At 70.0% G+C, this 56138-nt stretch carries 51 protein-coding genes and 1 riboswitch (1 of these 52 running past the window's edge); of the genes, 28 read left to right on the forward strand and 23 right to left on the reverse strand.

The window, feature by feature from the left end:
* Positions 1-173: 173 nt before the first annotated feature.
* From urtD to urtA, 4 genes are all read right to left on the reverse strand, one after another.
* Positions 174-1052: an urea ABC transporter ATP-binding protein UrtD gene (urtD, locus tag BM070_RS21490; protein WP_092941753.1), complete on the reverse strand. Its 879-nt coding sequence runs from the start codon at positions 1050-1052 to the stop codon at positions 174-176.
* Entirely contained in the window at positions 1049-2266 is a 1218-nt protein-coding gene (gene urtC, locus BM070_RS21495) for an urea ABC transporter permease subunit UrtC (protein ID WP_092941755.1), read from the reverse strand. The genes urtD and urtC overlap by 4 nt, the downstream gene beginning before the upstream one ends.
* Positions 2267-2281: 15 nt before the next feature.
* Entirely contained in the window at positions 2282-3862 is a 1581-nt protein-coding gene (urtB, locus tag BM070_RS21500; protein WP_092941757.1) for an urea ABC transporter permease subunit UrtB, read from the reverse strand.
* A gap of 162 nt (positions 3863-4024) precedes the next feature.
* On the reverse strand, positions 4025-5284 hold the full coding sequence (gene urtA / locus BM070_RS21505; RefSeq protein WP_092941759.1) for an urea ABC transporter substrate-binding protein: 1260 nt from the start codon (positions 5282-5284) through the stop codon (positions 4025-4027).
* Positions 5285-5665: 381 nt separating this feature from the next.
* Between urtA and BM070_RS21510 the strand changes: the two genes are divergently transcribed.
* The 14 genes from BM070_RS21510 (at position 5666) to BM070_RS21575 (ending at position 21629) form a co-directional block, all read left to right on the forward strand.
* Positions 5666-6484: a class II aldolase/adducin family protein gene (locus tag BM070_RS21510; protein WP_092941761.1), complete on the forward strand. Its 819-nt coding sequence runs from the start codon at positions 5666-5668 to the stop codon at positions 6482-6484.
* A gap of 50 nt (positions 6485-6534) precedes the next feature.
* On the forward strand, positions 6535-8097 hold the full coding sequence (locus BM070_RS21515) for an ABC transporter substrate-binding protein (protein WP_092941763.1): 1563 nt from the start codon (positions 6535-6537) through the stop codon (positions 8095-8097).
* Between the two features lie 87 nt (positions 8098-8184).
* Positions 8185-9159 (forward strand): ABC transporter permease, encoded by a 975-nt coding sequence (locus BM070_RS21520; protein WP_092941764.1) that lies wholly within the window; start codon positions 8185-8187, stop codon positions 9157-9159.
* Between the two features lie 13 nt (positions 9160-9172).
* Positions 9173-10015 carry an ABC transporter permease gene (locus BM070_RS21525; protein ID WP_092941766.1) on the forward strand — a complete coding sequence of 281 codons (843 nt, stop codon included), beginning with the start codon at positions 9173-9175 and terminating at the stop codon, positions 10013-10015.
* Between the two features lie 2 nt (positions 10016-10017).
* Positions 10018-11655, forward strand: coding sequence for an ABC transporter ATP-binding protein (locus BM070_RS21530; RefSeq protein ID WP_092941768.1), 1638 nt, complete (start codon positions 10018-10020; stop codon positions 11653-11655).
* On the forward strand, positions 11646-12560 hold the full coding sequence (locus tag BM070_RS21535) for a 2-hydroxyacid dehydrogenase (RefSeq protein WP_092941770.1): 915 nt from the start codon (positions 11646-11648) through the stop codon (positions 12558-12560). The genes BM070_RS21530 and BM070_RS21535 overlap by 10 nt, the downstream gene beginning before the upstream one ends.
* A gap of 30 nt (positions 12561-12590) precedes the next feature.
* Positions 12591-13976 (forward strand): aspartate aminotransferase family protein, encoded by a 1386-nt coding sequence (locus BM070_RS21540; RefSeq protein WP_092941772.1) that lies wholly within the window; start codon positions 12591-12593, stop codon positions 13974-13976.
* A 4-nt stretch (positions 13977-13980) separates the two neighbouring features.
* On the forward strand, positions 13981-15018 hold the full coding sequence (locus tag BM070_RS21545; RefSeq protein WP_092941774.1) for a histone deacetylase family protein: 1038 nt from the start codon (positions 13981-13983) through the stop codon (positions 15016-15018).
* Between the two features lie 13 nt (positions 15019-15031).
* A complete protein-coding gene (locus tag BM070_RS21550; protein WP_092941776.1) occupies positions 15032-15931 on the forward strand; it encodes a DMT family transporter in 900 nt (299 codons plus the stop codon).
* A gap of 31 nt (positions 15932-15962) precedes the next feature.
* Positions 15963-16655 carry a GntR family transcriptional regulator gene (locus BM070_RS21555; RefSeq protein WP_092941778.1) on the forward strand — a complete coding sequence of 231 codons (693 nt, stop codon included), beginning with the start codon at positions 15963-15965 and terminating at the stop codon, positions 16653-16655.
* Positions 16656-16689: 34 nt separating this feature from the next.
* Positions 16690-17718 carry a histone deacetylase family protein gene (locus BM070_RS21560; RefSeq protein ID WP_092941780.1) on the forward strand — a complete coding sequence of 343 codons (1029 nt, stop codon included), beginning with the start codon at positions 16690-16692 and terminating at the stop codon, positions 17716-17718.
* Positions 17715-18833 (forward strand): phosphotransferase, encoded by a 1119-nt coding sequence (locus BM070_RS21565; RefSeq protein WP_245785328.1) that lies wholly within the window; start codon positions 17715-17717, stop codon positions 18831-18833. Before BM070_RS21560 ends, BM070_RS21565 begins: the two co-directional genes overlap by 4 nt.
* The gene (locus BM070_RS21570; RefSeq protein WP_092941784.1) at positions 18826-20094 is read left to right on the forward strand and encodes an aspartate aminotransferase family protein; all 1269 of its coding nucleotides are present in this window, start codon (positions 18826-18828) and stop codon (positions 20092-20094) included. The genes BM070_RS21565 and BM070_RS21570 overlap by 8 nt, the downstream gene beginning before the upstream one ends.
* 31 nt (positions 20095-20125) lie before the next feature.
* Positions 20126-20198, forward strand: a riboswitch (Fluoride riboswitch).
* A 123-nt stretch (positions 20199-20321) separates the two neighbouring features.
* Entirely contained in the window at positions 20322-21629 is a 1308-nt protein-coding gene (locus tag BM070_RS21575; protein ID WP_092941786.1) for a voltage-gated chloride channel family protein, read from the forward strand.
* A 20-nt stretch (positions 21630-21649) separates the two neighbouring features.
* Here the strand turns inward: BM070_RS21575 and BM070_RS21580 are convergent, their stop codons facing one another.
* Positions 21650-22090: an Lrp/AsnC family transcriptional regulator gene (locus BM070_RS21580; RefSeq protein WP_092941788.1), complete on the reverse strand. Its 441-nt coding sequence runs from the start codon at positions 22088-22090 to the stop codon at positions 21650-21652.
* Between the two features lie 128 nt (positions 22091-22218).
* Here BM070_RS21580 and BM070_RS21585 point away from each other — a divergent pair, with 128 nt between their 5' ends.
* The gene (locus BM070_RS21585; RefSeq protein ID WP_092941790.1) at positions 22219-22827 is read left to right on the forward strand and encodes a glutathione S-transferase; all 609 of its coding nucleotides are present in this window, start codon (positions 22219-22221) and stop codon (positions 22825-22827) included.
* Positions 22828-22927: 100 nt separating this feature from the next.
* Here BM070_RS21585 and BM070_RS21590 read toward each other — a convergent pair whose 3' ends face one another.
* The 3 genes from BM070_RS21590 to BM070_RS21600 form a co-directional block, all read right to left on the reverse strand.
* Complete coding sequence (locus BM070_RS21590) at positions 22928-23506, reverse strand: YceI family protein (RefSeq protein WP_092941792.1); 579 nt, start codon at positions 23504-23506, stop codon at positions 22928-22930.
* 74 nt (positions 23507-23580) lie between these two features.
* Positions 23581-24159 (reverse strand): YceI family protein, encoded by a 579-nt coding sequence (locus BM070_RS21595; protein WP_092941794.1) that lies wholly within the window; start codon positions 24157-24159, stop codon positions 23581-23583.
* A 64-nt stretch (positions 24160-24223) separates the two neighbouring features.
* Positions 24224-24781, reverse strand: coding sequence for a cytochrome b (locus BM070_RS21600; RefSeq protein ID WP_092941796.1), 558 nt, complete (start codon positions 24779-24781; stop codon positions 24224-24226).
* A 125-nt stretch (positions 24782-24906) separates the two neighbouring features.
* On the opposite strand from BM070_RS21600, the gene BM070_RS24475 reads away from it, so the two are divergent.
* Positions 24907-25113 (forward strand): hypothetical protein, encoded by a 207-nt coding sequence (locus tag BM070_RS24475; RefSeq protein ID WP_139222905.1) that lies wholly within the window; start codon positions 24907-24909, stop codon positions 25111-25113.
* 53 nt (positions 25114-25166) lie between these two features.
* Entirely contained in the window at positions 25167-25634 is a 468-nt protein-coding gene (locus tag BM070_RS21605) for a hypothetical protein (RefSeq protein WP_175518578.1), read from the forward strand.
* Positions 25635-25685: 51 nt separating this feature from the next.
* Here BM070_RS21605 and BM070_RS21610 read toward each other — a convergent pair whose 3' ends face one another.
* From BM070_RS21610 to BM070_RS21630, 5 genes are all read right to left on the reverse strand, one after another.
* Complete coding sequence (locus BM070_RS21610; protein WP_092941800.1) at positions 25686-27422, reverse strand: acetyl/propionyl/methylcrotonyl-CoA carboxylase subunit alpha; 1737 nt, start codon at positions 27420-27422, stop codon at positions 25686-25688.
* A gap of 195 nt (positions 27423-27617) precedes the next feature.
* Positions 27618-29210, reverse strand: coding sequence for a 5-oxoprolinase subunit B/C family protein (locus BM070_RS21615; RefSeq protein WP_092941802.1), 1593 nt, complete (start codon positions 29208-29210; stop codon positions 27618-27620).
* Positions 29211-29223: 13 nt separating this feature from the next.
* A complete protein-coding gene (locus tag BM070_RS21620; protein ID WP_092941804.1) occupies positions 29224-30033 on the reverse strand; it encodes a putative hydro-lyase in 810 nt (269 codons plus the stop codon).
* Positions 30034-30058: 25 nt separating this feature from the next.
* Positions 30059-30814, reverse strand: a complete 756-nt coding sequence (locus BM070_RS21625; RefSeq protein WP_092941806.1) for a LamB/YcsF family protein — start codon at positions 30812-30814, stop codon at positions 30059-30061.
* A gap of 39 nt (positions 30815-30853) precedes the next feature.
* Positions 30854-32095, reverse strand: a complete 1242-nt coding sequence (locus BM070_RS21630) for an MFS transporter (RefSeq protein WP_092941808.1) — start codon at positions 32093-32095, stop codon at positions 30854-30856.
* 321 nt (positions 32096-32416) lie between these two features.
* Here BM070_RS21630 and BM070_RS21635 point away from each other — a divergent pair, with 321 nt between their 5' ends.
* From BM070_RS21635 to BM070_RS21660, 6 genes are all read left to right on the forward strand, one after another.
* Entirely contained in the window at positions 32417-33076 is a 660-nt protein-coding gene (locus BM070_RS21635) for a GntR family transcriptional regulator (RefSeq protein WP_092941810.1), read from the forward strand.
* 105 nt (positions 33077-33181) lie between these two features.
* Entirely contained in the window at positions 33182-33886 is a 705-nt protein-coding gene (locus BM070_RS21640; RefSeq protein WP_092941812.1) for a DUF3334 family protein, read from the forward strand.
* A 261-nt stretch (positions 33887-34147) separates the two neighbouring features.
* On the forward strand, positions 34148-35395 hold the full coding sequence (locus tag BM070_RS21645) for a thiolase family protein (RefSeq protein ID WP_092941813.1): 1248 nt from the start codon (positions 34148-34150) through the stop codon (positions 35393-35395).
* 177 nt (positions 35396-35572) lie between these two features.
* Entirely contained in the window at positions 35573-37132 is a 1560-nt protein-coding gene (locus tag BM070_RS21650; protein WP_092941815.1) for an acyl CoA:acetate/3-ketoacid CoA transferase, read from the forward strand.
* 63 nt (positions 37133-37195) lie between these two features.
* Positions 37196-38017: a crotonase/enoyl-CoA hydratase family protein gene (locus tag BM070_RS21655; RefSeq protein ID WP_092941816.1), complete on the forward strand. Its 822-nt coding sequence runs from the start codon at positions 37196-37198 to the stop codon at positions 38015-38017.
* 36 nt (positions 38018-38053) lie between these two features.
* Positions 38054-38839, forward strand: a complete 786-nt coding sequence (locus tag BM070_RS21660; RefSeq protein ID WP_092941818.1) for an SDR family NAD(P)-dependent oxidoreductase — start codon at positions 38054-38056, stop codon at positions 38837-38839.
* A 96-nt stretch (positions 38840-38935) separates the two neighbouring features.
* Here BM070_RS21660 and BM070_RS21665 read toward each other — a convergent pair whose 3' ends face one another.
* From BM070_RS21665 to BM070_RS21695, 7 genes are all read right to left on the reverse strand, one after another.
* Positions 38936-39436, reverse strand: coding sequence for a MarR family winged helix-turn-helix transcriptional regulator (locus BM070_RS21665; protein ID WP_092941820.1), 501 nt, complete (start codon positions 39434-39436; stop codon positions 38936-38938).
* Between the two features lie 184 nt (positions 39437-39620).
* A complete protein-coding gene (locus BM070_RS21670; RefSeq protein WP_092941822.1) occupies positions 39621-40097 on the reverse strand; it encodes a nuclear transport factor 2 family protein in 477 nt (158 codons plus the stop codon).
* Positions 40087-40830 (reverse strand): alpha/beta fold hydrolase, encoded by a 744-nt coding sequence (locus tag BM070_RS21675; protein WP_092941824.1) that lies wholly within the window; start codon positions 40828-40830, stop codon positions 40087-40089. Before BM070_RS21675 ends, BM070_RS21670 begins: the two co-directional genes overlap by 11 nt.
* A gap of 63 nt (positions 40831-40893) precedes the next feature.
* On the reverse strand, positions 40894-41829 hold the full coding sequence (locus tag BM070_RS21680) for an amidohydrolase family protein (RefSeq protein WP_092941826.1): 936 nt from the start codon (positions 41827-41829) through the stop codon (positions 40894-40896).
* Complete coding sequence (locus BM070_RS21685; RefSeq protein ID WP_217648963.1) at positions 41826-43961, reverse strand: acetate--CoA ligase family protein; 2136 nt, start codon at positions 43959-43961, stop codon at positions 41826-41828. The genes BM070_RS21680 and BM070_RS21685 overlap by 4 nt, the downstream gene beginning before the upstream one ends.
* Positions 43961-44767 carry a crotonase/enoyl-CoA hydratase family protein gene (locus BM070_RS21690; protein WP_092941878.1) on the reverse strand — a complete coding sequence of 269 codons (807 nt, stop codon included), beginning with the start codon at positions 44765-44767 and terminating at the stop codon, positions 43961-43963. The genes BM070_RS21685 and BM070_RS21690 overlap by 1 nt, the downstream gene beginning before the upstream one ends.
* A gap of 173 nt (positions 44768-44940) precedes the next feature.
* Complete coding sequence (locus BM070_RS21695) at positions 44941-46773, reverse strand: sigma-54-dependent Fis family transcriptional regulator (RefSeq protein WP_092941830.1); 1833 nt, start codon at positions 46771-46773, stop codon at positions 44941-44943.
* A 295-nt stretch (positions 46774-47068) separates the two neighbouring features.
* Here BM070_RS21695 and BM070_RS21700 point away from each other — a divergent pair, with 295 nt between their 5' ends.
* From BM070_RS21700 to BM070_RS21710, 3 genes are all read left to right on the forward strand, one after another.
* Complete coding sequence (locus BM070_RS21700) at positions 47069-48535, forward strand: benzaldehyde dehydrogenase (RefSeq protein WP_092941832.1); 1467 nt, start codon at positions 47069-47071, stop codon at positions 48533-48535.
* 43 nt (positions 48536-48578) lie between these two features.
* A complete protein-coding gene (locus BM070_RS21705) occupies positions 48579-49346 on the forward strand; it encodes a coniferyl-alcohol dehydrogenase (protein WP_092941834.1) in 768 nt (255 codons plus the stop codon).
* 116 nt (positions 49347-49462) lie between these two features.
* A complete protein-coding gene (locus BM070_RS21710; RefSeq protein WP_092941836.1) occupies positions 49463-49789 on the forward strand; it encodes a plasmid stabilization protein in 327 nt (108 codons plus the stop codon).
* A gap of 77 nt (positions 49790-49866) precedes the next feature.
* Here BM070_RS21710 and BM070_RS21715 read toward each other — a convergent pair whose 3' ends face one another.
* Positions 49867-52503, reverse strand: a complete 2637-nt coding sequence (locus BM070_RS21715; RefSeq protein WP_092941838.1) for a bifunctional diguanylate cyclase/phosphodiesterase — start codon at positions 52501-52503, stop codon at positions 49867-49869.
* A 315-nt stretch (positions 52504-52818) separates the two neighbouring features.
* Here BM070_RS21715 and BM070_RS21720 point away from each other — a divergent pair, with 315 nt between their 5' ends.
* Together BM070_RS21720 and BM070_RS21725 are read left to right on the forward strand one after the other, a co-directional pair.
* Positions 52819-53445, forward strand: coding sequence for a hypothetical protein (locus BM070_RS21720; RefSeq protein WP_139222906.1), 627 nt, complete (start codon positions 52819-52821; stop codon positions 53443-53445).
* The gene (locus tag BM070_RS21725) at positions 53442-54077 is read left to right on the forward strand and encodes a hypothetical protein (RefSeq protein WP_092941842.1); all 636 of its coding nucleotides are present in this window, start codon (positions 53442-53444) and stop codon (positions 54075-54077) included. Before BM070_RS21720 ends, BM070_RS21725 begins: the two co-directional genes overlap by 4 nt.
* A gap of 114 nt (positions 54078-54191) precedes the next feature.
* On the opposite strand, the gene BM070_RS21730 is transcribed toward BM070_RS21725, so the two are convergent.
* The gene (locus BM070_RS21730) at positions 54192-55250 is read right to left on the reverse strand and encodes a response regulator transcription factor (protein ID WP_092941844.1); all 1059 of its coding nucleotides are present in this window, start codon (positions 55248-55250) and stop codon (positions 54192-54194) included.
* A protein-coding gene (locus BM070_RS21735) for a hybrid sensor histidine kinase/response regulator (RefSeq protein ID WP_092941846.1) crosses the window boundary here: on the reverse strand, positions 55247-56138 show its 3' end. The gene runs 2729 nt beyond the window's last position; 892 of the gene's 3621 nt are visible here — the last part of the coding sequence; the start codon falls outside the window, past its right edge; the stop codon is at positions 55247-55249. The genes BM070_RS21730 and BM070_RS21735 overlap by 4 nt, the downstream gene beginning before the upstream one ends.

Here is a 56138-nt window from a genome sequence, read left to right on the forward strand (position 1 = left end):
CGCAGGTCTGCCCCGTAGCGAATGCGTAGGGGTCGCAGACTGGGGGTCGCCTTTTCTTTGCTTACTTTCTTTTGGCGAAGCAAAAGAAAGTGAGTGCGCCGCCGGGCGCACATCCCGGCCCCGGGAAGCAATCACCCAGCAGCAGCTGAAAAAGCAGCCAGAAACGCCCCCCATCACCGCCCCAAATAAACCTCAATCACCCGCTCATCCCCCTGCACCTCATCCAACGTCCCCTCCGCCAACACCGCCCCATCGCACAGCACCGTCACCTTCTCGCTGATCGTCCGGATGAACGACATATCGTGCTCCACCACCATCAGCGAGTGCTTGCCCTTCAAGGAAAGGAACAGCTCGGCAGTCCGCGCCGTCTCGTCGTCGGTCATGCCCGCCACCGGCTCGTCGAGCAGCAGCAGCTTCGGGTCCTGCATCAGCAGCATGCCGATCTCCAGCCACTGCTTCTGCCCGTGGCTCAGCTCGCCCGCCGGGCGGGCCGGCTGGTGGGCCAGGTGGATGGTCCGCAGCACGTCGGCCAAGCGGTCTTTCTGGGCCGAGTCGAGCTTGAAGAACATGGACGAGGCCACGCCCTTGTGCGTCTTCAGGGCGAGTTCGAGGTTCTCGAACACCGTGAGCTGCTCGAACACCGTGGGCTTCTGGAACTTGCGGCCGATGCCCAGGGCGGCGATCTGCGGCTCGTTGTGGCGCAGCAGGTCGATGGTGCTGCCGAAGAACACCGTGCCCCGGTCGGGCCGGGTCTTGCCGGTGATGATGTCCATCATCGTGGTCTTGCCCGCGCCGTTGGGGCCGATGATGCAGCGCAGCTCGCCGGGGGCGATGTCCAGGTTCAGGCCGTTGATGGCCTTGAAGCCGTCGAAGCTCACGTGGACGTCTTCGAGGTAGAGGATGCGGCCGTGCGTCACGTCCACCTCGCCGGGCACGGCCACCCGCGAAAAGCCTGCGGCGCGGCCGCCGGATTCGGTCTGGCCGGCGGCATCGGCCGGGGCCTGCGCGGCGCCTACGCGGCGCACGCCTTCTTCCATCAGATCGGGGGTCATGATGCCGCGCCCTCCTCTTTGCGCAGGCTTTCGGTGTTGGCGTCAACGGCAGCCGTCGTGGGAGCATCAGCAGGGGCAGCAGCAGCAACAGCCTTGGTTTCCTTCTTGGACCGGCGCAGCAGGCCGACCACGCCGTTGGGCAGGAACAGGGTCACGGCGATGAAGAGCGCGCCCAGGAAGTACAGCCAGAATTCCGGCGCCGTCACCGTGAGCCAGCTCTTGGCGCCGTTGACCAGGAAAGCTCCCACGATGGGCCCGATCAGCGTGGCGCGCCCGCCCACCGCGGCCCAGACCGCGATCTCGATGGAGTTGGCCGCGCTCATCTCGCCCGGGTTGATGATGCCCACCTGCGGCACGTAGAGCGCGCCGGCCACGCCGCACATCATGGCGCTGATGGTCCAGATGGTGAGTTTGTAGGGCAGCGGCGAATAGCCCGAGAACATGACGCGCGTCTCCGCGTCGCGCACGGCCTGCAGCACGCGGCCGAATTTGCTGCGCACCAGCCAGCGGCCGAGCAGGAAGAAGCCCAGCAGCGTCAGCCCGGTGAGCACGAAGAGCAGCATGCGCATGGTCGGAGTGGCGATGGGCTGCCCCAGGATGCGCTTGAAGTCGGTGAAGCCGTTATTGCCGCCGAAGCCCGTCTCGTTGCGGAAGAAGAGCAGCATGGCCGCATACGTCATGGCCTGCGTGATGATGGAAAAGTACACGCCCTTGATGCGCGAGCGGAAGGCGAAGTAGCCGAACACGAAGGCCACCAGCCCCGGCACGGCCACGATGAGCACCAGCGTGGCGATGAAGCTGTCCGACAGCGCCCAGTGCCAGGGCAGCTCCTTCCAGTCGAGGAACACCATGAAGTCGGGCAGGTCGCTCTGGTAGTTGCCGTCGCGGCCGATCTGGCGCATGAGGTACATGCCCATCACGTAGCCGCCCAGCGCGAAGAAGAGGCCGTGGCCCAGGCTCAGGATGCCGGTGTAGCCCCAGATCAGGTCCATGGCCAGCGCGCAGATGGCGTAGCACATGATCTTGCCCAGCAGCGCCACGGCGTAGTCGCTCAGGTGCAGCGGGCTGCCCGAAGGCACCCACAGGTTGAGCGCTGGCGCCACGGCGCAGACCACGATCAGCGCGACGATGAAGGCCGTCCAGCCGGTGCGGGTGAGAAGGGGTGCTGGCGCGGGCAATTGCACGGCAGAGGTAGAAGAAAGCTTGGTGGTCATGATGTGGATCGCCCCTCAGTCCGCTGTGCGGCCTTTCACGGCGAAGATGCCCTGCGGCCGCTTCTGGATGAAGATGATGATGAACACCAGCACGGCGATCTTGGCCAGCACGGCCCCGGTCCAGCCTTCGAGGAACTTGTTGAGCACGCCCAGGCCGAGCGCGGCATACACCGTGCCGGCCAGCTGGCCCACGCCGCCCAGCACCACCACCATGAACGAATCCACGATGTAGCCCTGGCCCAGGTCGGGCCCCACGTTGCCGACCTGGCTCAGGGCGCAGCCGGCCAGGCCCGCGATGCCCGAGCCCAGCGCGAAGGCATAGGTGTCGATGCGCGCCGTGTTCACGCCCATGCACGAGGCGATCGGCCGGTTCTGCGTGACGCCGCGCACGAACAGGCCCAGGCGCGTGCGGCTGATGAGATAGGCCACGCCCGCCAGCACGGCGAAGGCGAAGGCGACGATGACGATGCGGTTCCAGGGCAGCTGCAGGTTGTCCATCAGCTGCACGCCGCCGCTCATCCAGGCGGGGTTTTCCACGCCCACGTTCTGCGCGCCGAACACCGTGCGCACCAGCTGCTGCAGCATCAGGCTGATACCCCAGGTGGCCAGCAGCGTCTCCAGCGGGCGGCCGTAGAGAAAACGGATCACGCCGCGCTCCAGCACCGCGCCCATCAGCGCCGAGGCGCAGAACGCCACCGGCACCGCCGCGACCAGATACCAGTCGAACGCGCCGGGCAGGTACTTCTGGAAGAGGCCCTGCATGACGAAGGTGGCGTAGGCGCCGATCATCATCAGCTCGCCGTGCGCCATGTTGATCACGCCCATCAGGCCGTAGGTGATGGCCAGGCCCAGCGCCACCAGCAGCAGGATGGAGCCCAGGCTGATGCCCGAGAACAGCGCGGCCAGGCGCTCGCCCCAGTGCAGGCGGTCTTCCACGCGCTTGAGCGCGGCGCCCATGGCGGCCTTGGCCTTCGGGTCCTGCTCGTTGCGCAGCTGCTCCAGCAGCGCGGTGCGCGTGGCGGGGTCGCCGCTTTCGGCGAGGTAGTGGGCGGCCTCGGTGCGGCGGGCGGCATCGCTGCTGGCCAGCAGCATGCGCGCGCGGATGCTTTCGAGCCGCGCCTTCAGGCCGGCGTCGTGCTCGGCCGCCAGGGCCTTCTCGATGAGCGGCAGGCGCGCCTCGTCGGTCTCTTCCTTGAGCGCATCGATGGCGGCGCGCCGCTGGGCCACGTCGGGCGACAGCAGCTGCAGCGAAGCCAGCGCGGCATCGAATTCGCCACGCATGCGGTTGTTGTTGACGATGTCCTCGGCATCGGCCGGCACGGGCACTTGCGAGCCCGTCACCGGGTCCAGCCCCTTGTCGTCCTTGATGACGATGGCCTTGCCGCCCGCGACCTTGACCGCATCGTCCGCCATGGCGCGGATGAAGGCGACGGTGGCCTCGTCCGGCGTGGCGATGGCCTGCTGCAGCGCCGCGATGCGCTCGTCGGTATCGCCCACAGCCATGGCCCGCGCGGCCTCCGCCGTAAGCGCATGCGCCTGCACCGCTGCGCAAAGCAGCAGGCAGGCGATCAAGCGATGGAAGATGGAAAGAAGCATGGAAATGAAACCCGGAGCGAAACGTCAGAAAGAAGCAGAGCGGTGACCTAACCCCAGGCCAGCAGACGCCGCGGAGCGGGCTCCGCCCGGCCGCTGGCGTCGTCCACCCTCCCACGCGCAGCGTGAGAGAGAGGGGAAGCGGCGCAGCCGCTCAGGGGGGTGTCACTTCTTTTCAGGCTCGTCCTTCTTCTTGTCGTTGCCCTCGATGTACGGGCTCCACGGCTTGGCCTTGACCGGGCCGGGCGTCTTCCACACCACGTTGAACTGGCCGTCGGCCTTGATCTCGCCGATGAACACGCTCTTGTGCAGGTGGTGGTTCTTCTCGTCCATCTTGGAGACGATGCCGCTGGGCGCCTGGAAGGTCTGGCCGGCCATGGCGGCGATCACCTTGTCGGTGTCGGTGCTCTTGGCCTTCTCCACGGCCTGGGCCCACATGTGCACGCCGATCCAGGTGGCTTCCATGGGGTCGTTGGTCAGCGGCTTGTCCTTGTGGCCGGGGATGTTGTTCTTCTTCGCGTAGTCGCTCCACTGCTTGATGAAGGCCGTGTTGGTCGGGTTCTTGATCGACATGAAGTAGTTCCATGCCGCCAGGTGGCCCACCAGCGGCTTGGTGTCCACGCCGCGCAGTTCTTCCTCGCCCACGCTGAAGGCGACGACCGGCACGTCCTTGGCCTTCAGGCCGGCGTTGCCGAGTTCCTTGTAGAAGGGCACGTTGGAGTCGCCGTTGATGGTGGAGACCACCGCCGTCTTGCCGCCCTGGCTGAACTTCTTGATGTCGGCCACGATGGTCTGGTAGTCGCTGTGGCCGAAGGGGGTGTACTTCTCGTCGATGTCGGAATCCTTCACGCCCTTGGACTTCAGGTAGGCGCGCAGGATCTTGTTGGTGGTGCGGGGATAGACGTAGTCGGTGCCCAGCAGCACCCAGCGCTTGGCGCCGCCGCCGTCCTTGCTCATCAGGTAATCGACCGCGGGAATGGCCTGCTGGTTGGGCGCGGCGCCCGTGTAGAACACGTTCTTGGAGAGTTCCTCACCCTCGTACTGCACGGGGTAGAACAGCAGACCGTTCATTTCCTCGACCACCGGCAGCACGGACTTGCGGCTCACGCTGGTCCAGCAGCCGAAGATCACCGCGACCTTGTCCTGGCCCAGCAGCTGCTTGGTCTTCTCGGCGAACAGGGGCCAGTTGGAGGCCGGGTCCACCACCACGGGCTCGAGCTTCTTGCCCAGCACGCCGCCCTTGGCGTTGATGTCATCGATGGCCATCAGCACCGTGTCCTTCAGCACGGTTTCCGAGATCGCCATGGTGCCCGAGAGGCTATGCAGCACACCGACCTTGATGGTGTCGGCGGCATGCGCGGTGATACCGGCGCTGGCCAGCGCCACGGCGGCAGAGAGGGCCTTGAGGGTGAATCGACGTTGCATGTGCAGGTGCTCCAGTGGTGGTTGATGGCATCTGCCGAACCGCCCTGAAGGCCCGGTCCGGCACATGGAGGTCATCCTAGGGATGTCCCGGATATGCCGGAATACGCCAGAGGGCGTACGTCACCGGCCTACCAAGCCCCGCACCCGCCTGCTCCCCCGCACCTGGTCGAGCGGAGCGGCCGGGCCCGCCGCGCCCCAGACCGGAGCAGCGATCCTGCAGGCTATGCATGGAGCGCACCAAGTCGGTCCGCCAACCGGGATCCCGTGGGGTTCTCGCCGGGTTTTCACCCATGCATAGCCTGGCACACGAGTTGCATCATGTCGCCTGTCGACAGACGACAGCAATCATCCCATTGCAAGTTGATGACTTCTGGAGGCCCCTTGGAAACAGCAGAACGCAGCGCACCGCGCACCGCTTACGGACATGGACACGGCGCCGCCACCTCGGCGGAGGAACGCCAGATTCGCCGGGACCTCGCAGCGGCGTACCGCCTAGTCGCCCTCTATGGCATGGACGACAGCATCTACACCCACATCTCGGCACGCGTGCCGGGCACCGAGGACCAGTTCCTGATCAACCCCTTCGGCATGCTGTTCCGCGACATCACAGCCTCTTCGCTCGTGAAGATCGACCTGGACGGCAACCTCGTGGAGCCCGGCGAATACGACGTGAACCCGGCCGGCTTCACGATCCACAGCGCCGTGCATGCCGCGCGCCACGATGCCGTCTGCGTGCTGCACACCCACACCGTGGCGGGCGTGGCCGTGTCGTCGCTGGCCGGCGGCTTGCAGCCCTGCAACCAGTGGGCGCTGCAATTCCACAACCGGGTCACCTACCACACATTCGAAGGCATCGCGCTGAACCTGGAGGAGCGCGAGCGCCTGGTCGCCGACCTCGGTCCCACCTCGCGGGCGCTCATCCTGCGCAACCACGGCCTCGTGACGCTGGGCCGCAGCGTGGCGGAGGCCTTTATCCTGATGCACAACCTGGAACGCGCCTGCCGCGTGCAGGTCGCCATCCAGGGCACCGGGCAGGCCGTGAACCCCGTGCCGGAAGCGGTGTGCGAACTCACGGCACGCCAGTACGAAAGCGGCGACACGAACCGCCTAGCCGCCCTCCCAACCGACCCCTATGCCCGCGAATGGCGCGCGCTGCTGCAGCGCCTGGAGCCACCCAGCGCCCTCCCCATCCGCGAATGAATCTCGCCCCCGAGCCTTACCACTTCCCTGATCACGAAAGGTCCGCCACGATGAAACGCCGCCACCTGATCCAAGCCGTTCCCGCAGCCCTCGGGATGACCATCGCCGGGGTGCCCCTGCACAGCCTGGCCCAGGCCAGGAAGGGCATCGTCAACGTGCTGGTGCAGCCCGAACCACCCGGCCTCATGATGGGCATCGTGCAGAACGGCCCCACGCAGCTGATCGCGGGCAACATCTACGAAGGCCTGCTGCGCTACGACGAGAAGCTGCAGCCGCAGCCCCAGCTGGCCACCTCCTGGACGGTGAGCCCGGACAGCAAGACCTATGTCTTCAAGCTCAAGCCGAACGTGAAATGGCACGACGGCAAGCCCTTCACGGCCGACGACGTGGTGTTCTCCTGCGACGTGTTCCTGCGCAAGACGCACGCGCGCTTCCGCGCCAGCCTGGCCCACGTGGAAACGATCAAGGCGCTGGACCCACTGACCGTGGAGTTCAAGCTCAAGCAACCGTTCGGCCCTTTCCTGGGCATCTTCGAGAACGGCACCATGCCCATGGTGCCCAGGCACATCTACGAAGGCACGGACTTCCTGAACAACCCGGCCAACGCCACCCCCATAGGCACCGGGCCGCTCAAGTTCAAGGAATGGGCCAAAGGCTCCTACATCCATCTGGTGGCCAACGAGAACTACCACCAGGCCGGCGTCGTGACCATCGAGAGCGTGTACTTCCACGTGATACCGGACGCCGCATCGCGCGCAGCCGCCTTCGAGTCCGGCAAGGTCGACATCGCGCCAGGCGGCACGGTGGAGTACTTCGACGTGAACCGACTGTCCAAGCTGCCCGGCGCGGCCGTCACCACCAAGGGCTGGGAATTCTTCGCGCCTCAGAGCTGGCTGTGGATCAACAACCGCACCAAGCCAATGGACCAGGTGAAATTCCGCCAAGCCATCTGGACCGCCATCGACCGCGAGGCCATGGCCAAGATCGCCTGGTACGGCTTCGCCAAGCCGGCCACGGGCCCGTTCAACAGCCACATCGCCTACGCCAGCGACGACGTCGCCAAGTACCCGCGCGACATCGCAAAAGCCAAGAAGCTGCTGGCCGAGGCCGGCTACAAAGGCGAAACCCTTCGCCTGCTTCCCCTGCCCTACGGCGAATCCTGGCAGCGCCAGGCCGAGATCGTGCGCCAGAACCTCACGCAGGCCGGCGTAAAGATCGAGATGGTCGCCACCGACGTGGCCGGCTGGAACCAGCGTTGCAACGAGTGGGACTTCGACCTGGCCTTCACCTACGTCTACCAATACGGGGATCCGGCACTGGGTGTGGGCCGCAACTACACCAGCAGCAACATCGCTAAGGGCTCGCCGTTCAACAACGTGGCCGGCTATTCGAACCCCAAGGTCGACGCGCTGTTCGCCGCCGGCGCAACGGAGAGCGATCCCACCAAGCGCCGCGCCATCTACCTGGAAGTGCAGAAGATCCTCGTGGACGAAGTGCCCGTGGCCTGGCTGCACGAGATCAACTTCCCGACGCTCTACCGCACGAAGGTCCAGAACATCGTGAGCTCCGGCATCGGCCTGAACGACAGCCTCGGCCGTGTCAAGCTGGCGTGATCCGTCCGGCCTGACGACTCCCACCCACTCCCCGCGTGCGGCGGGCCGGCCAGGCCGGGCCGCCCCACGCCCGAACCCGAGCTTGCGATGAAACGACTCCAGTTCATGTCCGTGCGCGTGCTGCAGGGCCTCCTGGCCCTGCTGGTGATCGCCACCGCCAATTTCCTGCTGGTGCGGGCCGCACCCGGCGACCCGGTGTCCATCATGGCCGGCGAGGCCGGCGCGTCCGACCCGCAGTTCGTGGCCCAGCTGCGCGCGCAGTTCGGCCTGGACCAGCCGATGCTCGTGCAACTGGTCAGCTACCTGCGCCATGTGGTCAAGCTCGACCTGGGCTACTCCTACCGCCAGCAACAACCCGTGGCCGACCTCATCCTGGAGCGTCTGCCCGCCACGCTGCTGCTCACGGGCACGGCCTTCGGACTGTCGCTGCTGTTCGGCATCGTGCTGGGCGCGCTGGCCAGCCGCCACGCCGGCAAATGGCAGGACAGCCTGGTCACCGTGGTGGCCCTGGTCTTCTACGCCACGCCGCTGTACTGGCTCGCGATGATGGCCGTGCTGCTATTCACCGTGCATTTCGACCTGCTGCCGGCCTTCGGCTTCTTCACCGTGGGCGCCGATCTCACCGGCATCGACAAGGCGCTGGACATCGGAAAGCACCTGGTGCTGCCCGCGCTCACGCTGGCGCTGTTCTACATGGCGGTCTACGCCCGCATGACGCGCGCCTCGATGCTGGAGGTGGCGCAGATGGATTTCGTCAAGACCGCACGCGCCAAGGGCGTCACTCCCGGCCGCATTCAGCGCCGACACATCCTGCGCAACGCGCTGCTGCCCGTGGTCACGCTAGCGGGCATCCAGGCCGGCGGAATGATCGGCGGCGCCGTGCTGACCGAGACCGTGTTCGCGTGGCCGGGCATCGGCCGGCTCATGTTCGACGCCCTGCTGCAGCGCGACTACAACCTGCTGCTGGGCTGCTTCCTGTTCACTGCGGCCATGGCCGTGCTGTTCAACCTGATCACCGACTTCGTCTACACGCTGACCGATCCCCGGATCGAACTCGGCTGAGGAGCAACGCACTATGAAAAGCAGCTTCTGGCGGCGCTTCTGCCGCAACAAGGGCGCCGTCTTCGGACTCATCGTGCTGATGCTGGTCGGCCTGTTCACCGCGCTGGGCCCCCTGATCGTGCACAACACCGCGTGGGACATGGTCGGCATGCCGTTCGCCCATCCAGGCGCCGAGCCCGGACTGCCCCTGGGCACCGACACCATGGGCCGCGACATCTTCGCGGGCATCGTCGCCGGCGCCCGCGTGTCGCTGCTGATCGGCGTGGTATCCACTGTGGTCTCGCTGCTGATCGGCGTGTCGATCGGCGCCATCGCGGGCTACTTCGGCGGCTGGGTCGACGCCACGCTGATGCGCTTCACCGAGCTGTTCCAAGCCGTGCCGAGCTTCGCGCTGGCCATCGTGCTGGTAGCCATCTTCGAGCCCTCGGTGGGCTCCATCGTGTCGGCGATCGCGGTCGTCTCCTGGCCCCCGGTGGCTCGGCTGGTACGCAGCGAGTTCCTCACGCTGCGCCAGCGTGACTTCGTCGCCGCGGCCCAGCTCGCGGGACAGTCCACGCCGCGCATCATCCTCACGCAGATCCTGCCGAACGCGGCTTCGCCCATCGTGGTCATGGCCTCGCTCATGGTGGCCACGGCCATCCTGCTCGAATCGTCCCTGAGCTTCCTCGGCCTGGGCGACCCGAACCAGATGAGCTGGGGCTACATGGTGGGCTCCGCTCGCACGGTACTGCGCCAGGCCTGGTGGATGGCCGTGTTCCCGGGCATGGCCATCCTGCTCACGGTGCTGGCCCTGAACCTGGTGGGCGAGGGATTGAACGACGGACTGAATGCGCGCGCCGACGGGAGAGGCAAATAAAAATGGAAGCGATCCAAACGCCGGTGCTGGACATCCAGGACCTGGACATCCGCCTGCCCCAGGGCGCTGACCGTCGGCTCGCCGTGCAGGGCGCCTCGCTGCAGTTGCTGCCGAGCCAGACGCTCTGCGTCGTCGGCGAGTCCGGCTCGGGCAAATCCATGATCGCCAACGCCATCATGGGCCTGTTGCCCAGGCCGCATGTGGAACCCGTGGCGGGCCGCATCCTGTTCGATGGACACGACCTGCTGCAACTGAACGAAGCCCAGCTGCGTACGCTGCGCGGCCGGCGCATGGGCATGGTATTCCAGGAACCCATGACGGCACTGAACCCGGTCATGCGAATCGGCGACCAGATCGCCGAGGTGTTCGACGCGCACGTGAGCCTGCCGAAGGCCGAGAAGCGCCAGCGCATCCTCGCCGCCCTGAAAGACGTGGGCCTGCCCGAGCCCGAGGTGCTGATCGACAGCTACCCCTTCCGCCTCTCGGGCGGCCAGCGCCAGCGCGTGATGATCGCCTGTGCGCTGGTGCTGGAGCCGGCCCTCCTGATCTGCGACGAACCCACCACCGCGCTGGACGTGACCACGCAGGCGCAGATCCTGAAGCTCATCCGCGAACTCCAGCAACGCAAGGGCACGGCCGTGCTGTTCATCACGCACGACTTCGGCGTGGTCTCCGAGATCGCCGACCAGGTGGTCGTCATGCAGACCGGGCAAGTCGTCGAGGCCGGCGTTGCCGCCACCGTGCTGGCTCATCCCCAGCACGCCTACACGCGCAAGCTGATTGCTGCCATCCCCGACGGCCGGGTGCGCCAGCCGTCTGGGGAGCGTGACATCACCCACGTGCTGCAGGTGCAGGATCTGCGCAAGACCTACGTCACGGGCGGCGGCCTGTTCAAGAAGGGCCGGCGCGTGGAGGCCGCCAAGGGCCTGTCGTTCGACCTGCGCCGCGGCGAGACACTGGGCCTGGTGGGCGAATCCGGCTCGGGCAAGTCCACCGTGGGCCGTTGCATCGTGGGACTGGCGCCGTTCGACAGCGGGCGCATCCTGTTCCGGGGCCGCACTCTGCAGCCGGGCGCACAGTTCCGCCAGCAGACGCAAGGCAAGATCCAGATGGTGTTCCAAGACCCCTACGCCTCGCTGAACCCGCGCCACCGCATCGGCTCAGCCATCGCCCAGGGGCCCATCGCACAAGGCCTCGCTCCGGACAAGGCCATGGCCCGTGCCATGGAACTTCTGGAGCTGGTGGGCCTCAAGGCCGACGCGGCCGAACGCTTCCCGCACGAATTCTCGGGAGGCCAGCGCCAGCGCATCGGCATCGCCCGCGCACTGGCCATGGAGCCCGAGCTGCTGGTAGCCGACGAGCCCGTATCGGCGCTCGACGTATCGGTGCAGGCCCAGGTGCTCAAGCTGTTCGCCGAAGTGCGCGAGCGCTTCCAGCTGGCCATGGTCTTCATCACGCACGATCTGCGCGTGGCCGGTGGGATGTGCGACCACATCGCCGTGATGCAGCGCGGCGAGATCGTGGAATACGGCGAAACGGCTAGGGTGCTGGCAGACCCGCAGCACCCCTACACGCGCACGCTGATCGACGCCCAGCCCCGGTTGTCGGCCGCGGCGCAGGGAGCCCGGGCATGCGCCTGAACATCGCCCTGGTCTCCGACCAGATACCCATGGACTACCTGCGCCCGGCCTTCGCGGCGCGCTTCCCGGAGGCGGCGCTGCACCGCTTCGACACCGAGGTGCAGGCGCACGGCGCGCTCTCCGATATCGACGTCGCGGTCTGCTGGTCGCCGCCCCCCGGCCTGCTGGCCCGCATGCCGAAGCTGCGGCTGATCCAGTCCGTGGGCGCGGGCACCGACCACATCACGCGCGACGCCACGCTGCCCGGCGTGCCCATCCGCCGCATCGTCGATACCGAGATGGCCGCGGGCATGAATGCCTACGTGGCCTGGGCCGTGGTGCACGGCCAGCGCCACATGGCCGGCTACATCGCGAACCAGCGCAGCGCCGCCTGGCAGGAGGCGCCGGTGATACCACCGGGCCGCCACCGCGTGGGCATCGCCGGGCTGGGCGTGCTGGGCCAGTCGGCGGCGCGCGCGCTCGCAGCCATCGGCTACCCGGTGCGCGGCTGGAGCCGCAGCCCCAAGAGCGCCCTGCCCGACGGCGTGCAGGCCTTCCATGGTGACGGAGGGCGCGCCGAGTTCCTGGCGGGCTGCGACACCCTGGTCTGCCTGCTGCCGCTGAACGAAGACACGCAGGGCATCCTGAACGCCGAGCTGTTCGCGCAACTGCCCTACGGCGCGCACCTCGTCAACGCGGGCCGCGGCGCGCAGCTGGTCCAGGACGACCTGCTCGCGGCGCTGGAGAGCGGCCGGATCGCCTCGGCCGTGCTTGATGCCTTCGTGCAGGAGCCCCTGCCCGCCTCGCACCCGTTCTGGCACCACCCGCGCATCACCGTCACCCCGCACATCGCCACGCGTACCGGCCCCGAGACCATCGCGCGGCTGACCGGAAACCACCTCGCTCAGCTTTCCGTGATGGCCTGAGCGCCGCCCGACCGAACCACGAGGAGCCCCATGGCCAACGACACGATGAACACCGGCGCCAAAGACGTCGCCACCCACCTGCACTCCTACACCAATCTGGCCGCGCTGCCGCAGACGTCGCCGCTCGTGATAGTGGGCGGCGACGGCATCCACGTCGTCGACGACCAGGGCAAGCGCTATGTGGAGGCTATGTCCGGCCTGTGGTGCGCCTCGCTGGGCTTTTCCAACCGGCGCCTGGCCGCAGCCGGCGCCAAGGCGCTGACCACCCTGCCCTACTACCACACGTTCAACCAGCGCACCAACGTGGCAGTGGCCGACCTGGCCGAGAAGCTGCTGGTGCTGGCGCCCGTGCCGATGGCGCGCGTGTTCTTCGCCAATTCGGGCTCGGAGGCCAACGACAGCGCGGTCAAGATGGTCTGGTACTACCACAACGCCATCGGCAAGCCGGCTAAGAAGAAGATCATTGCGCGGCGCAATGCCTACCACGGCGTCACCGTGGCCGCGGCCAGCCTGGGCGGACTGGACGGCAACCACCGCGACTTCGACCTGCCCATCCGGACGGCCCCGGAGGCGCGCTTCCTGCACGTGGACTGCCCGCACCACTACCGCTACGCGCAAGACGGTGAGAGCGAGCAGGACTTCTCTACGCGCCTGGCGCGACAGCTCGAGGAGCGCATCATGGCCGAAGGCCCCGACACCGTCGCTGCCTTCATCGCGGAGCCGGTAATGGGCGCAGGCGGCGTGCTGGTGCCGCCGGCCGGCTACTTCGAGAAGGTGCAGGCCGTGCTGCGCAAGTACGACGTGCTGCTGATCGCCGACGAGGTGATCTGCGGCTTCGGCCGCACCGGCAACATGTTCGGCTCCACCACCTTCGGGCTGCAGCCCGACATCCTGTGCTGCGCCAAGGCGCTGTCGTCGGGCTACGTGCCGATCTCCGCCGTCATGGTCAACGACAGGGTGCACGCCGCCATCGCGGCGCACAGCGGCAAGCTGGGCAGCTTCGGCCACGGCTACACCTATTCGGGCCACCCCGTCGCCTGCGCCGTGGCGCTGGAGACGCTGCAGGTTTACGAGGACGAGAACCTGCTCGACCATGTGCGAGCGCTGGCGCCGGCGTTCCAGGATGGCCTGCGCACCTTCGCCGGCCGGCCGTGGGTGGGGAACGTGCGCGGCGTGGGCCTGATCGGTGCCGTCGAGCTCATGGCCGACAAGGCCGCGCGCATGCCGTTCGCGGCCGAGCGCAAGGCCGGCTACCGCTTCGCCGCGCTGGCGCTCGAAGAGGGCCTGATCGTGCGCGCCATGGGCGACAGCATCGGCCTGTGCCCGCCGCTCATCATCACGGCGGAAGAACTGGCGAACCTGTTCGCGCGCTTCACGCGCGCCATGGACCGCTTCGACGCCGAAATGGAAGGCTGACCCCATGCAAGCGTTCTTCTCCGACGACCAATTGCTGCACGACCCGCAGCAGTACATGCGCGTGGGCCGCATCTGCAAGCCCGCGGACCTGCCCACGCGCGCCGAGGCCCTCATGGGCGCGCTGGGCATGCGCGGCATCACCGTGGCCGCACCGCCCGAGGCCGGCCGCGATGCGCTGGGGCTGGTGCACTCCACCGACTACCTCGACTACCTGGAGACGGCGTTCGAGCGCTGGCAGCAGATCGAGTCGTTCGGCCTGCAACCGGGCATCGAGGTACTGCCCAACATGTCGCCGCACGGCCCGCGCGAAGGCACCTGCCCGTCGCCCGCCATGCTCGCGCAGACCGGCTGGTACGTGGGCGATCTGTCCTGCCCGATCGGCCCGCACACCTGGCGCTCGGTGCTGCGCTCGGCCCATGCCGCGCTCGCAGCGGCGGAGACGGTGCGCGAATCGGGCGGCGTGGCCTACGCGCTGTGCCGACCCTCGGGCCACCATGCCCAGCGCGCACGGGCGGCCGGCTTCTGCTACGTGAACAACAGCGCGATCGCCGCCGCCACGCTGCGCCAGACGCATGCGCGCGTGGCCGTGCTGGACATCGACGCGCACCACGGCGACGGCACGCAGCAGATCTTCTACGGGCGCGGCGACGTGCTCACCATCTCCACGCACGCCGATCCCGCCAACTACTACCCCTGGTACACGGGCTACGCGCACGAGCGCGGCACGGGCGAGGGCGAAGGCTGCAACCTGAACCTGCCGCTCGCGCACGGCAGCGGCAACGCCGAATTCGCGCAGGCGCTGGACCAGGCCGTGGCCGCCATCGAGCGCTTCCAGCCCCAGGCACTCGTGATGCCGCTGGGCTTCGACACCTACAAGGACGACCCGATCAGCGTGCTGAAGTTCGACATGGAGGCCTTCCGTCTGGCAGGCGCACGCGTGCGCGCGCTGGGCCTGCCCACCGTGGTCGTGCAGGAAGGCGGCTACATGGTCGGCGCCATTGGCGCGGCGCTCGATGCCTTCCTCGAAGGGCTCCAGCCATGACGCCCGCTGCCGCATGAGTGCGCTCCCTGTGACCGCCCCCGCATCCGGCGTGCGCGGCGGGGGCACGGCCGCAGGCGTCGCGCTCTTCCTGTGCGCGCTGGTGCTGTTCGCGGCCTACGATGCGTTCGCCAAGCACATGGTGACGCACTACCCGCCGGCGGTCGTGAATCTGGGTCGGTACAGCGCCATCGCCGTGCTGGCCTTCGTGCTGCTGCTGCGCCATGGCGACCTGCGCCTGTGGCGCCAGCCGCACCAGAGGCTGCTCGCCGCGCGCAGCGTGGCGCTGGCCGTCGTGGCCACCTGCTTCATGGCGGCACTGGTCACCATGCCGCTGGCCGAGGCCACGGCGATCTATTTCACGGCGCCGCTGATCATGGTGGCGCTGTCGCCCTGGCTGCTCGGCGAACGTGTCGGCCGCACCCAATGGACGGCGGTGCTGATCGGCTTCGCGGGCATGCTCTGCATCGTGCGCCCGGGCGGCAGCCTGCCGCTGGCCGGCACCCTGTTGATGGCCATCTCTGCCGCCTGCTATGCCGTCTTCCAGCTGCTCACGCGCAAGCTCTCGGGTCTGGTGCCCGCGCCCGTGCAGTTCGCGCACGCAGCGCTGGCCTGCCTGCTGATCAGCAACCTGCCGATGCTCTTCGCGGCGCACACCGCGCTGCCGCCCTGGCCCGAGATGGCCGTGCTGGCCGCCGGCGGGGCGATCAGCGGCAGCGCCCAGCTGCTGCTGCTGGCCGCCTTCCGCCGCGTGGGTGCGGCCACGCTGGCGCCGCTGAACTACGTGCAGTTGCTGCTGGCCGTGCTGATCAGCACGCTCTGGTTCGAACGACCGCCGGACGCGCCGGCGCTACTGGGCATGCTGCTCATCGCCATCGCCGGCGTGTCCCTCACCCGTGCGCGCCGTCCGGCATGATTCCGGGCAGACGCAAGACAGGAAACACCCCATGAGCACGATCACCAGCAATCCCGCCGTGCCGGCGCCCGCCTTCTCCTCGATCCAGGTGCCCGACCTGGTCGGAGTGGTCGAGGCCCAGTTGCAGGACGCGATCCTTTCGGGCCGCATCGCACCCGGCGAACGCATCGTCGAGGCCGAACTCGCACGTCAGATGGGCGTGAGCCGCGCCCCCGTGCGCGAGGCGGCGCGCCGACTCGAAAGCCTGGGCCTGCTGGTCTCGCGCCCGCGCCACGGCTTCGCGGTGCGCACCGTGTCGGCCAAGCAGGTGAGCGACCTGTACGACGTGCGCATCCAGCTCGAACTGCTGGGCGCCGCGCTGGCCTGCCAGCACGCTAGCGACGCCGACCTGGCTGCGCTCGATGCGCGCGTGGACGACATGGTCGCACGCGCCGAGACACTGCCCTCAGCCGAGCGCGTGGCGCTGGACCTGGACTTCCATTTCACGATCAGCGCGCTGTCGGGCAACCACTACCTGCACCGGCTTTTCGACAACATGCAGACCGAGGTGCGCATGTTCCTCGCCCTAAGCGAAGGCAGCTACGGCGACCTGAAGCTGCTGGCCGAGTCACACCGGCCGATCGCCCACGCGCTGGCGCGGCGCGACGTGGAGGCCGTGCAGCACGCGCTGCGCTTCCATCTGGAAGATGCCAAGGCGCATGCCGCCGGACTGTTCAGAACCTGAAGAAATTCCTTTCCACCGCACACGAAGAACCTGCATGAAAGTCATCTATAGCGACCAGCACGTCGGCCACGATCCGCAGCAATTCATCGTGCGCGGCCGCATGAAGCGCAGCAACGAACAGCCCGAGCGCGGCACACTGCTGCTGGACGCCGCGCGCCGGCAGGGCCACGATATCCTCGCGCCCGAAGACTTCGGCCCTGGGCCCCGCGCGGCGATCCACACGCCGCACTACCTGCGTTTCCTGGAAACGGCGTGGGAACGCTGGCAACAGCTCGAAGGCGCTTCCGAAGAGGTGCTGCCCAACGTCCACCCCTTCCCGGGCCAGCCCTTCACCTATCCCGACAGCCTGGTCGGCCAGGCCGGCTACCACATGGGCGACATGGCGTGCTCCATCGGCCGCCACACCTGGCATGCGGCGACCTGGTCGGCCCACGTGGGCACGCACGCGGCCCAGCTCGTTCTGGACGGCGAACGCGCAGCCTATGCGCTGTGCCGCCCACCGGGCCACCATGCCTATGCCGATCGCGCCAATGGCTTCACGTACCTCAACAACGCTGCCATCGCCGCCCAGCACCTGCGCCAAAGGCACGACCGTGTGGCCATCCTGGACATCGACGTGCACCATGGCAACGGCACGCAGGGCATCTTCTGGCGCCGCAGGGACGTGCTCACCATCTCGCTGCATGCCGACCCGCACTTCTGCACGCCCTTCTTCACGGGCCATGCGCACGAGATAGGCGAAGGCGAAGGCCTGGGCTACAACCTGAACCTGCCGCTGGCGCGAGGCACGCGGGACGAGGGCTTCCTCGCGGCACTGGCCACGGCCACCGCCACGGTGCGCGCCTATGCGCCCGGCGCACTCGTCGTGGCGCTGGGCCTGGACGCGCACGAACACGACCCATACCAGATGCTGGCCGTCAGCACGCCAGGCTTCGGCCGCATCCTCGGCGAGATCGCACGGTTGGGGCTACCCACCGTGCTCGTGCAGGAAGGCGGCTACCTGTCCGAAGACTTGGGCCTCAACCTCGCGAGTGCGCTGGGCGGCTTCGAGGGGGCGGCATGAGCATGCACGAACTGGACGCAGCGATCCTCGCGATCCTGCCTGAAGCGGTTGTGCTGACGGCGCCACCCGCCCCGGTTGCCACCGACTGGGCGGCCGGACTGCTGCAGCGCCTCTATGGCCTGCAAGGCCACCTGGAGCCGCTCACCGGCGAGCGCGATGCCAACTTCCTGCTGGAACCCGCAAGCGCAGAGGGCGGCGGCGCGCGCTGCATGCTCAAGCTCTCGCACCCCGACGAAGACCCCGTCGTCGCGGACTTCCAGACACAGGCCCTGCTGCACATCGCCCGCACCGACCCCGGCCTGCCCGTGCAGCGCCTGCTGCCCGACCGGCACGGCGCGCCGTCGGTGCAGATCGAGGACGCCGAGGGCCGCACGCGGGTAGCACGCGTGTTCAGCTACCTGGAAGGCCAGCCCATGCCGCAGGCCCCGCGCTCGGCGGCGCAGCGCAGCAGCGTGGCCCGCATGCTGGCCCGGCTGGACCGTTCCCTGGCCGGCCTGGAGCACCCCGCCGCCGCGCACGAACTGCCCTGGGACATCCAGCGCGCCGACCGCGTGCGCCCGCTGCTGGCGCACGTGGCCGATCCAGCCCGCCGCGCACTGGCCGAGGCCGCGCTCGACGGCTTCGTGCAGCGCACCAGGCCGGCCCTGGCCGGCCTGCGCCGCCAGCCGATCCACAACGACTTCAACCTCTACAACCTGCTCGTCGACCCAGCGGAGCCTTCCCGCGTGGCCGGCATCCTGGACTTCGGCGACATGGTGCATGCACCGCTGGTGGACGACCTGGCCGTCGCGGCCTCCTACCACCTCGATGCCGACAGCCAGGCGCCGGGCGACGCGCTCGCCACCATCGCGCAGTTCGCGGCCGACTACCACGCCGTCTCGCCGCTGGCCGAAGCCGAGACCTTCGCCCTGCTCGACCTGGTGCGGGCGCGCCTGGCGATGGTGGTGGCGATCAGCGGCTGGCGCGCCGCCAGGCAGCCCGGCAACGCACCCTACCTCCTGCGCAACAACGCCATCTCCTGGGCACGCCTTGCAGCCTGCGCCACGCTCACGCCCGAACAGCTCCAGGACGCCATCCACACCGCCTGCAGCACCCAGGAGCCGGCCCATGCCTGAGACCACCACCGCCGGCCTGCTGGCCCGCCGCGCACGCCTGCTGGGCCCGGCCTACCGGCTGTTCTACGACGAGCCCTTCCACCCCGTGCGCGGCGAGGGCGTCTGGCTCTACGACGCCGCCGGCACCCCCTGGCTGGACGCGTACAACAACGTCGTTCCGCTGGGCCACTCGCGGCCCGAGGTGGTGGAAGCCATCTCGCGCCAGGCATCGGTGCTCAACACGCACACGCGCTACCTGCACGAGGGCATCCTCGACTACGCCGAACGGCTGCTGGCGACCATGCCGCCCGAACTCGGCCACGCCACCTTCACCTGCACGGGCAGCGAGGCCAACGACCTGGCCATGCGCATCGCCACCGCCCACACGGGCGGCACCGGCCTCATCGTGACGCGCTTCGCCTACCACGGCGTGACCTCGGCGCTGGCCTGCGCCTCGCCCTCGCTGGGACAGTACGTGCGCATCGGCGACCACGTGCGGCTGGTCGATGCGCCCGCAGGCGGCGACGCGGACACAGGCCGGCGCTTCGCCGATGGCGTGCGCGCAGCCATCGCCGACCTGCAGGCCCACGGCCTGAAGCCCGCCGCGCTGCTGGTGGACACGGTGTTCTCCTCCGACGGCGTGTTCACCGCTCCGGCGGGCTTCCTTCACGAGGCGGTGGAGGCCATCCATGAGGCCGGAGGAGTGTTCATCGCCGACGAGGTGCAGCCCGGCTTCGGCCGCACGGGCGAGGCGTTCTGGGGCTTCCAGCGGCACGGCGTGGTGCCCGACATCGTGACCATGGGCAAACCCATGGGCAACGGACACCCGGTCGCAGGCCTCGCCGTTCGGCCCCCAGTCATGGAGGCCTTCGGCCGGGCCAGCCGCTACTTCAACACCTTCGGCGGCAATCCCGTTTCCATGGCCGCGGCTTCGGCCGTGCTCGACGTGATCCAGCACAACGGCCTGCAGGCCAATGCCCTGCAGGTGGGCAACTATCTGCGCGAGAGGCTCGCCGCGCTGGGCGAGCGCCACGCCATCGTCGGCGAGGCGCGCGGCGCGGGCCTGTTCGTGGGCCTGGAACTGATGGCCGACCGCTCCACGCGCGCGCCGGCCACGGCCCTGGCCGCCAAGGTCGTCAACGGCCTGCGCCAGCGCCAGGTGCTGCTCAGCGCCACCGGGCCGGATGCCAACGTGCTCAAGATCCGGCCACCGCTGGTGTTCCAGCGCGAGCATGCGGACTTTCTGGTGGAGCGTCTGGACGAGGTGCTCCGCGCGCTGTAGACGCCTCCAGGCAGCCAGCGCGGGTTTATGATCCGCGCCGGGAGATGGCATTCCTCCCTTGAACCGCGACGGCATCGCCCGTTGCTGATGATGCCTACAGCCACCTGATGGATCGATTGATTTCACGGCAGGTCTGTAGGCGCGCGCGTCCGCTTCGCGCTCATCGTCCCCTCCCCCGTGCTCCGCTGGTCGATCAGGTTCGTTACGACACACCTCCACCGATCGCCATGACCAGATTCCACCGCATCGAACAGGCCGAGCTGCTGCCCTATATCGGCAAGTGGCTCGCCATCTCCGCCGCCGTCGCCGTGCTCGCCGGCTCCGCGTCCGCGTTCTTCCTCTTCGCCCTGGACTGGGCCACCCGCTGGCGCGAGGCGCACCGCCAGGCGATCTGGCTGCTGCCGCTGGCCGGATTCGCCGTGGGCTGGGTCTATCACCGCCTGGGCAAATCCGTCGATCGCGGCAACAACCTGCTGCTCGACGAGATCCACGACCCGAAGAAGGTCGTGCCGCTGCGCATGGCGCCGCTGGTGCTCGGGGGCACGGTGGTCTCGCATCTCTTCGGGGCTTCCGTGGGCCGCGAAGGCACGGCCGTGCAGATGGGCGGCGCGCTGGCGGACCAGCTCACGCTCCTGCTGCGGCTCAAGGCCGAGGACCGGCGCATCCTGCTGATGGCCGGCATCAGCGCGGGCTTCGCGTCGGTGTTCGGCACGCCGCTGGCCGGGGCCCTCTTCGGGCTGGAAGTGCTGGCGATCGGGCGCATGCGCTACGACGCGCTCTTCCCCTGCGTGGTGGCCGCCATCGTGGCCGACCAGGTCGGGCTGGCCTGGGGCGTGCATCACACGCACTACGCCGTGGCGCAGGTGGTGCCGGTGGCGTTCTGGAGCGTGGCCGCCGTGGTCGTGGCGGGCATCGTCTTCGGCCTCGCCGGGCTGACGTTCGCCAGCGCCACGCACCGGCTGGGCGGCCTCATGAAGCGGTGGATCGCCTACCCGCCCCTGCGCCCGCTGGTCGGCGGCGCCGTGGTGGCGACGGCGGTCTGGGCGCTCGATGGCTACCGCTACATCGGGCTGGGCATCCCCACCATCGTGCAGGCCTTCCAAGAGCCGCTGGCGCCGTGGGACTGGCTGGGCAAGCTCGCCTTCACCGTCGCCTCCCTGGGCTCGGGCTTCAAGGGCGGCGAGGTCACGCCGCTCTTCTACATCGGTGCGACCCTGGGCAATGCGCTCGCGCCGCTGCTGCACCTGCCCTTCCCGATGCTGGCCGCCCTCGGCTTCGTGGCCGTCTTCGCCGGCGCGGCCAACACGCCCGTGGCGACGACGGTCATGGCCGTGGAGCTGTTCGGACCGGACATCGGCCCGCTGGCCGCCATCGCCTGCGTCGCGAGCTATCTGTGCTCGGGGCATGCGGGCATCTATCACGCCCAGCGCGTGGGGCAGAGCAAGCACCAGGCGGCTGGCCTGCCGGCGGATCTGCGGCTGGAGGAGATCGCCGGCTACCGCAAGGCCGAGCGCAGCCGGCACGCCCCGGAATGACGCAGGCCGGCTGGCCTCGGCTAGGCCGGCACCGTCACCGCCTTGCGCACCGGGCTGGAGAGCACCAGCGAAGTGGTCACCGCGCCGTGCACGGCCAGCGCATCCACCACGCGCTCCAGATCGGCCGGCTGGGCGATGGCGCAGCGCACGATGAAGCAATCCTCGCCGGTCACGCGGTCGGCCTCCAGCACCTCGGGCATCTGCTGGAAGAGCTGCACGTAGGGCGCGATGCCCGCATGCGTGGTCTGGATGCGGATGATGGCCTGCAGGCCCACGCCGATGGCGCGCAGGTTGACCCGCGCGCCGTAGCCCTCGATCACGCCCGCGGCCTCGAGCTTGCGCACCCGCTCGCTCATCGCGGGCTGCGACAGGCCGATGCGCTTGCCCAGCGCGGCCAGGCTCTGCCGGGCATCGGCTTGCAGCGCCTGCAGGATCAGCCGGTCTTTCTTGTCCAGTTCCATCGCTTCGCTTTCTCGATTGGCCGATGAGTCATCGGTGCAGGCCGGCCATTTCCGATGCCTGCCCCTTCCGGCCGGCGGCGGGCCCGGGCTATCGTTGCCGGACTCAACCTCCCTGGATTCTCGTCGCCATGCAACTCATCGGAATGTTCGATTCTCCCTATGTGCGCCGCGTCGGCGTGTCGCTGCACCTGCTGGGCCTGCCGTTCGGGCACCAGCCGCTCTCGGTGTTCAGCACCTTCGAGGCCTTCGGCCGCATCAACCCGGTGGTCAAGGCGCCCACGCTGGTCTGCGACGGCGAGGAGGTGCTCATGGATTCCACCCTGATCCTGCAGTGGGCCGACACGCTGGGCGCGCGGCGCCTGGCGCCGGCCGAGCCCGCCGCGCTGCGCCACGACATGCGCCTGGCCGGGCTGGCGCTGGCCGGGTGCGAGAAGACCATGCAGATCGTCTATGAGCGCAATCTGCGGCCGGCGGAGAAGCAGCACCAGCCCTGGCTGGACCGCGTGCAGGGCCAGCTCGCGGCGGCCTTCGGCGCGCTGGAGGCCGAGATCACGCGCGTGCCGCTGGTGGCCGAGGCCGCAGCCATGACGCACGGCAGCGTGGCCACCGCCGTGGCCTGGAGCTTCACGCAGCTGCTGCTGCCAGGCCAGCTAGGCGCGGAGCAGCATCCGCAGATCGCGGCCTTCACCCAAGCGGCCGAGCGCCTGCCGGCCTTCCAGGCCTGCCCGCAGACCTGAGCGTGAAGAAGGAAAAAGGGCCGGCCCGGTTGCCCGGAGCCAGCCCTTCGTGCCCGGCCGCGCCAGCGAACTGGCGGCAGCCGAGCCCTCAGCCGATCGATTACTGCTTGACGGCTTCGACCTGCGCGACGATGCGCACGGTCTTGGGGAAGCCGTACTGCACGCCGTAGTCGGCGCCGAAGGCCGTGCGGTCGATGGTGGTCTCGAAGTCGCCGCCGCAGACTTCACGCTTGAGCATGGGGTTCTGGTAGCAGGCGAACTGGTTGGCCTTGAAGGTGGCGGGCTGGGTCTTGCCCTTGATGGTCAGCTCGCCCGAGACGGAGGCCAGCTTGTCGCCGTCGAAGACGAACTTGTCGCCCACGAACTTGGCCGTGGGGAACTTGGCGGCGTCGAAGATGTCGGCGCTTTGCAGGTGCTTGTCGAAAGCCGGCGTGCCGGTGTCGATGGAGGTCATGTCGATGGTCAGCTCGACCTTGCCGGTCTTGGCGGCCTTGTCCAGCTGGATCGTGCCTTCCTTCTTGTCGAAGCGGCCGCGGTTCACGCTGGCGCCGAAGTGGCTGATCTCGAACGTGGCGAAGGTGTGGGTCGGGTCCACGGCATACGTGGCGGTCTGGGCCTGAGCGGCACCGGCAGCCAGGGTGGCGGCCACAGCGGCCAGGGCGAAGAAGGATTGACGCATGTCGATAACTCCAGGTTGAAAAGAAAGAAAAACGGGATCGAAAAGGGAAGAAGGAAAAAAGGAAACGCAGCGCTTTACAGCTTGCCCACGCCGGTCAGCGCCAGCTTGAACTTCACCTGCACGTCGTCGGCCACCATGGAGGTGTCGGCCCACTCGTTCTCGCCGATCTTGAAGGCCAGGCGCTTGATCGCGAAGGCGCCCGTGGCGGTGGTGATGTTGCCGCTCTGCGTGAGCGTGACGGGCACGGTCACGTCCTGCGTCGCGCCCTTGATGCTCAGCTTGCCGGTCACGTCGAACTTGCCCGGGCCCGCGGCCTTGATGGCGGTGGACTGGAAGGTCGCCTGCGGGAACTTGGGCACGTTGAACCAAGTGGCCTTGGGCAGTTCGGCATCGCTTTCCTTCACGCCCAGCGTGGCGCTGCCCGTGTCCACGGTGAAGGCGATCTTGCTGGTGGCGGGCTTGGCGGGGTCGAAGGCGATCTGCGCGTCGAACTTCTTGAAGCGGCCTTCCACCGGCACGCCCATCTGCTTGCTCACGAAGAGGATTTCGCTCTGCGCGGGCACCAGGGCCTGCTGTGCCCAGGCGGGCGCTGCCGCCATCAGTGCGCTGGAGGCGAAGGCCAGGCCGGCGAGGGAAGTGGTGAGAAGACGCATGGAGAAACTCCGTCAGGAAAAAAGGGAAACGGGAAAGAAGGGAAAGGCGGGGGGAACGAGGCGCTCAGCCCCGGCCCGGCAACATGCGCGAGAGCAGGCCGTCGCGGTCGATGACATGGTGCTTGAGCGCAGCCGCCACATGTAGCACCACCAACGCCGCCAGCGCGTAGGCCGTGATCTCGTGCCAGGGCTTGATGGCCTCGGCCAGCTCGGGGCTCACGGGCACGAAGCTCGGCAGCGGCACGATGCCCAGGAACACGATGGGAAAGCCCGCCGCGGAGCTATAGGCCCAGCCCACCAGCGGCACGATGAAGAAGAGCGCGTAGAGCAGATGGTGGGTGGCATGGTGCGCCACCTGCTGCCAGCGCGGCATGGCGTGCTCGATCGCCGCCGGCAGCGCGGGCGGGCGGTGCGTGATGCGCCAGACGAGGCGCAGCACCGACAGCGTGAGGATGGTGACCCCGGCCCACTTGTGCCAGTTGTAGAGCTTCAGCCGCTGGGGCGAAAAGGGCAGCCCCGTCATGTAGAGGCCGACGCAGAACACGCCGACGATGGCGATGGCCAGCAGCCAGTGCAGGGCGATGGCGGTGGCCGTGTAGCGGGCCGGACGGGACGGAGTCATGGATCGTGGAGCAGTGTTATTCGGAGGGCCGCGCAATGCGGCCGGGCTATGCGTCTGCAGTCTAGGGTCAGACTGTCCGGAAAACTTCAATGGAATTGATGTTTTGATTCAATCTTTGTGAATCCATGCCCGATATCAATCCATCCGCCCATGCCCGAACGGCTGGCCGGCGGCTTTCCCGCGGGATTGCCACCCAGCGAAACCTGCGCAATGAATTGGGGGCATTGATTCAATTGCTTGCACCGGATCATCCCGGCGGCCCATGCGCCCGTGGCTACGATCGCCCGACCGCCTGCGGGGCTTTCCGCGGCGCGCGCCACACCATCCACTGAAAGGCGAGGTGAGTCCCTTGAAGAAAGTGCTGTTTTCCCTGCTGGCCTGCTCCATGGCCTCCATCGTGTCGGCCGAAGGCGGCGGGGGCGCCGCGCAGGCGCCGTCGGTCGATGTGCGCTTCGGCAAGCCCACGTTCACGCAGAAGCTCTTCTACGAAAAGATGTACGAGAAGAAGCCCTTCGAGGACGCGACCCTCTACTACTACGACAACGGGGTGTACAAGATCATCTCGCCCGGCGAGGAGCACTACGGCGTGTACGTGGTGCGCGGCAAGCTCACCGACGACGAGTACGCGGTGAACTTCATCTCCCTGCCCTCGTCGGACTGGGGCGGCAAGACCGCCATGCACGCGCTGAAGTTCGACCGCAAGACCGGCCGCTTCACGCAGCAGGCCACCTGGGAAGACGACCCGCACATCGCGCCGCAGGACGGGCGCTTCAGCCAGGAGGTGAACACCATCGCCGACCCGCGCCCGGTGAAGTGGGAAACGCACGCGCAGCCGGAGCAGCGCGGCAAATAGGCCGGCAAGGCAGACGGGCCCGCTCCAGAGACGGGCTATCTCACTGGCTCTTCAGTCGCCGATGCGCGCCAGCGGCGCCCCGGCCGCCTGGTAGCTGCCCACGGCCACCAGCCCGGCGATGCGGCCCGCGCGCGGCGCGGTGACCTGCATCTCCATCTTCATCGCCTCCATCACCGCGACCAGGTCGCCTTCGGCCACGGTGTCGCCCTCGGCTACCTTCCAGGCCTGCACGGTGCCGGCCACGGGCGCGGGCACGGCGCCTTCGTCCGGCGCGCCGGAAGAAGCTGCCGGAGCGCCCGCAGCCTGCGCGCCCGGCAGGGCCTGCAGGCCCTGCAGCAGCAGCGCGGGCAGGCCCAGCGCCACGCGGCAGCCGTCGATTTCGATGGCGGTGCGCACCAGCGCGGTATCCGGCAGCGGCTCGGCGCGCGCCTCCGCGGCCAGGGTTTCGGCGAAGTCTGTCTCGATCCAGCGGGTGTGCACGCGCAGGCTCTCGCCGTTGGTGAAATCCGCGTGCTGCATCACCGCGCGGTGGAAGGGCAGCACCGAGGCCACGCCGCCGATGCGGAACTCGCGCAGCGCGCGGCGCGCCCGGGCGATGGCCTGCTCGCGCGTGGCGCCGGAGACGATGAGCTTGGCCATGAGCGAATCGAAGGTGCCCGGCACGATGGAGCCGGCCTGCACGCCCGTATCCAGCCGCACGCCCGGGCCCGACGGCGGCTCGAACCGGGTCACGCCCCCCGGCGTGGGCAGGAAGCCGCGGCCCACGTCTTCCGCGTTGATGCGGAATTCGAAGGAGTGGCCCAGCGGCTCGGGCGTGCGCGTGATGCGCAGCGGCAGGCCTTCGGCGATGCGGAACTGCTCGACCACCAGGTCGATGCCCGTGGTCTGCTCGGTGACGGGGTGCTCCACCTGCAGGCGCGTGTTCACTTCCAGGAACGAGATCGCGCCCGTGCCCGAGAGCAGGAATTCCACCGTGCCCGCGCTGGTGTAGCCGGCGGCGGCGCAGATGTCGCGCGCGGCGGTGTGGATGCGCTCGCGCTGCTCCGGCGTGAGGAAGGGCGCGGGCGCCTCTTCCACCAGCTTCTGGTTGCGGCGCTGCAGCGAGCAGTCGCGCGTGCCCAGCACCACCACGTTGCCGTGGGTGTCGCCCAGCACCTGCGCCTCGATGTGGCGCGGGCGGTCGAGGAACTGCTCCACGAAGCATTCGCCGCGGCCGAAGGCGGCCGTGGCCTCGCGCACGGCGGAGGCGTAGAGATCGGCCACCTCGTCCATGCGCCAAGCGATCTTCATGCCGCGCCCGCCGCCGCCGAAGGCCGCCTTGATGATGATCGGCAGGCCGTGCTGCTCGGCGAAGGCCAGCACCTCGGACACGTCCTGCACCGGGCCGGCCGTGCCCTGCACCAGCGGCGCGCCCACCTGCAGCGCGAGCCGGCGCGCCTCGACCTTGTCGCCCAGGCGCTCGATGGCCTCGGGCGGCGGGCCGATCCAGGTCAGGCCCGCGCCGGTCACGGCCCGCGCGAAGCCCGCGTTCTCCGAGAGGAACCCGTAGCCCGGGTGCACGGCATCGGCGCCGCTCTTGCGGGCCGCCTCCAGCAGCTTGTCGATGTGCAGGTAGGTGTCGGCCGGGCGGTCGCCGCCCAGGCCCCAGGCTTCATCGGCCATGCGCACGTGCAGGGCGTCGATGTCGGCATCGGCATAGACGGCGACGGAGGCGAGGCCGTAGTCGGTGCAGGCGCGGGCGATGCGGACGGCGATCTCGCCACGGTTGGCGATCAGGATTTTTTTCATGGATCGGTTCTCCGCCATTAGCAGATGGAGGGGTGGGCGAGATCGCCGCCGCCTGCTGCGCAGGCCCGGCGATGTGCAGAAACGCCCGCTGCGCGGACGTTTTCGCCACGGTTGGCGATCAGGACTTTTTTCATGGATCGGTTTTCTGCCATTAGCAGATGGAGGGGTGGGCGATCAGGATTTCTTCCATGGCGTTCAGCAACGGGTCACGGGTTCGAAGGCCCGGATGGGCCGAAAGCGCACCCAGGCGTTCACGGGGATCTGGCCCGCCAGGTCCAGGTGGTGGGGCGCGACGGCGCCGATCACGGGGTAGCCGCCGGTGAGCGGGTGGTCGGCCAGGAACAGCACGGGCTGGCCGCTGGGCGGCACCTGGATCGCGCCGGTGGCGGTGCCTTCGCTGGGCAGCTCGTGGGTGATGGCGCGGGCCAGGGGCTCGGAGCCCGCCAGGCGCAGGCCGATGCGGTTGGACTGGGGCGTGACCTGCCAGCGCTGGGCGCTCAGAAGCGCCACTGCCTCGGGCGTGAACCAGTCGGTGCGGGGGCCGAGCACCACGTCCAGCACCACGTCGGCCTGCAGCGTGGGCAGGTCTTGGGGAGCGGCTTCGGGCGCGCCGACGATGGCGCCGTGCGGCACGGGCCGCACGGCCAGCAGGTCGCCAGCGGCCAGGGCGGGCGGGCCGACGCGGGCCAGGGTGTCGGTGGCGCAGCTGCCCAGCACGGGCTGCACGGCGAAGCCGCCGCGCACCGCCACATAGCTGCGCAGGCCGGCAGCGGGCTCGCCCACGGCCAGTACGTCGCCGTCGGCCAGGGCCAGCGGCTGCCAGCGGTGGACGGGCCAGCTGCGGCCCACGGCATCGGTCAGCGTGAGCGGGCCGGCGGCGCCGGTGATGGCGACCACGGTGTCGCCCCGGCTCTTCAGGCGCAGGCCGCCGCCCACGGCTTCCAGGCAGGCTTGCGTGACCGCATTGCCCACCAGGCGGTTGGCGGCGCGGCAGGCGCACTGGTCCATGGCGCCGGAGGCGGATACGCCCTGCCCCGCCTGGCCGTGCCGGCCCAGGTCCTGGAACAGGGTCTGCAGGCCGGCGCCCAGCACCTGCAGCGCCGGGCCCTGCGCGGGTGGTTCAGAGGGTTTTCCGGCTGCAGCGCTTGTCCTATCTGCGCATTCAGCTATGTTTTTAGTAGCAATATCGACGAAGCGCACGCGCCAGCCGGGCTGCAGCAGCGCGGGCGGGTCGCGGTCGATGTCCCACATCGCCACCGGAGTGGTGCCGATGATCTGCCAGCCGCCCGGGCTGGCCTGCGGATAGACGCCGCTGAAGGTGCCGGCCAGCGCCACCGCGCCCGCGGGAATGCGGGTGCGCGGGGTGCTGCGGCGCGGCACGTCCAGGCTGGGGTGGCCGCCCACCAGGTAGCCGAAGCCGGGCGCGAAGCCGGTGAAGGCCACGGTGTATTCGCTGCCGGTGTGGCGGCGGATCAGCTCTTCGGGCGTGATGCCCAGCAGCTGCGCCACCTCGGCCAGGTCTTCGCCGTCGTAGCGGACGGGGATCTCCACCAGCGTGTCGCTGCGCCGCGCCGCGCCGCTCACGTCGCGCCGGGCGATGGCCTCGACCAGCGCGGCGAAGCTCTGCGCCGTGGGCCGGTAGCGGACCAGCACGGTGCGCGCGGCCGGCACCAGCTCCTCGATGCCGGCGATGGGATCGCGCTGCAGCGAGGCATGCAGGGCCAGGCTCTGCGGCAGGTCGTCGAGCTCGACCAGCAGGGCGTCCAGGTTGACGGGAAGAAAGCGCAAGCGAAAAGCTCCGTCAGACGTGGTACGTGCTGTCGGGCACGTCGGTGATGAACATGTGGCCCGGCGCGTGGGTGACGGCGAAGGGCACGCCCGAGGCCATCACCGCCGCCTGGGGCGTGACGCCGCAGGCCCAGAACACGGGCACCTCGCCGGGGCGGATCTCCACCGGGTCGCCGAAGTCGGGCCGGGACAGGTCGGCGATGCCCAGCGCCGCCGAATCGCCGATGTGCACGGGCGCGCCGTGCACCGAAGGGAAGCGGCCCGAGATGGAGACCGCATCGGCCACGCGGTCGGCCGGAATCGGCCGCATCGACACCACCAGCTCGCCGTGCAGGCGGCCTGCGGGCCGGCATTGGCGCTGCGTGCGGTACATGGGCACGTTGCAGCCCTGGGCGATATGGCGCACTTCGATGCCCGCTTCCTGCAGCGGCGTTTCGAAGGTGAAGCTGCAGCCGATCAGGAAGGTGACGAGGTCGGGGTGCCCGGCCCAGAGCGCGCTGGCGTCGGCCACTTCTTCGGCCAGCCGGCCGCCCCGCCAGACGCGGTAGAGGGGGATGTCGGTGCGCAGGTCGGCGCCTTCGGCCAGCACGGTGGCGTGGCGGCCGGCCTCGATCACGTCGAGCACCGGGCAGGGCTTGGGGTTGCGCTGCGCGTAGAGCAGGAAGTCCCAGGCCCATTCGCGCGGCAGGGCGATCATGTTGGCCTGGGTCAGGCCCGGGGCGCGGCCGGCGGTGGGCTCGACCAGGCCGGCGCGGTAGCGGGCGCGGGCTTCGCGGGCGGCCTGGATGGCGGCGGCGCGGGCGGCTTCGAGGGGCGAATTCATGGGTGGCTCCGTCCGCTCATGCCCGTCATGCGAAGGCCCGCAGGGCAACGCCCTCGCGCTCCAGCGCCTCGCGCACGGCGCGGGCCATGGCCACGGCGCCCGGGCTGTCGCCGTGCACGCAGATGGAGTCGGCCCGCACGCGGGTCGTGCTGCCGTCGATGGCCTGCACCGTGCCTTCGCGCACCAGTTGCAGCATGCGGCGGGCCACCTCTTCGGCATCGTGCAGCACGGCGCCGGGCTCGCGCCGCGACACCAGCGTGCCCTGGGCCGTGTAGGCACGGTCGGCGAAGGCCTCGGCCACCACGCGCAGGCCGGCGTCGGCCGCCCATTGCGCCAGCGGCGAGCCGGCCAGCACCACCAGCGCGAGAGACGGGTCGATGGCGCGGATGGCCGTGATCACGTCGCGCGCCTGCCGCTCATCGTGCGCGATGGTGTTGTAGAGCGCGCCGTGCGGCTTGACGTAGGCGACGCGCGTGCCGGCGGCCTTGGCCAGCCCTTGCAATGCGCCGATCTGGTAGATGACGTCGGCCACCAGGTCGGCGCTCGCCACGTCCATGTTGCGGCGGCCGAAGCCTGCGAGATCGGGATAGGCGACGTGGGCGCCCACGGAAACGCCGCGCTCCCGGGCGGCGCGCAGCGTGGCCAGGATGCCCGCCGCATCGCCGGCATGGAAGCCGCAGGCCACGTTGGCGCTGGTCACGATGCCGAGCATGGCGGCGTCGTCGCCCATGTGCCAGGCGCCCAGGCTCTCGCCCAGGTCGCTGTTGAGGTCGATGTGCATGTGTGAAAGACCTGTTGGAAGAAGTGGAAGGGGCGAGCTTCAGCGGCCGGTGCTGGCCGACAGTTCGCGCCCCTGGGTTTCGGGCAGCAGCAGGCAGGCGATGACGACGATCAGGTAGGCGCCCGCCGCCATGTAGCCGATCGAGACGCCCAGCGGCATGGTGGCGCTCATGTAGCCGATCATGGCAGGAAAGATCGAGCCCACGGCACGGCCGAAGTTGTAGCAAAAGCCCTGGCCCGAGCCGCGGATGTGGCTGGGAAACAGCTCCGACAGATAGGCGCCCATGCCCGAGAAGATGCCCGAGAGGCAGAAGCCCAGCGGAAAGCCCAGCACCATCATGGCCGCGTCGTTGATGGGCAGCTGCGTGTAGCAGGTGACCAGCACGCCCGCGCACACCGCGAACAGGATGAAGCAGCGGCGGCGGCCCAGGCGGTCGGACAGCCAGGCGCTCGTGAGGTAGCCGGCGAACGAGCCGAAGATCAGCACCATCAGATAGCCGCTGGTGCCCAGCACCGACAGGTGGCGCTCCATCTTCAGATAGGTGGGCAGCCAGGTGGTGACGGCGTAGTAGGCGCCCTGCATGCCGGTGGCCAGCAGGCTGGCGAACACCGTGGTGCGCAGCACGCCGGGGCTGAAGATCAGCCAGAAGCTGGCGCTCTGCCCCGTGCGGGCCAGCTCGGCCTTGGTTTCACGGAACACGGCCGGCTCGCTGATGTTGCGGCGGATGTAGAGGATGAAGAGCGCCGGCAGCGCGCCCAGCCAGAACAGCACGCGCCAGGCGTATTGCTGGTCCAGCACGGCATACACGGCCCAGAAGGCGACGGCCGACAGGCCCCAGCCCACCGCCCAGCTGCTCTGCACCAGGCCCACGGCCTTGCCGCGGTGGCGGGCGCGGATCATCTCGGCGATCAGCACCGAGCCCACCGACCATTCGCCGCCGAAGCCCAGGCCCTGCAGCATGCGGGTGATGAAGAGCTGCTCGGCCGATTGCGTGAAGCCGCTCAGGAAGGTGAAGAAGCTGAACCACAGCACCGTCAGCTGCAGGATGCGCACGCGCCCGTAGCGGTCGGCCAGGATGCCCGCCAGCCAGCCGCCGATGGCCGAGCTGATGAGCGCGCCCGTGGCGATGTAGCCCGCCTCGGCCTTGGTCATGCCCCAGACCAGGATGAAGGTCGGGATCATGAAGGTGTAGATCATGTAGTCGAACGCATCGACGCCATAGCCGACGAAGGCGGCGAAGAGCGTCTTGCGCTCTTCCTTGCTGGTTTCCTTGAGCCACATGGTGCGTGTTCCGTTTCTGCGAGGTGCGAGGTGCGAAGGGTTCGGTGGAAGGGGTGGAGGCCCAGAGCGCAGAGCAATTCCCGCGCCAACGTCTCATCAAAGAGCCATGCATTGATGAATCATTTATCTGGATTGTTGAACAATTGATTTTTGATCGTTGATGGGGATTACCCGCATTTCGCTGGTGCGCCCATGGCACCGCGGCGGTGCGGCGCGCGGCGCGCAGGCCGGTCCCGATACACTGGCTGCCTGGTGCTGCCGCGCTTGCTTGCTTTCCGTCGGCGGCACGCCTTACCCCTCCTGTCCGCCTGCCAGCTGCCGATGAGCGAATCCCCCACCCAGAACCTGACGGAGCGCGTCAGCGACCAGATCCGCCGCCGCATCGTGGCCGGGGAGCTGGTCCCGGGCCAGCGCCTGTCCGAGGCCGCGCTGGCCGAGAGCCTGGAGATCTCGCGCAACACGCTGCGCGAAGCCTTCCGCCTGCTGAGCAAGGAAGGGCTGCTCAAGCATGAGCCCAACCGGGGCGTGTCGGTCGCCGTGCCCAGCATCGCGTCCATCATCGACATCTACCGCGTGCGCCGGCTCATCGAATGCCAGGCGCTGGCCCAGGCCTACCCGCGCCACCCGGCCAAGAAGCATCTGCGCGATGCGGTCGATGCCGCCCAGCGCTGCCGCGACGCGGGCGACTGGCAGGGCGCGGGCACGGCCAACATGGAGTTCCACATGGCCGTGGTGGAACTGGCCGACAGCGAACGCCTGAACGTGATGTTCTCCCACCTGCTGGCCGAGCTGCGCCTGGCCTTCGGGCTGCTCAAGGACGCGGAATTCCTGCACGCGCCCTACGTGGAGATGAACGTGAAGATCGTCGAGCTGTTCGAGGCCGGCAAGCTGCAGGAAGCATCGGCCGCGCTGCACGATTACCTCGTGCATTCCGAGCGCATCGTGCTAGCCGTCTATGCGCGGCGCATTTCCGAACGCTGAGAACGCCGAGCCGGCGATACACTGCGTTACGCTCGCACCGCCCCTGCCGCGCCGCAACCCGGGCGGCAGGACGCAGCAGAACACCGAACTCACATCAGGCACGCCATGCAGTCCAACGAAAACGCCGTCGTCTACGGCACCGAAGACCTTCTCGTCAGCCTCTGCAACTCCGTCACGCGCGTGTTGACCGTGGCCACGCAGAAGCCCCTGCACTACTCCGGCATGGTGCAGCGCATCACCAAGACCTGCCTGAAGCCCGACATCGGCTGCTTCGTGCTGTTCAACGGCGGCTTCTCGGGCCTAGTCATCATCAACTTCTCGAAAGAGGCGGCGATGGAGATCTACCAGAGCTACCTGCTGAGCATGGGCATGTCGCAGGACGACCTGGCCAGCTCCTACACCTCCGACGAAGTCGCCAACGTGATGGGCGAGCTGATGAACCAGGTGGTGGGCGACTTCACCGGCAAGGTGCGCCGCGAGCTGCAGACCCACATCACGCAGAACCAGCCCAAGATGCTGGTGCTGAACCAGCAGGTGGTGCTGGCCGTGGACGCCAACATGGACAAGCCCGAAGCGCGCCGCGTGACCTTCTACACCGCGTCCAACAACATCTTCTACCTGGAGCTGGCCATCGACCGCACCGAGTTCGTGAAGGTGATGGACTTCGAGCCGCAGGACACGCCCGACCCCGACGCGCTGATGGCATCGCAGGGCGACGGCCACAGCCCCTCGCGGCCTGCCGACACCCCGGCGCCCGCTCCCGCCGCCGCGACCGATACCGACGAGCTGCTGCGTTCGCTGGGCATGTGACCGGCCGGGCCGCCGGCACATTTGCTATTTTTTCAATAGCAAACAGCGCTTTACCCATGAGCGCTGCAGCCTGAAAAGGCATTGAAGCCTCGCTGCGCGCCGCCGCCCTGCCGGCGTGCGCCAGCCCCCTCCCCCATGGCTCCGCAGCCGCACCGGGGGAAAACCCCAGCCTGCGACCGCCCCTGAAGGCGTTGTTTTTTTCAAATCGTTAGCTAGACTAACTGATACCTTAAAAAATCAATTCCCGGAGCGACCGCAGCCATGACCACCACCCTCTTTTCCCGCCGCCTGGAAGACACCTGGCTGCTCTCCGGGGCCCGCACGCCGTGGGTGGACTACTGCGGCCCGCTGGGCCTGGTGTCACCCACCGACCTGGGCATCCACGCGGCGCGCGCCGCGCTGGAGCGCAGCGGCATCGCCGCGGCCAGCGTGGGCTCCACCGTCGCGGCCTCCATGGCGCAGGCCGATTTCGACGCCTACATGCTGCCGCGCCACATCGGCCTCTATGCGGGCGTGCCGCTGCAGGCGCCGGCCATCGGCGTGCAGCGCATCTGCGGCAGCGGCTTCGAGCTGCTGCGCCAGGCCGCCGACCAGATCGCGCTGGGCTATGCCGACACGGTGCTGGCCGTGGCCGCCGAATCGATGAGCCGCAACCCCATCTGCGCCTACACCCACCGCAGCGGCTTCCGCCTGGGCGCGCCGGTGGAATTCAAGGACTTCCTCTGGGAAGCGCTGGACGACCCCACCGCCCGCGTGTCGATGATCCAGACCGCCGAGAACCTGGCCGTGCAGTACGGCATCACCCGCGCCGAGGTGGACGCCTATGCCGCCCGTTCGTTCGAGCGTGCGGTGGCCGCGCAGGCCGCCGGCCACTTCGATGCGGAGATCGCCCCGGTGCAGGACACGCACTTCGAGCTGGAGGGCTACCAGGCCCGCGGCATCCGCCTGCCGCGCAAGGCCGGCGTGCAGGCGCGCGACACGCACGTGCGCCCCTCGCCGCTGGACGTGCTGTCCACGCTGCGCCCGGTCTATGAAGGCGGCGTGCAGACCGCCGGCAACTCCGCCGCGCTGGTCGATGGCGGCGCCGCCGCCGTGGTCACCACCGGCGCCCGCGTGCGCGCCGAAGGCCTCAAGCCCCTGGCGCGGCTGGCCGGCGCCGCCGCGGCCGGCGTGCCGCCCGAGATCATGGGCATCGGCCCGGCGCCCGCCATCCGCGCGCTCCTGGAGCGCTGCGGCCTGCAGCTGGCCGACATCGACCTGATCGAGATCAACGAGGCGCAAGGCGCCCAGGTGCTGGCCTGCGCGCGCGAGCTGCAGCTGGACATGGACCGCCTGAACGTGAACGGCGGCTCCATCGCCATGGGCCACCCGCTCGCCGCCACCGGCCTGCGCCTGACGATCACCGCCGCGCACGAGCTGCGCCGGCGCGGCGGCCGCTGGGCCATCGTCTCGGCCTGCGTGGGCGGCGGCCAGGGCATGGCCCTGCTGATCGAGAACACGGGCTTGTGAATCCCCCCTGGCGCCTTCCCCCCGAGGGGGACGACGCCGGTGGCCTGGCGAAGCCAGTTCCACGGCGTCCGCTGGCCTGGCCTGCTCCGCGGCCATCGGACGCAACAGAACGCGGCACTGCGAAAGCCCCAGCCGACAGCGACTGCCCCTTGGACCCCTGAAGAGAAAGACCGAAGCATGAAAGTCATCAAAACAGACGAGGTAGGCCCACTGATAGGCGACGGCGCCACCGTGTTCCTGGGCGGCATCGCCATGACCGGCCTGGCCGAAGAGGTGCTGCAGGGGCTGGAACGCCACTTCCTGGCCACCGGCCACCCGCGCCAGCTCACCACCTGGGCCTGCGGCGCCATCGGCAACGCAGGCGACGGCGGCATGGCGCATCTGGCCCATCCCGGCATGGTCAAGCGCGTGGTGGCAGGCCACTTCGGCCAGACCGGCCCGCGCATGATGGCGCTGGTGCATGCCGGCGAGGTGGAGGCCTACAACTTCCCGCAGGGCTCGCTCTCGCACCTGACGCGCCACATCGCGGCGCGCACGCCGGGCCTGCTCACGCAGGTGGGCCTGGGCACCTTCGTCGATCCGCGCATCGAAGGCGGCAAGCTCAACAAGGCCTGCAGCGAAGACCTGGTCAAGCTGGTCGAATTCGACGGCAAGGAATGCCTCTTCTACCCCTGCCCGCGCATCGACGTGGCGCTGATCCGCGCCACCTATGCCGACGAGAACGGCAACCTGAGCCTGGACAAGGAAGGCCTGCTGCTCGAACAGCTCTCCATCGCCCAGGCCGCGCGCGCCTCGGGCGGCATCGTCATCGCCCAGGTCGAGGCGGTGGTCCAGGCCGCCAGCCTGCATCCCAAGTCGGTGAAGGTGCCGGGCTTCCTGGTGGACTACGTGGTGGTGGCCGAGCCGCGCAACCACCTGCAGACCATCACCACCGGGTTCAACCCCGCGCTCTCGGGCGACGTGCGCATGCCCATGCATTCCGTGCCCTCGCTGCCGCTGGACGAGCGCAAGGTCATCGCCCGCCGCGCCGCCATGGAGCTGCAGCCCGGCGCGCTCACCAACCTGGGCGTGGGCATTCCGGCCGGCATCCCGGCCGTGGCCGCCGAAGAAGGCGCGGCCCACCTGCTCAGCCTTTCGGTGGAATGCGGCGCCAACGGCGGCGTGCCGGCCTATGGCGGCGATTTCGGCCTGGCCTACAACGCCGAATCCATCATCGAGCAGTCGTCCCAGTTCGACTTCTACGACGGCGGCGGCCTGGCCTGCAGCTTCCTGGGCCTGGCGCAGACCGATGCGGCCGGCAACGTGAACGTGAGCAAGTTCAACGGCCGGCCCGTGGGCTGCGGCGGCTTCATCAACATCACCCGCTCCACGCCGCGCCTGGTGTTCTGCGGCACCTTCACGGCCGGCGGCCTGCAGCTGGAGGTGGGCGACGGGCGGCTGACCATCGTGCAGGAAGGCCGCTCGCGCAAGTTCGTCGAGCAGGTCGAGCAGCTCACCTTCAACGGCCGCGATGCCGCGCTGCGCCAGCAGGAAGTGAGCTTCATCACCGAACGCGCCGTGCTGCGCCTGCGCCCCGAGGGCCTGGAGCTGACCGAGATCGCCCCGGGCATCGACCTGGAACGCGACGTGCTCGCACACATGGGCTTCCGCCCGCTGATCCGCGACCTGCGCACCATGGAGGCGGGCCTCTTCAGCGAACGCTGGGGCGGCCTGGCCGCCGCGCTGGGCGCCCGCTGATTGCCCCTTGCCAGTACAGCCGCCACCGCACAATTCCCCCAAGACCTCTGACCGGACACCCCCATGAGCACCACCACGCCTGAATTCACCCCCGCCGACGGCCTGCTGGCCCAGCTGAACGAGCTGCAGATCAGCTTCAGCGGCGCGGTCGCCCACATCCGCCTGAGCCGCCCGGCCAAGCGCAACGCCATCAACGAGGCGCTGATGCAGCAGCTGCACACCGCGCTGATCCACCTGCCCGCCTCCGTGCAGGCGCTGGTCATCAGCGGCGAAGGCCAGCACTTCTGCGCCGGGCTCGACCTGTCGGACCTCTCCGAGCGCACCGTGGCCGAAGGCATCGCCCACTCGCGCGGCTGGCATGCCGTGATGGATGCCCTGCAGTACTACCGCGTGCCCGTGGTGGCTGCGCTGCACGGCGCCGTGGTCGGCGGCGGGCTGGAACTGGCCGCCGCCACGCACGTGCGCGTGGCCGACGCCACCACCTATTTCGGCCTGCCCGAAGGCCAGCGCGGCATCTTCGTGGGCGGCGGCGGCTCGGCCCGCATCCCGCGCCTGGTGGGCGTGGCCTGCATGAGCGACATGATGCTCACCGGCCGCGTGCTGGACGCCGAAGAAGGCCGCGAGCGCGGCTTGGCGCAATACGTGGTGCCCGAGGGCGAGGCGCTGGACAAGGCCATCGCGCTGGCCCGCCGCATCGCCACCAATGCGCCGCTTTCCAACTACGCCATCGTGCAGGCGCTGCCGCGCATCGCCGACATGGCCCAGTCCGACGGCCTCTTCGTCGAATCGCTCATGGCCGCCATCGCCCAGGGCGACGACGCCGCCAAACAGCGGCTGGCGGACTTCCTGCAGGGCCGCGCCGCCAAGGTGGTCAAGGCCGCCTGACCGCCCACACCACCCCGAACAAGGAGACGACACACCATGCCAACGAATTTCGAGAATCAGGCCGCCCTGGTCACCGGCTCGGGCTCCGGCCTGGGCGAGGCCGTGGCCCACGCGCTGGCCCAGGCCGGCGCCCGCGTGGCGCTGCTGGACATCAACCTGGCCGGCGCCGAGCGCGTGGCCGCCGACATCCGCGCCCAGGGCGGCCAGGCGCTGGCGCTGCAGTGCGACATCAGCGACGAGGCCTCGGCCACCGCCGCGATCGAGGCCGCGGCCCAGGCCCATGGCGATGCGCGCATCCTCATGAACATCGCCGGCATCGGCGGCGCCAAGCGCGTGATCCAGCGCGACGGCGCGCCCGCGCCGCTGGCCGATTTCGAGCGCACCGTGCGCATCAACCTGGTGGGCACCTACAACATGGTGCGCCTGATGGCGGCGCGCGCCGCCAAGCTGGAGCCGCTGGAAGACGGCGCGCGCGGCGTGATCGTGAACACCGCCTCGGTCGCGGCCTTCGACGGCCAGGTGGGGCAGGAAGCCTACGCCGCCTCCAAGGCCGGCGTGGCCGGCATGACGCTGCCGCTGGCGCGCGACCTGGCTCAGTGGGGCATCCGCGTCTGCACCATCGCGCCGGGCATCTTCGCCACGCCGCTGCTCAAGGAACTGCCCGAGCCCGTGCAGCAGTCGCTGGCCGAATCGATCCCCTTCCCCAAGCGCCTGGGCCACCCGGAGGAATTCGCCGCGCTGGCCCTGCACATCGCCAGCAACGGCCACCTGAACGGCGAGGTGATCCGCCTGGACGGCGCGCTGCGCATGGCGCCGCGCTGAAGAAAGCGGGCGACGAGCCGCCGCGCGCTCGTCCAACGACAAAGGGGGCACCGCGGTGCCCCCTTTGTCGTTGATTGGCCTTGCTTTCCGCTTCGCTCAGCGCGCCACGCGGTCCAGCAGGTTCATCAGCGTCTCGCGCTCCTCGGCCGACAGGCCGGCCGACATGCGGACTTCGTATTCCTCCAGCCGCTCGCTGAGCGTGCCCAGGCGCTGCTGGCCTTCTTCTGTGATCTCCAGCGAATAGCGGCGGCGGTCGCCCTCCACTTCCACGCGCCGGATCCAGCCCGCGCCTTCGAGCGCATCGACCAGCTTGAGCACGCTGGGGCCGGCCACGCCCAGTTCCTTGGCGAGCGCGGCCTGGTTGGTGCCCGGGTTCAGGGCGATGAGCGAGAGCGCCGTCACGCGTGCGGGCGACATGTCCAGCGGCGAAAGCATCTCGAAGAACAGATCGAAAGCGCGCACCTGAGCGAGGCGCAGCTTGTAGCCCAGCGCATCGCTCTGGAAGTCATAGGAGGCCACCGCCGCCTTGCGGCTGCGTGACTTGGCGGGGGTGCGCTTGGCCGTGGCGGGCGACTCCGGCTCCGTGTTTCGATACATGCAGACTCCTTATCCGAGATAACGATCATAGATGCGGGAAGCCTGCAGCCCTGCGGGAAGGCCGCCGCGAGTGAGAAAAGCCGCAATCCGGCAGGCGCTGCGGCCAGTGGGGGACGGCCAAGCCCGCGCGCTGACAAAGCCCCGGGGCAAGGGCCGGGGAACGGCGCCAGGGCCCGCCGCCGCGTCAGTCGCGGAACATCTCGAAGCCGGCGCGGCGCTGCTGGATGCGCCAGCCCTCGGCCGTGTACACGAAGCGGTCGGCGAAGAAGCCCAGCCGCTGCCGGGGCTCGGCCGGGCGGCCATGCGGCCCGGGCTCGGTGCCGGCATCGGCCGTCCACACCAGCACGCGGCTGGTGGCGCTGGCCTCGTCGCCATCGCCGATGGCGCCGTCGAACAGCGTGCCCAGCACCATGTGGGCGGTGATGCGCCCTGCGGGCCGCTGGCGGTAGGACTGCTCGATGGCGGCGCGGCCGGAGATGGGTGGTGCGCCCGGGCGCACCAGCTGCGCGTCTTCGGCGAAGAGCGCAGCCAGCGCAGCGGCATCGCCGGCGTCGGACAGCGCGGCCGAGCGCAGCACCAGGTCGCGGCAGGCCTGTTCGGCCTGCAGCCGCTGCCAGGCGGCGGCGCAATCCGGCCCGGAAGCCGGAGCTTCAGCCGTCATGGCGGAAGTCCTCGAACCAGTGGAGCAGCGCGGTCGCCACGGCCTGCGGCTGCTCCATGGGGCTCATGTGGCCGCAATGGTCCACCAGGCGGAGCATGGCATCGGGCACCATCTCCTGCATGGCCTCGTGCCGCTCGGGCGGGCTCCACTGGTCCTGTTTGCCGCACACCAGCAGCAGGGGACAGTGCAGGCCGCGCAGCACCGGCTCGGCGTCGGGGCGCTCCAGCAGCGCATGGATCTGTGCGGCAAAGCGCCGCGTGTCGCTGCGGGCCACCATGGCCACGATGCGCTCGAACAGCGGCGTGCCGCAGACGTCGGGGTGGACCATGGGCGGCACCCAGCGCCGGGCCATGGCTTCCATGCCATCGCGCTCGGCCAGCGCCAGCAGCTCCAGGCGCCCCTGGCGCTCCTGCTCTCCTGCGGCGCCCGGCGCAAGGGCCGCGGTGCCGGTGTCCAGCAGCGCCAGCCCGGCAATGCGCCCGGGCGCCTGCCGTACCATTTCCAGCGCCACGCGGCCGCCCATGGAATGGCCGGCCAGCGCGAAGCGCGGGGCAGCCACCTGGGCCAGCATGTAGCGGGCCATGCTCTCTATGCGGTCGATGGTGCCGTAGCTGCCGGTCTCCACCGGCACGCCCTGCGCCACCAGCGCGGCCTGCTGGGGCGCCCAGACCGCCTCGTCGCACAGCAGGCCAGGCAGCAGCACCAGGGGCAGGTTTGTCGCGCGCTCATCCATGTCGGTTCTCCTTGTCCTCGTTGCGGGCCCCGCCGTCGTCCGGCCGCCGCTGCCGCAGTGCCGTCAGCAGCAGCCCGGGCCCGCAGGGGGCTTCAGGCGCTGGTAGCGGCCCAGCACCGGGTCGCGGTCCAGGCCCAGCAGCTGGATGGCATTGCGCTTGAGGATCAGCGGACGTACCTCGGGGCGGATATCGAGCGCCTCGAAGTCCTTGAGCCAGCGGTCCGGCGTGATGACGGGGTAGTCGGAGCCGAACAATACCTTGTGCTTGAGCAGCGTGTTGGCATATTGCACCAGCTGTGGCGGAAAGTAGCGCGGCGACCAGCCAGAGAGGTCGATGTAGACGTTGGGCTTGTGCGTGGCCACGGCCAGCGCGTTGTCCTGCCAGGGGAAGGACGGGTGTGCGATGACGATGGGCATGACCGGGAAGTCCACCGCCACGTCGTCCAGGTACATGGGGTCGGAATACTTCAGGCGGATGCCGCCGCCGCCCGGCAGGCCAGCGCCCACACCCGTCTGCCCGCTGTGGAAGATGGCCGGCAGGCCGGCTTCGGCGATGGCTTCGTACACGGTGTAGGCCGCCCGGTCGTTGGGGTAGAAGCCCTGGGCCGAGGGGTGGAACTTGAAGCCGCGCACGCCGTGCTCGGCCACCAGGCGCCGCACTTCGCGCGCGCCCATCCTGCCGCGCATCGGGTCGATGCTGGCGAAGGGGATCAGCACGTCGGGGTGGCGCGCCGCGTCTTCGGCCACCTCTTCGTTGCTGATGCGGAACTGGCCGGTCTCGCGCTCGGTATCGACCGGGAAGATCACCGCGAGCATGCGGCGCTCGCGGTAGTAGGCCGCCGTCTCGTCGATGGTCGGGCGCGGCAGCGACTGCTTGAAATACGCGTCCATCGCCGCGTCGATGGCGATGGCGACTTCGTCGGGCGGGTTGCGTGTGGAGCGCGTTGCATGCGTGTGCATGTCGATCGCGACCACCCCGTCGAGGAAGTCGCTGCTCATCGCACGACCACCAGGGCGTCGAGCGCGAGCACGCCGCGCCCTTCGCCATAGGCCACCAGCGGGTTGATGTCGATCTCGGTGATGTCGGGGCGGGCGACCATGAGCGCGCCCACGGTGGCCACGGCCTGCGCCACGGCCTGCAGATCGACCGCCGGGGCGCCGCGGAAGCCCTGCAGCAGCTTGGCGCCCTTGAGCGCGCGCAGCCGCGAGACGATGGCCGGCAACGGCAGGTCGGCGGAGACGAGCTGCACGTCGCCCAGCGCCTCCACCCAGATGCCGCCCAGGCCCACCATCACGACCGGGCCCCACTGCGGATCGCGCACGGCGCCGATCACCAGCTCCACGCCGCGTTCGCCCATGGCCTCGACCAGCACGCCGTCCAGCACCAGGCTGGCGTCGTGGCGGCGGATGTTGTCATGCAGCTGCTGCCAGCCGGCACGCAGCGCGGCTTCGTCACGGATGTTCAGCAGCACGCCGCCGGCCTCGGTCTTGTGGGCCAGGCGCCCCGCCTGGGCCTTGAGCACCACCGGGTAGCCGATGCGCGCCGCCACGGCCGCGGCCTCGTCGGGCGTGGTGGCCAGCGCGCCGGCCGGCGTGGCCAGGCCCGCGGCGCGCAGCAGTTCCTTGCCCTGCCATTCGGGCAGCGTGCCCGAAGGCAGTGCGGGCAGGCCGGCGAGCGCAGGCGCGGCGGGCGCCGCCGCCTTGGCCTGCCATTCGGCCTGCAGCCGGCCATGGCGGGCGAAGCGCGCCAGCGCGCGCAGGGCGCGTTCGGGCGAGCGCATCAGCACGGTGCCGGAGCGCACGGCCATCTCCTGCACGGCGGCGGGCAGCGGCACGCCCTCGTTCTGCATCACGAAGATGGCGGGCTTGCTGCGCCCCTTCATGCCCTGCAGGAAGGAGTCGAGCCACACGGGCGCCAGCTGCGGCGAGGGCATGGGCAGCGACACCAGCAGGCTGCCGATGGCCGGGTCCTCCTGCTGCGCGATCACGCCCAGGCCGATCAGGTCGGGCCGGGGATCGACCAGCGTGCCCAGGTCCAGCGGGTTGCGCGGCGGCGTATAGACGGGCAGATGCTCGCGCAGCGATTCGGCCTGCGCCGCGGACATGGGCGGCATGCCCAGCTCCAGCGGCTCCAGGTAGTCGAGCGCGATGCCGCAGAGCGCGCCGGAGGCGGTGATGAGGCCCAGCCCGCCCACGGGCGGCACGGGAAAGCGCAGCATCAGCTCGCCCAGGTCGATGGCTTCTTCGAGGCTGTCCACCACCAGCACGCCGGCGCGTTCCACCGCCAGGCGCATGGCCGCATGGTTGCCGGCCAGGGCCCCGGTGTGCGAGCTGGTGGCCTGCTGCGCGAGTTCGCTGCGGCCGGGGTGCAGCAGCACCACGCGCTTGCCCGCCGCGCGCATGTCGGCCAGGGCCTGCAGCACTTCGGGCACGGAGCGGATCTGCTCGGCATAGATCACCGCCGTGGCGGTGGCCGGGTCGCGCGCCAGGAAGCGCAGCACCTCGGCCACGCCGATCTGCGCCTCGTTGCCGGTGGCGAGCACATAGGACACCGGCACGCCGCGCGACTGCAGCGCGGCCGACACGTGCACGCCGATGCCACCGCTTTGCGCGATCACCGCCACGGCCGGGCCGTCTTCGGGGCGCAGGCGGGGCGGCAGCGTGAGCTTGACCATGGAGACGTGGAAGCCATCGACGTTGTTGAAGAAGCCGATGGTGTTGGGGCCCAGCAGGCGCATGCCGCCGGCACGGGCGGTGTCGGCGATCTCCTGCTGCTTGGCGCGGCCCTCGTCGCCCATCTCGGCGAAGCCGGATGCGAAGCACACGGCCGCGCGCACGCCGCGCGCCACGCAGGCCTTGACGGTGTCGAGCACCACATCGGACGGCAGCAGCAGGATGGCCAGGTCCACGCCCTCGGGCAGCTCGGCCACCGAGGTCTTGACGGTGCGGCCTTCCACCTCGCCGCCGCTGCGGCCCACCAGGTGCAGGTCGCCATCGAAGCCGGCCGTCAGCAGGTTCTGCAGCACCACCAGGCCGGCCGAGCCGGGCTTGGTGGACAGGCCCACGATGGCCACCGAACGCGGCGCCACCAGGGGTTGGAGATCGTTCGTCAACGTCACTTGCGCGTCCATCATTGGACTCCTTCGTTTGCTTGGGGGGTGACCTTGCCGGCGCGCTTTTGCAGGAAGGCCTGCATGCGGGCCTTGGCTTCGGCGTCGGACTGGGTGATGGTGGCCATCAGGCCTTCGGTCATGAGGCCGTGCGACATGGGCTGCTCGGCGATCAGCGGCAGCGCATGCATGATGGCGAAGTTGGAAAGCGGCGCGTTGGTGGCGATGCGGGCGGCCAGCTCCATGCCCTTGCGGCGCCCTTCGCCCGCGGCCACGACGTGGTGGGCCAGGCCCACCACCAGGCCCTCGTCGGCGGTATAGACGTGGCCGGTGAGCATCATCTCGGCCACGCGCGAGGCGCCGATCAGCTTGGACACGCGCACCGATCCGCCGCCGCCCAGGAAGATGCCGCGCTGGCCCTCGGGCAGGCCGAAATAGGCGCCCTGCTCGGCCACGCGCACATGCGCCACCGAGGCCAGCTCCAGCCCGCCGCCGATCACCGCGCCGTGCATCACGCACACCACGGGGCAGCGGCCGAACTGGATGCGCTCGAACGCCTCGTACCAGACGCGCGAATGCATCAGGCCCTCGGCCGGCGAGGTCTCGGCCAGCTCGCTCAGGTCGAGCCCGGCGCAGAAATGCTCGCCCGCGCCGTCCAGCACGACCGCGCCGGTTTCGGCGGGCAGGTGGTCGAAGGCGTGGCGCAGCTCGGCGATCACCTGCAGGCTGAGCGCATTGCGCTTGTGCGGCCGGTTCAGGGTCACGCAGGTCACGGCGCCGTGGTGGCTCACGCTGACGTGTTGGTAGGCGTTCGGTTCTTGGGACATGGCGTGCATCGGGGCGGAGGCTGAAAGATCGAATCCAGTATCATCAACAAATGATTAGCTTGGATAACGTTTTTTCATCGTAGCCGAATGCCCCCGGCCGGAACTCGGGGCAAACCCTATGGATGGGCGCACGCCAGGGCAGCCCCCGGCCGGGCCGCCGGGCCGCAGCGCTGCTAGCCGCGCTCCAGGCGGTAGGCCAGCTGCGCGCGGCTCAGGCCCAGCAGCCGGGCGGCGGCCGAGAGGTTGCCGTCACACGCCTGCACCGCCTCCTGCAGCAGGCGCGCCTCCAGCTGCGGCAGGTCCAGCGAGGGCGCGGCGAGCGCGTCGCGCAGGTGGGCCAGCAGGTTGCCCACGCCCGGCGCGCCGCCTCCCTCGCCAAGGCCGTCGCCTTCGCCCGTATCCACCAGCCCGCCGCGCGCCGACACGGCCAGCACCGGCAGGGCCGCGCGCGCCTCGCCCCGGAACATGTGGTGGACGTCGATAGCGCCGCCCTCTTCCGCGCTGATCACGCCGCGCTCGATGAAGTTGAGCAGTTCGCGGATGTTGCCCGGCCAGTCGTAGTGCAGCAGGGCGCGCACCGCCCGGGCGCTGAAGCCGGCCACGCGCCGGCCGTGCCGGCGGCTCTCGCGCTGCAGGAAGTGGTTCATGAGCAGCGGGATGTCCTCGCGCCGCTCGCGCAGCGGCGGCAGGTGGATGGGGAAGACGTTGAGCCGGTAGAACAGATCCGCGCGGAAGCGCCCCGCCTGCACCTCGGTCTGCAGATCGACGTTGGTGGCCGCCACCAGCCGCACATCGACATGCAGCACCCGCGTGCCGCCCACGCGCTCGATCTCGCCTTCCTGCAGCACGCGCAGCAGCTTGGCCTGCGCGGTCAGGCTCAGCGTGCCGATCTCGTCGAGGAACAGCGTGCCGCCGTGGGCACGCTCGAAGCGGCCGGGCCGCGCCGACGTGGCGCCGGTGTAGGCGCCCTTGTCCACGCCGAACAGCTCGGCCTCCCAGAGCGCCTCGGGAATGGCCGCGCAATTGACGGCGACGAAGGCCTGCTGCGCGCGCGTGCTGCAGCCGTGCAGCCGCCGCGCGAAGGCCTCCTTGCCCACGCCCGATTCGCCGGTGAAGAGCACCGCCGCCTGCGTGCGCGCCACGCGGTCGAGCAGGTGGCAGGCCGAGACGAAGGCGGGCGATGCGCCCACCACGGCATGGCGGTCGGCAGAGGCGGCGCCGGGCGCGGCCTCGTCCGGCGCCGGCTGCCCGGGCGTGGCGGCAGGCACGGCCGGCGCGCCGGGCCGCACGCGGGCGCGGAAGTCGTGCGCCTCCAGGTAGCGCAGGTCTTCGCTGATGTCGCCCCAGGCGGCCGCGTGCCGGCCCACCACGCGGCAGGCCGCGGCGCCGGTGGCGCGGCATTCGACCTCGCGGAAGATCACCTGCTGGCCGAACAGCGTGGTGACGTAGCCCGTGGCATAGCCGATCTGCTGCCAGCAGGCCGCGTCGGCGCCGATGCCGTAGGCCGCGATGTGCTCGTCGTCCTCGCTCGAATGCTCCCAGATGAACTCGCCGGCATAGACGCCGCGGTCGATGTCGAAGTCGAAGGCCACGGGCGTGACCTTGACCATGCCCTCCAGCGCGTGCAGCCGCGCGCCGGCCATGAAGACGGCCGCGGCATCGCCCTCGGGCCAGCGCGCGCGCACCAGCTGCGCGTCGCGCGCGCCGCTCACGTAGCCGGCGCGGGTGAGCAGGCCGCGCGCGCTCGCCAGCCCCAGCGTGTCGATCAGCTCGCGCCGCAGATGCCCGAGCGCGGCGCTGTGCATGAGCAGCATGCGCTGATCGTCGAGCCAGATGCGGCCATCGCCGGGCGAGAAGCAGAGCGACTCGGTGAGATCGGCCAGGGTGGGCGCGGCGGCGCTGGCCGACCAGCTGAAATGCCCGCTGTCGCCGCGCCGCAGCACGGAGCTGGACTGGCGCGCCATTTCGGCCAGGGAGATGCGTTCTTGCGCCTGCGGGTTTTTCATGTTTTCGTGAAATCCATCGATGCGGAGCCGTGGCTCATTTGCTGATTTGCGCCATTCGCGCCCGGCCGACATGCTGTCACGGACCGGGCGCGAGCGGCCGTTCGGCATACCCGGGAAAGCCCTGAGTTCCGAGCCCGGCCCCCAATGAAGCCGGCCGGCCGCGAAGCCGCACGCCGGCCGGATGCTGCAGCGCAGCAACCGCCGCTGGCATGGGCACTGCAATGCAAGGCCGGCAGCGAAGGCCGCGCGCCCCGCCTCCAACCACCATCACACGCCCATCAGAGGAGACATTCGCATGACATCCATCCCCCCGTTCCTCTCGCCCGAGCGCTGGAGCCAGCACCTCTTTTGCGGCGGCTGGCAGCCGGCGCCCGAGCGGCTCGACATCGTGGAGCCCGCCACCGGAAAGCGGCTGGCCACCACCGGCCAGGCGCGCCCGCAAGACGTGGCCCAGGCCGCCGCGCTCGCGCAGCAGGCCCAGCCCGCCTGGGCCGCCCAGGCTCCGCGCGAGCGGGCCGCCGTCTTCCACCGCGCCGCCGCCCTGCTGCAGCAGCATTTCGACGAACTGGCGCTGTGGGTGACGCGCGAGACCGGCGGCGCGCTGTTCAAGGGGCAGCACGAGGTGCGCGAAGCCATCGCCTTCTGCCTGCAGGCCGCCGCCATGCCGATGCAGGCGCAGGGCCAGGTGCTGCCCAGCGTGCCGGGCCGGCTGAGCCTGGCGCAGCGCGTTCCGCACGGCGTGGTCGCAGTGATCTCGCCGTTCAACTTCCCGCTGATCCTCACGCTGCGGGTGGCGGCGCCCGCGCTCGCCACCGGCAACGCGGTGCTCATCAAGCCCGACCCGCGCACGCCCGTGAGCGGCGGCCACCTGATCGCGCAGCTGTTCGAAGCGGCCGGCCTGCCGGCGGGCGTGCTGGGCGTGCTGCCCGGCGGTGCCGACGTGGGCGAGGCGCTCATTACCGCGCCAGAGGTAGGCATGGTCTCCTTCACCGGCTCGGCCGGGGCCGGGCGGCGCGTGGGCGAGCTGGCGGCGCGGCATCTGAAGAAGGCCTCGCTGGAGCTGGGCGGCACGAATTCGCTGGTGATCCTGGACGATGCCGACCTGGACCTCGCGGCCAGCAACGCCGCCTGGGGCGCCTGGCTGCACCAGGGGCAGATCTGCATGGCCTCCAACCGGGTGCTAGTGCATGAATCCATCGCGCCCGCGCTCATCGAACGCCTGGTCGCCAAGGCCACGCACCTGCCCGTGGGCGACGGAGCGACAGGCCAGTTCCCGCTCGGGCCGCTGATCGATGCGCGCCAGCGCGACCGCGTCCACCAGACCGTTCAGGAGGCCGTGCAGGCCGGCGCGCAGCTGCTCGCGGGCGGCACCTACGAAGGGCTCTTCTACCGCCCCACGGTGCTCACCGGCACCCGCGCCGGCATGCGCGTGCACGACGAAGAAGTCTTCGGACCGGTGCTGAACCTCAACACCTTCCGCAATGACGACGAGGCGGCCGAGCTCGCCAACGCCCACCGCGGCGGGCTGGCCGCAGCCGTCATCACCCGCTCGCTGGAGCGGGGCATGGCCCTGGCGCAGCGGCTGCGCGCCGGCATGGTCCACGTCAACGACCAGACCGTGAACGACGACGCCACCAACCCCTTCGGCGGCCCCGGCATCGCGGGCAACGGCAGCGTGCACGGCGGCCCGGCCGACTGGGAGGCCTTCACCACCTGGCGCTGGCTGACCGTCAAGCAGGCCGCGCCCGCGTATCCGTTCTGACCCCATCCGTTCCGAGCCATCCACAACGACAGGAGACAACACCATGAACCTCATCGGCAAGACCATCGTCATCACCGGCGCGTCATCAGGCATCGGCGCGGAAACCGCGCGGCTGATGCGCCAGCGCGGCGCCCGCGTCATCGGCGTGGACCGCAACGCGCCGCAGCTGACGCTGGACGGCTTCGTCCAGGCAGACCTCTCGGAGCCCGCCGCCATCGACGCCGCCGTGCAGCAGCTGCCCGAGCGCATCGACGGCCTGTGCAACGTGGCGGGCGTGCCGGGCACGGCGCCCGTGCAGCTGCTGGAGCGGGTCAACTACCTGGGCCAGCGCCACCTGACGGAGCGGGTGGTAGAGCGCATGCCGGCCGGCGGCAGCATCGTGCAGGTCTCGTCCATCCTGGGCTACTTCTACCCGGAGCGGCTGGCGCAGCACAAGGCGCTGGCGCAGGCCGAGGGCTTCGAGGCCGGCCAGGCGTGGCTGCAGGCGCACCCGGTGGCGCAGACGGGCTGCTACGAATACTTCAAGGAGGCGCTGATCGTCTGGACGCAGCTGCGCGCGCAGAGCCTCTTTCGCGAACGCGACGTGCGCATGAACTGCGTGGCGCCCGGGCCGGTGTTCACGCCCATCCTGGGCGACTTCGTGACCCAGCTGGGGCAGGAGCGCGTCGATGCCGACGCCACCCGCATCAAGCGCCCGGCCTTCGCCGACGAGGTGGCACCGGCGCTGGCCTTTCTCTGCAGCGACGACGCGCGCTGGGTCAACGGCGTGAACCTGCCGGTGGATGGCGGCTTCGCGGCCAGCTATCTCTGACCGGCGGCGCCCTGCGGCGTCCTACGCCGCGCCCTGCCCGCTGCCGACACGGGCGGGGCCGGGCGCCGGCGTCTGATCGGGGAAGCCACGACGTCCACCCCCCCGAAAGGTCCGCCATGCCCACCACCGCCTGGAGCGCCAAGCGCGAACGCCAGTACGAGCACATCAAGGAAAGCCTGCAGGAACGCGGCCGCAGCACGCGGACGGCCGAGGAGATCGCCGCGCGCACCGTGAACAAGGAACGCGCGCAGCACGGCGAATCCAAGACCGCCAACCCCAAGACCCTGCACGACACGCCCGCGCCCGTGCGCGGCGGCCGGCGCTCGCACACCGGCGCCCAGGGCCGCACGCGCGAGCAGCTCTACGAAGAAGCGCGCCGCAAGGGCATCGCAGGCCGCTCGAAGATGAACAAGGCGCAGCTGGAAAAGGCGCTGGCGCGCTGACGGCGCCGCTCATTCGCTATACATTCAATAGCAAACTACCCAGCAAATACGCGCGCGACGGGCCTCCGGGCCTCACATCAGGCAGCGCCGCGTGCAGCCCAGAGCGGCTCCAGCTGATCCACGGGCAGCGCCGCGCTGAAGTGAAAGCCCTGCACCTCGTCGCAGGGCTGGCGCATCAGGCAGTCGAGCTGGGCCTGGGTCTCCACGCCCTCGGCGCGCACCGACAGGCCCAATGACCGGGCCAGCCCGCTCACCGCCTGCACGATGGCCTGGTCCTGCGGGCGTTCGGGCAGCTGGGCGATGAAGCCCCGCCCGATCTTGATGCCGTCCGGCAGCAGATGCCGCAGATAGGCCAGGGACGAAAAGCCCGAGCCGAAGTCGCACAGCGTGAGGCGCACGCCCTGGCGCTTGAGCGCGCCCAGGGTGAGCATCGCGTCGCTGCCATGGGCCAGCAGGATGCCTTCGTTGATCTCCAGCTCCAGCCGATAAGGCGGCAGGCCGCTGGCCTCCAGCGCGCGGGCGACCACCGCCGGCAGGTCGCGGCCTCGGCCTTCGGGGCCGGAGCCGCCGAACTGCCCGGCCGAAAGATTCACCGACACGCGCACCTCGGCCGGCCAGCCGGCGGCGTCGCGGCAGGCCGTGGCGATCACCCATTCGCCCAGCGGGCGGATCAGCCCGGCCTCCTGCGCCAGCGGCAGGAAGGCCTCGGGCAACAGCAGCCCGCGCGCCGGATGCTGCCAGCGCACCAGCGCCTCCAGGTTGCGCAGTGCGCCATCGCCCAGCGCGTAGCAGGGCTGGTAGTGCAGCCGCAGCTGGCCGGTGCGCAGCGCCGCGCGCAGCTCCTGCTCCAGCTGCAGGCGCGCGGTGACCTGCCTGTCCATCGCGTCGGTGTAGCAGCGCCAGGTGTTGCGGCCGGCGGCCTTGGCGTCGTAGAGCGCGATGTCGCCCTTGCGCAGCAGCTCGTCCGCCGCACAGGCGTGCTGGGGCGCGAGCGCCGCGCCGATGCTGGTGCCGATGAAGACCGGCGGGCCGCCCAGCGCGAACGGCTCGCCCAGCGCCGCGACCACGCCGGCGCAGCGGCGGTCGATGTCGCCCGGCTGCGCCGCGCCGGGCAGCACCAGCACGAATTCGTCCCCACCCAGCCGCACCGCCATGTCGCCCGGGCCCAGCTGCGCCTGCAGGCGCCGCGCCACCTCCTGCAGCACCCGGTCGCCCATGGCGTGGCCCAGCGCGTCGTTGATGGGCTTGAAGCGGTCCAGGTCCAGGCACAGCAGCATGAGGGGGCGCGGCGCCTCGCCGGCCGGCTCCAGCAGCGTGCGCAGGCATTGCTGCAGCTGCCGCCGGTTGGGCAGGCCGGTGAGCGCGTCGTGCAGCGAGAGATGGCGCACGCGGGCCTGCGCGCGCCACTCGTCGGTCAGGTCGGTGGCGGTGCCGCGAAAGCCCTGGCCGCCGCCGATGGGCCGCGCGGTGATGCGGCAGATGCGCGTCTGGCCGCTGCGGTCTTCGGTGTGGCACAGCAGGGTGCCGCGCCGGGCGGGGTCGGCGGCCTCCCTGCCGGTGCCCTCCCCTGCGGCCTGCGTGGCCTGCGTGACTTGCTCATCGGCGCCTTCCAGCCAGGGCTGCAGCGCCTGGGCGCCCTCGGGCCGCAGCAGCTCGGCCAGCGGCCGGCCCAGCCATTCGCCGCGTCCGTGGCCGGTGACCTGGGTGAAGCGGTCCGACAGATAGGTCAGGCGGCCGGCGGCATCCACCTCCCACAGCCAGTCGGACGAGGTCTCGGCCATGTCGCGGAAACGCCGCTCGCTGCCCTGCAGCTCTGCCTGGCTGGTGCGCAGGGCCAGCAATTGCGCGTCGATCTGGCGCGCCGAGGCCAGGGCGTTGCGCAGCAGCAGGAACAGCACGCCCAGCAACAGCAGCACGCCGCCCGCGAAGACCGGCAGCGTCTTGCGCAGCAGATCGCGCCCCGGCTGGGGCGGGTGCCAGTTCAGCTGGATGCCGGAGTCGAGCAGCGGCATGGATTCGTAGCCCGCCAGCGGCTGGCGCGACGCGGTGAGCGCGGGCAGGCCGTAGGTCTGGCTCAGCTGCGCCAGCCGGGCCGGGTCCAGCACGGTGACGAAGATCATCACCGAGGGCGGCCCCGGCGCCACCGGCACGGTCGCATCCCAGCCCTGCGTGATGGTGGCCGCGGCCACGATGGCCGGCTCGCCGCCCACCTCCATCGCGCGCACCTCGCTGCCGTCTTCCAGCCCCGGGCGGCGCGCCGCGGCGACCAGGCCGGCCACGTCGCCCTGCAGCCAGTCGGTGAGCGGCTGCTCGGTGGCCCGGCCGTCGATGACGCCATAGACCGTGCGGCTGGCGCCGTTCACCACCCAGACGCCGTTGTAGCCGTACAGGTCGAACGGAATGTCGCCCACGTTGCGCTGCTCGTCGGCCCAGAACTTGTCCACCTTCAGGTGGAGGTGGCGGTAGGCCTCGCCCCACTTGCTGTAGTTGATGATGTTGCGGCCGACCTCGTCGCGCTGCTGCCCCAGGCTGCGGGCGATGAAGAGGCGCGAGCGCTCCAGCACGTCGGCGTCCTGGCTGAGCGCATTGGTGACCAGCAGATAGCCGCCCAGGCCCACCAGCACCAGCATGGCCCAGATGGCCGGCAGCAGGCTGCGCAGCAAGGCACGTTCGCGGCGCGAGGGGGCCCGAGGCGAAGGGGCGGTGTCGTTCATGGAAAGGCAAAGGGCCGGGGCCGGCCGGGCGGGCCGCATGGCCGCGGCGGCGTGGGCAGGTGTACGGGTCTCCGAACGCCGGATTCTCCCAGAACGAATGGATACAAGTGGCCGGCAGCGGTGATGCCGGTGGGCGCGCAGGGCGAACGAGCCCGGGCCGCCCGGCGGTGCATCGGCATTCACGCCGCTGTCGCCGTGACCGGTTAGTTTTCGGCTGCGACCCCAAGGTCGTGCGCCTGGGAGGGGGCGCATCGCCGCTCGGTCGCGGCTGTCCGGAGCCCAGTCTTCATGCGCTCCCGTTCATTCCACAAAACCATGAAAAACAGATCTATCGAGAGGTTGAGGCAGCGCGGCAGCGCCCGCATCGGCACGCTGGCCGCCAGCGCAGCCCTGCTGGCCCTGCTGCAGGGTTGCGGAGGCGGAGACGGCACCGCCGCCTCGCCGGTGGCGGCGAACGCCGCAGCCACCACCGCCCCCAAGGCGAGCGACATCGTGCCCATCGGCGCCGATGTGCGCCAGAAGGTGTACTTCGCCGGCTCCACAAAGGGCTTCGTCGCCACGGCCCTGGCGGCATCGCTGCCGGCCGGCAGCGAAGGCAGCTACGACGTGCTGGTGATCGGCGACGCCGACCAGGGCGGCAGCGCCACGCTGGAGCTGGCCCGCAAGGCACTGGAGGCCGGCAAGGAAGTGGTGTTCGATGCGGCCAGCGACGGCTCGCAGCGGCCGGCGCACGCCAAGACCCTGCAGACGCTCGTGGGCACGACCATCGACGCGGCCGCGGTGCGGGTGCAGAAGGCCGACCCGGGCTACTACGTCACGCCCATCGACGCGCCCGTGCTGGCCATGAAGAAGCTCCAGCTCGCCAGCGCCCAGGAGCCCCACCCGAGCAGCAACTCCGTGCAGAGCGTGTTCGGCATCCAGAACACGGAGTCCGCGCAATGAAGGCCACCCATATCGGCAGCGCACTGGCCTTCGTGCTGGCCGCATCCACCCTGCCGCTCGCCCATGCCGGCGATGCCTGCTTCTCGAAGGACCAGAGCAACAACTACGCGAACCAGCTGGGCGACCGCACCTCCTGGGGCATTCCCACGCAGCAGGCCAGCAGCACCTGGGACGACTGGATCTGGCGCGGCCCGGCGTTCTACTGCAACCCGGCCGGGGGCGACTGCTCCTACAACTGGACGCAGTCGAACACCAAGAGCTACCAATGGTCGGCCGGCGTGGACCTGAAGCTGGACAACCTGCCCATCATCGGCAGCACCCTGAACATGTTCAACCTCAAGGGCCAGTACCAGTACACCTCCACCTACACCGAGACCTTCGGCTGGACCCAGACCATCCGCCGCGGCCAGAACGCGCAGCCCGTGCAGGTCGTGGTGCGCCGCTGGAAGAGCGGCTACTTCCAGGGCGGCTGGTGGAAGGTCAACAACGGCGGCTGCTGGGCGGCGCAACCGGGCCGCGGCGGCGCCGGAGGCATCGCGGGCAACCGCTACTGGTGGGACGGCAACATCCACTACGGCAGCTGGACGGCCAACGTAGAGGAACGCCGCTTCGGCATGTACCACATCTGGTGATGCCGCGCGCCCGGTGAACCGGGCGCAGCCCTTCCCATGCCGCCCGCCGCAGGCGGCGGCATGGGCAACGCACGGCACCCATTCCCGTGCGTCCCCTTCTTCACCCCCCGTCTTTCACCCCTCGAACTGCGGATGCGTCTGCCGGATGCGCGCCATGGCGATGCCGGCGGCTGCCGTGCGCGTCTCGACGCCCAGCTTCACATAGACGCGCTCCAGGTGCTTCTTCACCGTGGCCGGGCTCGATCCGAGGATGTCGCCGATGTCGCGGTTGGTCTTGCCCTTGAGCAGCCAGTAGAGCACCTCGGCCTCGCGGGCGGTGAGCTTGAAGCCCAGCGCCAGGGCCTCGATCACGGCGGCGTCCGACACCTCGCGCATCACGATCAGCCAGTCGCCGCCGCCTTCGCTGTCGCCGGTCTGCTGGTGCAGGCTGAACGACAGGCGCCGCGCGCCGCGCTCGACCACCAGGCGCGGCGGCTCGATCTGCTGCGCGGCGAAGGCCGGCACCTGCGGCAGCAGCCCGCGCAGCCAGTCGGCCACGGGCTGCGGCGTGGCGGCGGCGGCATCGGGCGCGGCGTCTTCCTGCGGCGGGAAGTATTCGCGCAGCAGCGTGCGCGCCAGCGCGGTCTGCCACATCAGCCGGCCGTCGGCCGCGCGCACGGTGATGCTGGCGTAGCCGAAGGCATCCAGCGCATTGCGCGCCTGGCCGGCCTGGCGCATGTCCTGCCGCGCACGGCGCGCGCCCTGCAGGTGCACGTTCATGCGCGCCAGCACCTCGCGCGGCTTGATGGGCTTGGTGACGTAGTCCACGCCGCCGGCGGCGAGCGCCGCCTCCAGGTGCTCGGTCTCGGTGAGCCCGGTCATGAAGATGATGGGAATGTGCGCGGTGGCGGGCGTGGCCTTCAGGCGCCGGGCGACCTCGAAGCCGTCCATGCCGGGCATCATGGCGTCGAGCAGCACCACGTCGGGCATGGCCTGGGCGGCGCGGGCCAGAGCGGTCTCGCCGCTGGTGGCGACCAGCACGGTGTAGCCGGATTCGTCCAGCGCGTCGTGCAGCACGGCGAGGTTGTCGGGCACGTCGTCCACGATCAGCACCACGTCGGCGCTGTCGCGGTCCATCAGCGGCACGGCGCGCGGGGCCGGCGCGGGTTCGGGAGGCAATGAGACGGCGGTCATCGGGCTGGGGAAGAGGGGTGCATGAGGCGGGCCAGCGCCTCGAACTGGAACTGCCGCGCCAGCGCGCGCGCCTGGGCCACCCAGTCGGCGCATTCGGGCTGCGCGGCCTCGATCTCGGCCAGCTGCGCCATCACGCCCCGGTAGTAGCCCAGCTCCACGGCCTCGGCCAGCGGGGCGAGCCGGTCAGCGTCGGGCGCGGTGGCCGCTGCTGAGGCGGACTGTAGCGGCAGCTCGGCGGGCGGCGGGGGCGCCTCCTGCAGCCACTGCAGCGACAGCCGGCGCTCCAGCCAGTCGAGCAGCTCGCTGTGGCGCACGGGCTTGACGAGGAAATCCTCGGGCTTGATGCCCGCGTCGTTCTCCAGCCCCTTGTCGAAGGCGTTGGCCGAGACCACCGCCACCTGCGTGGCGGTGTGGCCGGCGGCGCGCAGTCGGCGGATGGTCTCCCAGCCGTCGATGCCGGGCATGGCCAGGTCCATGAAGACCGCGTCGGGCCGGTAGCCGGCGGCCAGCAGGTCGAGCGCGTCGTGCCCGCTCGCGGCGGTGCGCAGCTCGAAACCCAGGGGCGCGAGCAGCTGCACCAGCAGCTCGCGGTCGGGCTCTTCGTTGTCCACCACCAGCAGGCGGCGGCGCGGGCCCACGTAGCCGCGCCGCACGGGGCGCGGGCCGGCGGCGCGCAGCTCGGCCGCGCCCAGGGCGCCGGGGTGGACTTCGGGCAGGAAGAGCCGGATGCGGAACAGCGCGCCCGCGCCGGGGCTGCTGGCCACCGTCATCTCGCCGCCCATCAGCTCGGTCAGCATCTTGGCGATGGTCAGCCCCAGGCCGGCGCCGGGCGCCGCGCCCCGGCTGCTGGCCGCGCCGCGCTCGAAGGGCTCGAAGATGCTGGCGCGT

The sequence above is a fragment of the Paracidovorax wautersii genome (assembly GCF_900113035.1).
In the GTDB taxonomy this organism is placed as follows: Bacteria; Pseudomonadota; Gammaproteobacteria; order Burkholderiales; family Burkholderiaceae_C; genus Paracidovorax; species Paracidovorax wautersii.

Coding starts and splice junctions, on each gene's coding strand:
- BM070_RS21555 (WP_092941778.1), top strand. CDS start 15,963: ATGAGCACGATCACCAGCAATCCCGCCGTGCCGGCGCCCGCCTTCTCC.
- BM070_RS21680 (WP_092941826.1), bottom strand. CDS start 41,829: ATGAGCAGCGACTTCCTCGACGGGGTGGTCGCGATCGACATGCACACG.
- urtD (WP_092941753.1), bottom strand. CDS start 1,052: ATGACCCCCGATCTGATGGAAGAAGGCGTGCGCCGCGTAGGCGCCGCG.
- BM070_RS21515 (WP_092941763.1), top strand. CDS start 6,535: ATGAAACGCCGCCACCTGATCCAAGCCGTTCCCGCAGCCCTCGGGATG.
- BM070_RS21650 (WP_092941815.1), top strand. CDS start 35,573: ATGAAAGTCATCAAAACAGACGAGGTAGGCCCACTGATAGGCGACGGC.
- BM070_RS21640 (WP_092941812.1), top strand. CDS start 33,182: ATGCAGTCCAACGAAAACGCCGTCGTCTACGGCACCGAAGACCTTCTC.
- BM070_RS21530 (WP_092941768.1), top strand. CDS start 10,018: ATGGAAGCGATCCAAACGCCGGTGCTGGACATCCAGGACCTGGACATC.
- BM070_RS21655 (WP_092941816.1), top strand. CDS start 37,196: ATGAGCACCACCACGCCTGAATTCACCCCCGCCGACGGCCTGCTGGCC.
- BM070_RS21575 (WP_092941786.1), top strand. CDS start 20,322: ATGACCAGATTCCACCGCATCGAACAGGCCGAGCTGCTGCCCTATATC.
- BM070_RS21600 (WP_092941796.1), bottom strand. CDS start 24,781: ATGACTCCGTCCCGTCCGGCCCGCTACACGGCCACCGCCATCGCCCTG.
- BM070_RS21720 (WP_139222906.1), top strand. CDS start 52,819: ATGAAAAACAGATCTATCGAGAGGTTGAGGCAGCGCGGCAGCGCCCGC.
- BM070_RS21580 (WP_092941788.1), bottom strand. CDS start 22,090: ATGGAACTGGACAAGAAAGACCGGCTGATCCTGCAGGCGCTGCAAGCC.
- urtB (WP_092941757.1), bottom strand. CDS start 3,862: ATGCTTCTTTCCATCTTCCATCGCTTGATCGCCTGCCTGCTGCTTTGC.
- BM070_RS24475 (WP_139222905.1), top strand. CDS start 24,907: ATGCCCGATATCAATCCATCCGCCCATGCCCGAACGGCTGGCCGGCGG.
- BM070_RS21595 (WP_092941794.1), bottom strand. CDS start 24,159: ATGCGTCTTCTCACCACTTCCCTCGCCGGCCTGGCCTTCGCCTCCAGC.
- BM070_RS21540 (WP_092941772.1), top strand. CDS start 12,591: ATGGCCAACGACACGATGAACACCGGCGCCAAAGACGTCGCCACCCAC.
- BM070_RS21610 (WP_092941800.1), bottom strand. CDS start 27,422: ATGAAAAAAATCCTGATCGCCAACCGTGGCGAGATCGCCGTCCGCATC.
- BM070_RS21560 (WP_092941780.1), top strand. CDS start 16,690: ATGAAAGTCATCTATAGCGACCAGCACGTCGGCCACGATCCGCAGCAA.
- BM070_RS21675 (WP_092941824.1), bottom strand. CDS start 40,830: ATGGATGAGCGCGCGACAAACCTGCCCCTGGTGCTGCTGCCTGGCCTG.
- BM070_RS21645 (WP_092941813.1), top strand. CDS start 34,148: ATGACCACCACCCTCTTTTCCCGCCGCCTGGAAGACACCTGGCTGCTC.
- BM070_RS21520 (WP_092941764.1), top strand. CDS start 8,185: ATGAAACGACTCCAGTTCATGTCCGTGCGCGTGCTGCAGGGCCTCCTG.
- BM070_RS21570 (WP_092941784.1), top strand. CDS start 18,826: ATGCCTGAGACCACCACCGCCGGCCTGCTGGCCCGCCGCGCACGCCTG.
- BM070_RS21690 (WP_092941878.1), bottom strand. CDS start 44,767: ATGTCCCAAGAACCGAACGCCTACCAACACGTCAGCGTGAGCCACCAC.
- BM070_RS21620 (WP_092941804.1), bottom strand. CDS start 30,033: ATGAATTCGCCCCTCGAAGCCGCCCGCGCCGCCGCCATCCAGGCCGCC.
- BM070_RS21525 (WP_092941766.1), top strand. CDS start 9,173: ATGAAAAGCAGCTTCTGGCGGCGCTTCTGCCGCAACAAGGGCGCCGTC.
- BM070_RS21545 (WP_092941774.1), top strand. CDS start 13,981: ATGCAAGCGTTCTTCTCCGACGACCAATTGCTGCACGACCCGCAGCAG.
- BM070_RS21565 (WP_245785328.1), top strand. CDS start 17,715: ATGAGCATGCACGAACTGGACGCAGCGATCCTCGCGATCCTGCCTGAA.
- BM070_RS21725 (WP_092941842.1), top strand. CDS start 53,442: ATGAAGGCCACCCATATCGGCAGCGCACTGGCCTTCGTGCTGGCCGCA.
- BM070_RS21685 (WP_217648963.1), bottom strand. CDS start 43,961: ATGGACGCGCAAGTGACGTTGACGAACGATCTCCAACCCCTGGTGGCG.
- BM070_RS21670 (WP_092941822.1), bottom strand. CDS start 40,097: ATGACGGCTGAAGCTCCGGCTTCCGGGCCGGATTGCGCCGCCGCCTGG.
- BM070_RS21585 (WP_092941790.1), top strand. CDS start 22,219: ATGCAACTCATCGGAATGTTCGATTCTCCCTATGTGCGCCGCGTCGGC.
- BM070_RS21730 (WP_092941844.1), bottom strand. CDS start 55,250: ATGACCGCCGTCTCATTGCCTCCCGAACCCGCGCCGGCCCCGCGCGCC.
- urtC (WP_092941755.1), bottom strand. CDS start 2,266: ATGACCACCAAGCTTTCTTCTACCTCTGCCGTGCAATTGCCCGCGCCA.
- BM070_RS21695 (WP_092941830.1), bottom strand. CDS start 46,773: ATGAAAAACCCGCAGGCGCAAGAACGCATCTCCCTGGCCGAAATGGCG.
- BM070_RS21550 (WP_092941776.1), top strand. CDS start 15,032: ATGAGTGCGCTCCCTGTGACCGCCCCCGCATCCGGCGTGCGCGGCGGG.
- BM070_RS21590 (WP_092941792.1), bottom strand. CDS start 23,506: ATGCGTCAATCCTTCTTCGCCCTGGCCGCTGTGGCCGCCACCCTGGCT.
- BM070_RS21635 (WP_092941810.1), top strand. CDS start 32,417: ATGAGCGAATCCCCCACCCAGAACCTGACGGAGCGCGTCAGCGACCAG.
- BM070_RS21705 (WP_092941834.1), top strand. CDS start 48,579: ATGAACCTCATCGGCAAGACCATCGTCATCACCGGCGCGTCATCAGGC.
- BM070_RS21625 (WP_092941806.1), bottom strand. CDS start 30,814: ATGCACATCGACCTCAACAGCGACCTGGGCGAGAGCCTGGGCGCCTGG.
- BM070_RS21715 (WP_092941838.1), bottom strand. CDS start 52,503: ATGAACGACACCGCCCCTTCGCCTCGGGCCCCCTCGCGCCGCGAACGT.
- BM070_RS21535 (WP_092941770.1), top strand. CDS start 11,646: ATGCGCCTGAACATCGCCCTGGTCTCCGACCAGATACCCATGGACTAC.
- BM070_RS21660 (WP_092941818.1), top strand. CDS start 38,054: ATGCCAACGAATTTCGAGAATCAGGCCGCCCTGGTCACCGGCTCGGGC.
- BM070_RS21665 (WP_092941820.1), bottom strand. CDS start 39,436: ATGTATCGAAACACGGAGCCGGAGTCGCCCGCCACGGCCAAGCGCACC.
- BM070_RS21630 (WP_092941808.1), bottom strand. CDS start 32,095: ATGTGGCTCAAGGAAACCAGCAAGGAAGAGCGCAAGACGCTCTTCGCC.
- BM070_RS21710 (WP_092941836.1), top strand. CDS start 49,463: ATGCCCACCACCGCCTGGAGCGCCAAGCGCGAACGCCAGTACGAGCAC.
- urtA (WP_092941759.1), bottom strand. CDS start 5,284: ATGCAACGTCGATTCACCCTCAAGGCCCTCTCTGCCGCCGTGGCGCTG.
- BM070_RS21605 (WP_175518578.1), top strand. CDS start 25,167: ATGGCCTCCATCGTGTCGGCCGAAGGCGGCGGGGGCGCCGCGCAGGCG.
- BM070_RS21700 (WP_092941832.1), top strand. CDS start 47,069: ATGACATCCATCCCCCCGTTCCTCTCGCCCGAGCGCTGGAGCCAGCAC.